The sequence below is a fragment of the Oscillibacter sp. genome (assembly GCF_040505565.1).
Taxonomy (GTDB): domain Bacteria; phylum Bacillota; class Clostridia; order Oscillospirales; family Oscillospiraceae; genus Oscillibacter.
The window spans coordinates 1-57,671 of the sequence record NZ_JBEUWZ010000024.1; the positions used below are offsets into that span (position 1 = coordinate 1).

Here is a 57,671-nt window from a genome sequence, read left to right on the forward strand (position 1 = left end):
ACGGTGAAGTTATAATCTTTCGACGTATCCGGTTCCGTGACGGGCAGCGCTGCCGTCTGCGCCTGCTGCCTGCCGGGTAGGTACACACTATTCACGTAGTAGATAGAGCTGCACACCACACCGAAGGCAACCACTGTAGCCGAAATGCCTTTCTCAATATGAGAATGATGATCGCGTTCCAAGTGACGATGTTAAAACTAGAATAGCGGATTATTTTAGTGTTACTGTTGACTACCTCCTTGGTCGGCAAACTGAATCAGCGTCGCATAAGGGCGTTATGATACCAGTACTAGGAGATATAGCCGCTGGTATCCCAATAGAGGCTATTCAAGATATTCTTGACTACGAGGAAATCAGCAGAGAACTGGCTTCTAGAGGTGAATATTTTGGCCTAAGACTTCGCGGTGATTCAATGGCACCACGGATGTGTGAAGGTGATGTTGTTATCGTTAGAAAACAATCGGATGCAGACTCTGGTGATGTTGCTGTTGTTTTAGTAAATGGCGATAGTGCCACTGTTAAAAATATCCGAAAAGAAGCAGGCGGGATTTGGCTTATACCAAATAATCCCGCGGCTTTTCAGCCGAGATTTTTCTCTCACGAAGAATGTTCAAAAATTCCTGTTCAAATTATTGGCATTGTTGTTGAGTTGAGGGCAAAAATCAAGGCATAAAGTACCACATGAATATAAAAAAGCGGTGACTATTAAGTCATCGCTTTTTTAGGAGGCATTGTATGGAGTGTCTAAAATGTCATAAGTTAATTCCAGATGACGCCATCGTTTGCTGCTATTGTGGAAAGCGGCTTGGCACTCAGAACCGTAAGGCGAAAAAGCGCCCAAACGGTACTGGCTGTATCCGCAGAATGACCGATAGGCCCCGCAGGAAACCATACCGCGTGGAGAAAGGCGGGAAAAGGATTGGAGACTTCCCGTCCATGGAGGCCGCTCAGCAGTTTTTGGATAAACTCAACAGCAAGCGTCGGCTTGCAGATACAATCAACCTCACCCTGCAGGATGTTTATGACATCTGGAAAGATAAAGACTATCCGAAGCTCACAGACAAAGGCAAGGAGACGTACGACCTCGCATGGTCTAAATTTAAGTCCGTCAAGGACATAAAAATGCGAGACATCAACACCGCCACCATCCAGCCGTTAGTTGATGCTGCAATTGCCAAGGGTCGCTCTAGGTCAACGCAGGAAAAGATACGCAGCATGTATAGCCTCCTCTGTCAGAGGGCCATGGAGCTGGATATCATTGACCGCAATTATGCCCAGTTTCTTTCACTCTTTGCGCAAGAAGAAGTGCGAAGGGACGTATTTACAATAGACGAAATCAATCTGGTGCTAGCCGATGCCGCCATCAATGAAACTTCAAAAATCATTGCCATCTTTTTATATACTGGCTTCCGGTTGCAGGAGCTGCTGGACATGCCCATGAGCGGCGTAAATATGGAGCGCTGGATCTTTATAGGCGGTGAGAAGACGGAGGCCGGAAAAAACCGCGTCGTTCCCATCCTGAGTATAATTCGTCCGTTTGTGGAGTATTTCTATGCGCGGGCAACTGGAGACCTTTTTCTCTCAGGATACGTCGGGAATATCAACGGCAGAAACTTCCGCAAGCGCGACTATTACCCGACCCTTGAGCGCTTGGGTATCCGTACAGAGCAGCGCAGAATGAACCCGCACAGCTGCCGTTATACGCTGGCCACGCGGGGGCACAGTCTGGGCATCGATAACGATACCTTATCAAAGATTCTTGGTCATGCGGATTTTGATGTTACCAGTGACATCTATATTCAGGCTGACATCGACAAGCTGCATCAGGAGATGTCAAAGCTGGACCCCCACGAAGATTGAGTATGGCGAGAGTAGCGGTTGCGACCACATTGCGACCACATCAAAGGATTGAGCAAAAAGAGAAGCCCTAGAACCTTTACGGCTCTAGGGCTTCTTTGGTGGCGCAAAGGAATCTAAATCCGAACTATTCACTTCTTCCAAACTGATGGTTTTTGTCCCGTTTTTGTAGTTGAACGTCAGAACAATCTTATCGTCAAAGACATATACGGCATTTACAAAGCTGTCAATTAACCGCTGCCGCTGCTCTTTATCTTGTATATCGGTTTTTCTGAATTGGTATAGGAAAAAGCTGATTTGTTCACGGGTCAAAATAGGCCTCTGCATTTCCTCCCGTAAAATGTCCTGCTCAAACTGTTCCTTTTGTGCTTCCAATTCAGCCAGTCGGTTCTTGGTGGACTTTGCAATAATTCCAGCTTGAATTGCATTCAGCATATTTTCAATGCCTTTTTCAACTTCGGCTTTTTGTTTTTCCAGTAGCTTTAAACTGTAGTTTTCCTCGCCTTGTAACTCTACCAGTCTGTCAGTAATGCGATCAAGCAGCATATCATCCATGACAATATTCATTGTCTGCTGCACTACAAGATTTTCAATCCATTCTTTTTTAACTGCCTTTTTTGTGCAGCCCTTTTTTCGCTTTGCGTGACTACATTTATAATAGCGGTAGGTTTTCCCCATGGTTCCTGTGCCGCTCTCGCCAGCCATCATAGTACCGCAAATTCCACAAAACAACTTTGTAGTCAATAGATATTGCTCGTCCGCTTTCGTTGCTGCGGGGGCCAGTTTATTTTTCTCCCTTCGGGTTTGAACCCGGTCAAAAATATTTTGTTCCACAATTGCCGGAACTCCGTCTGAAATAACTGTTCCATCATAATGGTATTCGCCAACATATGTCCTGTTTTTTAGTAGCGTTCCAAAGCTGGAATATGTAAAATCACATCCCATTCGAGTCTTTATGCCACGCTCTTTCAGGCTATCCACAATTAGACGAACAGTTTCACCGTCTGCGTAGCGGCGGAAGACTTCTTTTACAACCGGTGCTGTAAATGGGTCAACCTCCAACTTGTGTTCTGTGTTCAAGCGATAACCAAAAGGAATTCTACCGCCATTGCAGCGCCCTTTGAGGGCGTTCTCTTTTTGCCCTCGATGAATCTTTTCTGAAAGCTCAGCGCTATAATATTCTGCCATACCCTCTAACATGGATTCCAGAATAATGCCCTCCGGCCCGTCTGCAATATGTTCTGTAGCAGAAACAACTTTGACACCGTTCTTTTTCAGAATGTGTTTGTAATGTGCTGCATCGTATCTGTCACGGGAAAACCTGTCCAGCTTCCACACCAAAACCACGTCAAACAAATGCTTGGAACTGTCCCGAACCATCCGCATGAAATCCAGCCGCTTTTCTGTTTCTTTGGATGCTGACAGTGCACGGTCAATATAAGAGCCAACAAGATCAATGTTATTCCTCTTGGCATATTCGGTGCATTCTCTGATTTGCCCATCAATGGATTCTTCCCGCTGACGGTCAGAAGAAAATCGGGCGTAAATAACAGCTTTCACTTTTCCTCATCCTCCATCATCGCTAGAATCGCCTGCTTCAATCGTCCGTTCATGGGAGATTTAGGGTCAAAGCACATTTCTATGAACTGCTTCATATCCTTGCTTTTTACCACTGCAGCTTTCGGCTTGCTTTTATAAAGTTTCCCCTGTGGCTTGTCCGTCCGGCAGAAAATATAGTCCATGGAAACATCAAAGTAATCTGCATACCAAAGCAGGAGTTTTAACGGCGGGGAAGTATGCCCTGTCTCAACCCGTGCAATGGTGGTTTGATTTGTACCGATCAGAGTAGCCATTTTTGCCTGAGATAAATGAATCCCTTCTCTGAGCGTTTTTAGGCGCGTTCCTATCTCTTCCAATGCCCTCACCTCTTAAATTTAGTATAGCATTAAATGAATAGGACATCAATACAAATTAAGCATTGTAAAAGGGATATTTTGAGAAAGTTTCTTTCTCTTTTTGCCTTGTGACTATTGCAATTAATGGAAATAGCGCTATACTATTTAGTATGAATTGCAAATTTATTTTCGTTTTGTAACAGTCGCTTTAGGGGATGAATTGTTTGAATAATGAAAAGCACAAAGCTGGAAATGTCATACTTTCCATTTTAATTATGGTCTTTCTGATAACAAGCGTGTGTTTGAATGCCTATTTATATAAAAGCTTCAATTCAGCAGAACAAAGTGCCTCCAACTTTCAAAAACAGGTAGACGCTGTTAACTCTGAATTGCAATCTGTAAATGAGCAAATAACAAGCGCCAATCAAAAATTGACTTCCTTAAATTAGGATAGGAAAGAGAGACATGAAAATGAAAGACAAGTGGAAACTGTTCAATATTGCTCTTACTGTATTGGTAATCGTAAGTCTTACGTTTAATATAGTCCTGTTTACTCAGTTGTCGGCCGAGAAAAAAACCTTGTCCTCTTTGCAGGAGAATTTATCATCCAGTCAGGAAAAGTTGGATACAGCAAAAGAAAAACTGGCTGCGATTCAAGATAAAATTGAAGTAGCCAGCAATAAATCAGATGATACAGCCACACCTTTATCAGATGCTACTGTGTTGGCAAATGGAACAACACTTGGTGATGCAAAGAAGGTAATAGATGGAACCAGAAGTGCATTAAAAGATATGGGGTATACAGATAAAGAGATAACTCCACAATTAGAAAGTTTAGCAGTGCAGTTGGGAACAACATTAACTGCAATAGAAAGTGTTTCTGAGACAGTCAAGAATCAAGAGAAACAAACAACCAGTGGTAGTACAGCTACAACGCCATCTAAGAACACTACACCTACAACGCCAAAGGCGTCTACACCATCAAGCACTGCATCATCTGGCGCATCAGATGCTGGAGACAAGAACCATAATGGTATCAATGATGCCTTTGAAGGTTGCACAATCACAGATGAACAAGCAGCTGGAGGCACATCTGAGCATTCTAATTGTGGAACACTTCAAGGTAACTAATTAAATATGCCATATATAAAGAAGGTGACACCATATGTCTTCAGTTACAGGAAGAATTAAAGCTATAAAGCAACCTTATGGTGGGTAAATATCTTGCACTTTTGGCCCTTTGGGCCCATATGCAAACCCTTCGCAAAAACCGTATAGACTACTGCAAGAGGCCCCTAAAACGGGGGCCTCTTTTTTTCTGAAAAAAAGCATAGACCGGGGCAGCAGCTTACACCCTTCGGTCTTTATTTTTTGAAGTCGACACCACTCAAAAAAACATTTACAATTTGTTCATATAAAAGTGCTTGACAACTGCGATTTGATTTTTGAGGAATATGAAAACAAATTTAATGATTTGCGATGAAAACACGTCCATAGAAGTAATTGGGACATGTCTTTTGAAAAAATACAAATGTATACGTTGGATTTCTTCAATGTATGCATTCCTAAAAACACTCTTAAAATTGCAGAAAACCCCCTAAAGGAACAAAATTTATTCCAAAAATCGGCTTTGCTATACTGAGATTGGAAGTTGGCCGATGCATAGGTGCAATTTTACTACGAATGAAGGGTTTAAAAAGTCAAGCGCTTGACCGTAAGGTCACACCAATGAAAAAGAATAACGTCCGTGGAGAGGCTGAGGCAAACGATAAACGGGAAGTAGAAGCGCAGAGGAAAAAACTCCAATGCGATATGGGTGATATGCTGCGTAAACTTCGTGAAGTACGTAATCTGACGCAGAATCAAGCTGCGGAATATTTCTACCCGCTTGTTAACGATTATTCGTCTTGGAGTAGATATGAAAATGGAGATCGTCCGATTCCACATCTTTTGATAGTCGCGGTTTATCGCAAGTGGAATGTGCTGATTTACCCTCTCGATATTTCAATCGGTGTCCCCAAGGAGATTCAGGAACACGTGCGCGCTTTAGCTGAATATTTTAATCTTTGACGTTCTGTCAAGTAGGTTTACCACCCCGTCATCGACCTAGTCTCCTAAAAAGCCTAAAATAGAATTAAGAAGTGGGCCCGCTTCATTCTAAAGATTGAGAGGTTATTCACATGGAGATCATTGGCATTTCCCCAACAGATTTCACAACCAAGGACGGTAAGCGCATTGAAGGTAGCACCATTTATGTAACCGAGCCTTTAGACTCAAAGCGTGGTGGTCAGGGAAAGTCCGCAGAGAAGTTCTTCATCTCTACGTCTAAGCTTTCCGCATTGGACTTCAAACCCGCTCTCGGGCAGTCCGTAGAGGTGCTATACAATAAATTTGGCCGCATCCAAACCATTCGTCATTGTGATGATAGTGTGGACTTTGGATAACGTTCTTACCGCCGCAGAGGATGCCCTGTTAGCCGCTTTAGAAGCTGGCAGGGCCTCTTCTCTGGCTGAATTGACTTTACCATACTATCGCCGGGAGTTCCGGACACAGTTGGCTGCGGAAGGGTACTTGGTCATGAGAATTGACCGGCTTGGCTATCGGCGTTATAAAGCCCATTATTCAAAGAAAAAGGTGCTTCCTCCGCCTATTAACACCGACACCGTTCGTTGTGCGCTCAACAGTTTGTTGCCTTCTCGGTTTCGGATTTTGTCCGTTACCGATGAGGGCGATCATGTACAGATAATTTTGGAGGTAATTAATCATGAAGAAATTTAAAGATAAGGTACTTTCATGCCTTAGGTGGGTTTGTAATCACTATCGTGAACATCAGAAGAAGGACGCTGCTTTCCATCAGCAGTATATAATTAAGCAGAATCAGGAAGCACGGAAACAGCAGGTTGTTCAGGGAGCGCGGGATTATTACGCAAGATATTATCATACTATTTTGCGACTGCTTATGGAGGCGATAAATAACACTGCCCCCGCAACAGGACTGCCTTATGTACATGCTGTACGGCAGCTTATTTTACAGCCGCCTGTAACTTTATCGCAAAAAAGTTATTATCAGTTCAATTTCCGGCTTTGGGTAAAAAAAGAGCTTCAAATTCCAGCAAGTCTGTTAAGTAAAATCCTACAGGCAGAGTTGGACAGTCTTGTCGGCGCATATCGGTTCCCGAGATTGAAAATTGATGTTACTATTTTTCCAAATGGTTCTATCGTTTTTCATATTGCGTTTTGGAATGACGTTATGGGAGGCATCGTAATATGATATCTGATATTGCCCGCTGTATACTGACCTTGTTTATATTGATGCAGGGCTTTAGTCCAAACGATGATGATTTTGAGGTCAAAGATTATGGCCCCCATATAATTTATTCGTTGAGCGCTGAAAGCCTCGATGAGCAAGAAGTTGATTTTAACGCAGACGTTTTGTTTAACGCGCTGTCTAATGACCTCGCTCTCTACCACAGAACCTCGAATGCAATTAGATTTCAGCCGTACCGCTGTGAAGGGTATCCGGGCGTTAGTCGGACATCCCTGTACGTCTCGATCTACCTATAACTCCCGTGTCGGCCCAACAAGCCGACACCAACGGCGATGACAGTACCGGAGGCCCTAAGGGCCGAAGGTGCTGCCTTGCCGTTGTAGGGCGTTGCTCCCGTCCCCGGAAGGTGCCATAGAGGCTAGTACTACCTCTATGGGAACTTCTGTATTTTGTATTGAATCTAAAATTGCTAAAACGGCAAAAAAACTTGCTGGAACTGGCGTTCCGGGTATCGGCTTTCTGTGTTATCGTGAAGATACAGGGAGTTGTCGACGCTCCCCGTTTTATATAAACAACCTGACAACGAGGTGATACTCATGGCAGACAGCCAATCCCGAAAATACCAGTTGACTATTAATAATCCCGCCGAAAAGGGCTTTACACATGAGGCAATTAAGGCCGTTCTGGGTGACATGAAATCAGTTACCTACTATTGTATCTCTGATGAAATCGGATTGAAACAGCAAACCCCGCATACGCACGTCTTTCTTTTTGCAAAATCCCCGGTCAGATTCAGCCGCATAAAGAAGCTGTTTCCAGAAGCGCATATTGAGCAAGCGCACGGCTCATGTGAAGAGAATCGTTCCTATATCGCCAAGATAGGCAAATGGGAAAATGACGATAAACACGGGACGCAAATTCCGGGCACCTTTGAGGAATGGGGAGAGATGCCCCCGGAACTGGGACAGGGCTTCCGCTCGGATGTTGTTCAAATGTATGAGCTTATTAAGGACGGGTTATCCAACGCCGAAATTATGGCGGAAAATCCAGAGCTTGCAGCGCATATTTCCCGCATGGATAAAATCAGGCAGGACATTTTAGAAGCCCGATATAAGGACGATTGGCGCAACCTCTCCGTTACGTATATCTGGGGAGAGACGGCTACAGGCAAGACGCGCTCTGTTATGGACAAGCACGGTTACAGCAATGTCTACCGAGTTACGGATTATAATCACCCATTTGACCGATACGCTAGCCAGCCTGTTTTATTGCTCGATGAATTTCGTAGTTCTCTTATGATTGGCGATATGCTGGATTATTTGGATGGCTACCCTCTGGCCCTTCCAGCCCGCTATGCAAATCGGCAGGCTTGTTACACTGCGGTCTATATCATCTCAAATATTGACCTCACCGACCAATACTTTAATGTGCAAGCCACGGAACCCGCTACTTGGGCCGCTTTCCTCCGGCGGATTCATAAGGTGGTGAAATATTTTAAGGACGGACACACCGCCGAATATACCACTGATGAATACTTGCATGGACTTGTGGAGATAGAGGACGACGGCGATTTACCCTTTGACGATACACCGCCTGAAAAACCGCTAGAATACCATCAGACCAAAATAAAATGAAATTTGCTGCTTAAGCAATTAAACTTGCTGCTTACGGCAAGGGAATGCTCATCTTCCCGACTTACAATATAAGCATACCGAACGCTAAAAAAATATGGAGGATACCAAAATGGATGATCTTAACGTTTCCACAACCGGGGAGTCTGTCACGGAACAGACCCCTACTACTATCGAAACCCTTCCCGCCGCTCTGCCTGATAATTACCTCGCTGATGGTTATCACGCTGTCACAGAGAAAGGCGTACGCTACCGCCGCCCTGAGTATGTCGATACATACGCACGGCAGATTGCGGCCCTTCTCGCGCCTATGAAGCCTTCCGATTTTAACCCTATGCTCCGCGAGATGAAGCGCAGTAACAAGGGAACGCTGCCTTTTGAAGCCAGACAAACAGCGGCCTATGAACTTCGCCCTGCGGCAATCTCTCTTGTAAGACGTAAAAGAGCGCCAAAAATTTTGATTGATTTTATTGAGGCAAATTTAGCAGTCATTTCCACCGATGCAGATTGGACGGCGTTTTACCGCCACCTGCTTTCTATACAGGGCTTCATGTCCGAAGGTTAAGCCTTATGCCGCCAATAGACCAAAACCGCATACCTGACCATGAAATTGATTCTCTTGCTCGCTGCCTTTTCCCGGCTATTATAAGATTCTATGAAAGTGAAGAAGGACAGGCAGAATTTAACCGTTGGCAGCAAGAACAGCTTGAACGTAATAACGATGTTGGTTAAAAGAACCCTCCGCGAATGTGTACAGCTATCCACGTGCTGTATACATCCCCGGAGGGTTGCCGCATGTCCGCAGACATGCGTATCTTACTGCGGTGTTCTTTTAATAAATTGCACCAAAGTTAGCCAAAGCTCAAAACGGCAAGTCGTCTTCTGGCTCTGAAATTCCTGCAACTAGTTGCTGAAGCAATACATCTATTTTTTGAGCACTCCGGCTAGCTAATCTATATAAGCGAGAAAGCAAAATCATGTCATCAGGAGACGGTTGCGAAAAATCATCATCATCTGTATCTGAAATATTATTCTTATCAATTGTAAAAATTAAATCCTGATTTGAGTCTAAAATAAACACATAATAATTATCTTCGCTGGGGTTTCCATAATTATCTGTAGATTGACTTCTTCCGACAGCAACCGCACCTTTCTCCTTTTTAGCTATGAAAATGGAATCACAGTTATAGTGACTTAAGCTATACGTGGGTGCACTTTCCCATTTTACCTCGTTCTTCTTAGTTCCATAAATATATCGTTCAACAAACGCCCTATTTTCCATGAAAACTTACCCCATTTCCTTATTTACTGGCTCAACATCCATTCTACCGCACAAACTTGCAATCAGCGATACAGTCCTATTTGCATTTTTTTCACTAATTGTACTCCGCCTTAATATCCAATTAAGTTGATAAATGTATAACCAACTATTAAAATCAATAAATCCTTTGTATTTTACTAATGCATTTATTTCAGTCAATAGTTCTACTTTTATAGCATTATCAAACAAGCTATCAGATTGAATTGATGCAGCAATACTTTTTAGTCTCTTTACAGAGCTTCGCTTTGCAGTTTTGTATTCCTTGATTTGTCTCTTCTGTATTATGCTCCTTTTTATGCTTCCTGTTGAGAACCAAATAAAAATTGATAATAGAAGCGATATAATACTAATTAAGCCGCCAGCTTCATTTAGCTTATTCAGTAATGCTTTTAGCATATACATTAAACCTTTCCTATATTCTCTTCCCACTATTGTTTAATTGTAACAGATATTCAATGATTATGCAATTCTCTATTTGATCCTATGTTAAAGAATTTAAATCCTATCCAATAGCCCGGAAAAGCAACTAGGTTTAAGTGATAAAAATCAAACACCAGTCTGTAGATAAGGACGCGACAAGGACAGCTTGACAGCTGCCCTTGTTTATTCTTACATTGCTATATATCCAGATAAACAACAAATCCGAACCCATCTCCTATCGGAAATAAGTTCGGATTATGCTGCTTTGGTGGACGATACAGGACTCGAACCTGTGACCCCCTGCACGTCAAATAGAAGTTGTCTTAACTGGAAGTAACTGCACCATAATGGGCCGCTGTTTTCAAGCACTTTTTAATATTTTGCACTGGCTCAGGTCGGCACAGTTAGTTCCAGTTTTCAACAAATTGTCAACAAAGTCACCCGCTGCAATAGGACTGTAGGTAAAATCATCACCGCTCTCGCCCTTGTCAAACCGTTTGTCTACACAGATTTATACGCCGTGAAGCGCCGATTCCGCCACCCTGTAGTTTTGTCTTCTCTTGTAAAAAGCATAACGTGCCCTAGGAAATCAATCCTAGAGCACGTTATTTGTATGGGGGATACTGCCAGAAAAAACGGCAAAAATGGCATTGAATGCTTTCGCCCGGATAAGTCTCCAAAAAGCAATCTCCTATCGGATCTGAATATTTTATGAGTAGTTCTTATCCTTGAGGTCAGTCGTTTTAATCCATTGTGGGAAATCCTCCGCATCAATTTTTTCGCATGCGTCCTGAAACGCCGCTTCATCAAGGGGGCCGAGCAGGTCGCCTGTGTCGGTGTCTAGCAGATAATATACGCGCTTCCAATGGTCGCGACTCTTTTTTAGATCATCGCTATTCATGGGTTTTAACTGCTGAGCGGCTATATATCGTTCATTGAACGCAATCTGGTCCACATAGGGAAATACGATATCCTGCGCGGTGACCCCGTCCTCGCTCGGCAGACACAGAGCAATACTTTCCGAGCTGGTCCTCCAGATTTCATAGCCTCCGGGCAGTTCGTCATACCTCCAGTCCGCTGCACCGCTGCAAGCGCTCAGCAACATGGACAGAGACAATATAACAAGCGGTATGCTTAAAGCGCGACTCCGTTTTATTTGTGGCATAAACTCCTCCAATTTATCGAATAATTGCTTACTGCCTCCGGCGTTTACCGGAGACAGTAGGCAATTAGCAGTTCCCCAACCGCCAATTGTTTCAGCCAGTACTTAACAGGTACGGGTTATGCTGCTGTAATTCCGGAAATCACATACTGGAGGTCCAGCTACAGCCTTTCTCTCCATTCCGAATAATTGCCTATTTCGTAAAGTGAGACTGAATGTAGAGCTTTTTATATTCCTACCTCGCTGTCAATTTGGTGCTTGATATGAAATAGGATCCAGAGATGCATAAGAGAAAAGATTTCCGGAAGGAGCAAAGTTATATACAGCGGACAGTACGGAACGAAGTGCTCGACATAAAAAAGGACTGCCAAATATGCAAGCGCGCTGGCAAACCCACAGGCAACAGAAAATTTTAAACGCAACCAGCGCTGATATTCTTCTCGTTCCAGAGCGAGTATAAAAATCATCAGGACCATTCCAACGCAGAAGAAGATAAAACAAAGATCTTCACGCTGGCTCCAGCTTGGGTCTATCTTCTGCTGTTTCAAGAGCCAGTCTTCGTAGTTCGCATCAAATTTAATTAGGTAAAATGTCATCACATCATGCCAAGTAATTGCAACATAGAAAAAGACCACCTGCCACCCCGCTAAAATTCCCATGACAACCCTGTTGAAGATTCGATACCTGCGACTGATTGTGAAAATACTGCCATTCATATTGTAATTTCCTTTACAAGATAAAAATCGATAGACTCTATTACATACCGATTGCTACTTGGAATAGCAATCATTCAGCGAGGATTCCATATGGTCCCTGCGATTCCCAGTATAACAGCCATGATTACCCCACATGCAATATAAGCCGCGTATATCGGATCAACAAAATAGAAAGCACATATCATAACGCACTCAATGGCTGCCGTGATGGCAACTTTCACTTTCATTTTCTTTCTGTGTGCCTGAATATACATCTTATTTTTATGAGGGACCGGAGCTATAACAACGGCGACGATTGCTCCGGCTACGGCGCAGAGAACTGCGGCTACAGGATGGATCTCCAAGACAGGACTGACGGCCATGCTGGACGCGCCGATCCCCGTACCGATCAGAATGCACCAAAAATGGGACAGGGCATGCAGCCCTCCCAGGTTGGCCCGCAACAGAGAAAAACTGACCGCCCAGAGCAATAAGGATACTACGTGATGCGTGAAAAGCCCAATCACAAGCAAAAGGCCGTCGGAGATGAGAAGGTTTAAAAAGCACTCGGCCCCATAGGTAAGAACCTCCTCATCATCATGATCGGCGCCGTTCTCAATGAGATACGCCGCTATTTTTTTGGATAATTCAGAAATCATACGGTTACCTCATCATGTCCGCATAAGACATCAGCGCGGATCGGACGTCCTGTAAATAGGTTTGGCTGATCGGTACATTTACGCCGTTTGACAGCACCAATTCCCGTCCTTTCAGCTTGGATACATGCTCCATATTAATGATAATTGTCCGATGGCAAAAGAGAAACCGGCTGGGAAGGTGGGAAAAGACGATTTGCAGCGATTCCCTCTGCCGGAAATCCCCATCCGTGGTAATAATCTGTGTATAGTGGTTGGCGCTGCAAAAATAAATAATCTTGGAATAGGCAATGCGCGTCACCCAATCATGATTGCGGAACGTATAGTGATCATCATGCAGTTTCTGCTCCACATAGTCCATGCATTTTGCAATTTTCTCGTAGGAGACGGGTTTCATGAGATAGTTCAGGGCTTGCACTTCATATCCGTCAAATACATATTCAGAGAAAGAAGTTAAAAAAGCAATCTGCCCATGAAAGCCCTGCTGCCGAAACTGACGGGCTGCAGAGATCCCATCCATTCCGTTCATCTTAATATCCATCAAGACAAGGTCAAACGAATCCTCGCAGGCATTCAAAAATGTCTCGCCGCTGTCGAAAAGCGCAACATCGATCAGGGCCTGATGTTCCTCAGACCATTGCCGCAGCAGGCCTTGTAAGGCCTCGGCGTGGGGTGTCTCGTCTTCAACAATTGCGACCTTCATGTCCCGTCCTCCAGAGGAATCATAATGCTGACGCTGAAATGGTCCTCTTCTGCCTGGAATTGGCAGGTGCCGCCAGCTTGCTCGACAATCTCCCGAATGCGCCGAATCCCGATGCCGTGGTGCTTTTCTTTTTTTGTGGAGAGAAGACTCCCTTGTGTTCCACGCAAATAAGCTCCATCAGAAGAATTCGAACAGAAGAGATACATCATTTGCTTCCATGGCCTGATTTCAAACTTAATTGTGGCATTTTCAGGAATTTTTTTGCACGCCTCGATCGCGTTATCCAATAAATTGCCTACAAGAGAGGCAAATGTCACGTCTTTTAAAGGAATCTCATTTGGCAGATACAGCTGGGTATCAAATCGAATGTTGTGTCGCCGTGCCTCCATGATGCGAAGAGAAATGACAGCGTCAATTGTACGGTTTCCACTGCACAAGATGCAGGCGGAAGCCGGAAGCGCCGAATCCAGCTGTCCGCAGAATTGCTTCAGTTCCGCGTATTTCTCCTGTTCGATCAGGGCAGAAATCAGCCGCAGTTGCCCTTGATAGTCATGTTTCCATTCAGATAAGGATTCGGTTGTGGAAACCATTAAATCATATTGCTGCTGCTCGGCCAGCGTCAGCTGCTGCTTTTGCTGCAGCTCCCTGTTTTTTCTGAGAATGACGCCCAGCCATTCAAACGTAACCAGCAGTGTAAAAAGAATCAGCAACAGGATATAGCATAAGATCGTCAGTGTCTGTGCCTCTGCGGCGGTTGTGGGATTGGTTCTCAGCACCAAGGAGAGATCTAAAACAGACTCTTCCGCAAAAATGCCAATGGACAGCACCATGAACAGAACCAGAGTAACCGCCAATGGGAACACCGGATCCGGTTCGCCCAGATGGGCAGCCGCCCATACCATCATAGCCACAAGGAATAAGTAGACCAGAGTAAACTGGATTCTGGCAATGCCGAATACCATGAGCTTTTCCAAGGGAACATCAACCATCGCTTCCGCAACAGAAAACGTAATATTATCTGCTAGGGCCACGATCAAGGAGCAGATACCCGGCCACAAGACCGCCTTGTACCACATGGCGCGATGGAACCCGTTAAAAATCCAAAATGCAACCAGAACGCAGACGGAAAAATTGAGTAAGATCCGCAAGCTGGAGGATATCTCCAGGAAAGTAAATAAGCTCAGTGTGCAGGTCAAGACGCCCACTGAAAGAAGCAGCCTGATTTTGCGGTGGGCGTTTAAGCCGATCTTTTGATAGAGCAGATACGTAATCAGCAGTGCCTCAATCAGGCAGACAAATATTTCCCAAAAATAAGATTGCATAAAGTAAATATCCACCCCTCCCACCGGTAACGCTTTTTATATTACCATAAAAAGCCAGAGGATGACAGGGGTGTTAGATGCAATTCACGCCGGAAAACAGGCAACTCGCGCCAAAGCCCTTGTTTTTTCCAGATTCTGTGATAGCTTCGACTGTAGAGATGTAAGAAAATTGGGAATCTCAAAAATTTAAATGAAGGAGCTGTTTGGAATGAAAAAGAGACAGGACAAAGAATTTAAGCGGGTTGCGAGGAAACGGATTCTCCATGCGAGCGGCGCTTTTTTGACGGCTTTGGCAGCCGTCTTTGCGGCCGCTCCCTGTTTCGCCCATTTTTATGAACCCGAGGTCCCTCAGAAACTAAGGTAAACGCGGATTGCTTTTACAGGAAGCTCTGTACGATTCTTATGGCTTTCCATGAAAGAGGTGAGTCCCATGCAGTAGGAAAACGAGAAATTGGTTCCGTAGGTAGTTCCAGCAGAAAATCAATGATTTAACGCCACCGGGGGCACGAAAAGAGCGGGTCAATGCAGTAAGTATTATAGCAAAGACATTTTGCATATCTCTATTCCGGCGGATTCTTTACAAAATGAGAAAAGGGGTATAACATGAAAAAGAAAATGATGAGTTTGGGTCTGGCGCTGGTTATGTGCTTCACTCTGAGCGTTCCGGCGTTTGCGAAAGATACGAGTTCTAAAAACGCTACTAATGACGTAACAGTACTAGATAACGATTCAAAACTGGTAGCGCAAGACTTTGACAATGGTAATTCAGAAATATCTTTTGTGACGGATGGGGAAACTACATATACGGTTTATGTAGATAGAGCCAGTAACACGCTCAAAGAAACTGCTTATTGTGATGGAAACGTTGTTTCTTCTAATACAAGCCATGTGCCCACATCAAATCCAACTATTGCATCTATAGCAAATTCTAGCGGCAGCTATACATACAAAGGAACGGTTACATATCAATATTATGATACTGTTCCAGGAACACGAGATTTGAGTTTTGCATACCTTTCATCTTCAAGAAATACTGGATATAATATTAACAAGAGGTTTCAGAATGTAGCGGCACTTGCTGGCGTGCTTTCTCTTGGACTAGCAGTACCCGGACTTATTGCCGATGAGATTGCACTTTCCGTTTTGAAGTATGTAGGTTTTGCTAGCACTGCGACCGGATTTTTTATTGGAAGTGTTGATGTAGCTTGCGTTGATATTCAAATGACTTGGAAACTAACGGATAGCGGAGGCTATTCAAGTTATATGAGTGGAGATAAATATGTTGTGACAGAAGACGGCAATTATCGAGGCAACACTTATTATGAGGGAGACTTTTGGGCAACAAGTGCTTATGCCGAGCATAATACTGCTTTTGCACAGCGGGCCTATGAAATAGTCTATAATACCCGCGATAGTGTTACAATTACTTGGGGTTGATAGTTTGATCTTCGCTTGGAGTGTTATATGAAAAAATGGTACCGCTATTCTTCTTGGCTATGTCTAGTCTTAAGCATATTATTATTGATTGCCTGGTGTATGGCGGCACTCGGTTTGATTGACCGGAGAGCCAGTCCGCTAACTCTGGTCGCATGCATTTTATTGATTATCAGTAATGTTCAAAGTTTAAAAGGCAAAAAATAATATACACAGAAGGTTTTAAGGTAAAAGGTAGGTTGCCTTTTACCTTAAAACCTTTGTTAGCGACATTGGTGCATATTATGCCAAGAGGGTACGAAAAGAGCCATAGTGTGACAAGCGATGACTCTTCTATCCAATCCGGCTGGGTGTATGATACAGCCACGTTCAATAATTATGTTCGTTACGCTGGATCTACAGCGACCGCGACTGGAAAGATTTCACTTGCCTGGGATGCTGATAGTAATAATTATCGAAGTAATTTTGAATGGAAGGTAACGTCTCTGCCGCACAATGTATCCGTTGATAATTCGATTATGGTAACTGATGTGTATCAGACATACTGTGCGGATATTGCGTCTGATAATAGATGTGATACTGAGATTAATTGTGTTTGGAATTATGGTGGCCAAAAGGTTTAAGAAAATCGGCTTTTTGCTGGTAACAGTATTAGCCCTAGCACTTATCGCAATCAATATCGGGCTACCACGTGTTTTAGCGGATGCAACGGTAAATAAATATGTAAACAATAATTGTGGAGATGGTGACTTAATTTTAACGGGAGAGACTTGGCAAGATGCACCACTAAATTATCGAAAATCGTTTGATTACCAATATGTAACTGAAAATGGAGAAAAAACTGTTAAAATAAAAGCGTATCCAGGCTATTTCCCTGTATTTTTATTGGTAGCTCCTTATAGTGATACTTCAAGATAGGAGGATCATCCAAAATACTAACAAATCATTAGATTAGAAAATGCTTGTTGAGAAGTCTCCCCAAATACGAAAGTTCTGTACATTATGACCAGATCTTTTTTCAGCAGGTCAAAGGCGCTAACGCATCTGTTCCTTTGGCCGTGTATAATCAAGTTCGCAATTTGAAGAAGGCATAGAAGAACCACTGGGGCTCCGATAAAATGAATGCTAGACATTCAAAGAAGGTGTGATCACCCAATGGCTCAAGGAAAGATACCACGGGGCTGACGAATTGGCTACTGGCGGAGCCGAACCCGATGCTCAGCATGCTGAAATGGCCGTGCGCGAAGCTTATGGAGGCGTAAGTTCCCGCAATCGTTGGCGCGAGTCAGTTAATATCTAACCACGAAAAGTCTATAGATTAAGAGGTAATCATGAAATTCAATTGGAAAACGTTAGCCGCGTTGCGAATTTTCGCCACCGCCTCGTCTCTCTTTATGCTCATCATGGAAGCGTTACACCAAAGTAGATCAGCTATTTTTAATGGTACGTTTATTTTATTTGTGATTGCCTCGATTACCACTTCATTCGGACAGAAGATGATTGGTCTCGATTCACCAAAGGCTGTACGAGATTTTTGGAAGCAGCACCCGTTCGTATCGGCTTGTAACTTGTTTATGATTGTGTGCCTCATTGTGGTTGGCGTGCTCTGGATACAAGCAGAGTCTGCGTTGATTGCGTAGGGCTATACTTAAAAACGCAAAACGAAAGGCCCGCTGCAAGGATTTTGCAGCGGGCCTTAGTTTGTTCAAAAAGCCTTCCGCAAGTACGCTCTCCGGGTGCAACCTCGAGGACTGACTAGAATCTGATCCAGCCACGAAACTCTTACGATAGCCTAGCAAAAGGCAACACAAACAATTGATGACAGGAGACCACGCGCACTTTGAAAATTACCACAAAAATGGAGTACGCAGGAAATTCTATGCTTTGTAAGATGTACCGGAATACGGAAGACCATACAGAAGAAATGGGGCACTCAAGCTCGGGAGACACGAGGAGCTCCTGCCCCGAAAGCTGCGAAAGATGGGGCCTCTGCTAAAGATGAATAGAAGGAACGGATCGTAAAGTAGCAAGAGTAACGGTTGCGACCACATTACGACCACACCAAAGGATTGAGTAAAAAGAAAACCCCTAGAACCTTTACGGCTCTAGGGGTTTTTGGTGGACGATACAGGACTCGAACCTGTGACCCCCTGCACGTCAAGCGAGTGCTCAAAGCAAATTATAAAATATGGTACAATTCTCCTATTTAGCCGTATTGAGGAGGATTATAATGAAACCGCAGTCACAGCAATTTTCGTTAAACCAAATAGTTGCAATGCTTGAAGATCACCCGGAAATCAAGATTACTTTAACAAACTCTGTACAAAAATCAGAGCTGTTTGAAGTCTGGGCTACTTATTGGCTGGATACTTGGAAAAAAGGTCAAGTTAAGGACAATACATTTAATGGAACATATTATGCATCGGTTAACAATCATTTAATACCATATTTTAAAAACAAGTATCTTTCAGATATTACGCCGTCTGACATTCAAGAATTTTTTAATTCTATGTCAACAAAATATTCTTTGGAAACTCTCAAAAAATATCGTTCATGTTTGAAAGGTATTTTTACAACAGCGGTTGAAAATAACTTGTGTTCTCAATCTCCACTAGTAAGTTCGCTTCGCCTCACAAGCCATGTTTCACCAATAATCAAGATTGCGTGGACTAAAAAGCAATATGATATCGCCTTTGAATATGCCCGTCATGCTGCAAATGGCCTCATGATTATGGTATTGATGGAAACTGGCATATCAAGAAGTGAGTTGCTGGGGTTAACTTGGGAAGATTTCGATTACCACGGACGTTGCTTGCAAATTCGCAATGGACTGGTTGAATGTGATTCTTTAGAATCACATTCGTGGCAACTAGTTCATGACGGTCTCAAAAACGAGTATCGAATTCGAACTATTCCAATTTCTAGCGAGTTGGCTATAAGGATGATGTGTAAATCGCGATTTGTAAACATTGATGGTAAAAACATTTATGCAAATTATATATTTCATTCTCCAACCGGAAAAGCATTTGTTCCGCACAATTGGTATAATCGCGCTTTTCGTCCATTCATGGATGAACTCCACAGTACATTTCCTAGCATTCCGGTTCTCACTCCACATGAATTGCGTCATACTAGAGCATCGGTTCTGCATGAAATGGGAGTAAGCTTATATGATATTCAGCAGCTTTTGGGGCATCGAGATTTAACTATGCTTGCTCAGCGTTATCTTCATACAAACCCTGAGTTACTTAGAGACAGCTTACACCTTTAACCAGAGTTTTATCAGATCAGCCCCCGACTATTTGAAAGTCGGGGGCTTTTGTTATATCCAGCATCAAAAATTACAGGAGGAAAGAAAATGAAGATTTTGAGTATCGCAAATCAGAAGGGCGGCGTAGGCAAAACCACCAGCACCGTCAACCTTGGTGCGGCCTTGGCTTCTATGGGGCAGAGGGTATGTCTGGTTGACCTGGACTCCCAGCGGAACCTGAGCCGCACCGTTCAGGTTGAGGGACACGGTAATCGTTCCATCGCTGACCTGATCTACAACCATGTATCTGGCATCGGTTACGATCCGTGCCAATACCTTCTGCACAACGAGAAGGAAAAGTTGGACTACATACAGGCGTCCACCATGCTGGCCACTGCCCCCTCAATTCTAGCCACGAGCGATAACAGCAACATGGTTCTCTCGGAGATCCTCCACGCGCCGGAATTTGGGCAGTACGATTACATCCTGATAGACTGCCGTCCCGCACTGGATTTGCTGACAGTAAATGCGCTGGCTGCAAGCGACGCGGTCATCGTTCCGGTGGAACCGGAGTCCTATGCAGTGGACGGCCTTGCAGATCTGTTCTCCACCATTGAACGAACCCAGAAAATGGTGAATCCGGAGCTGCGGGTAAACGGCATCCTTATTACTCGTGCGGACTCAAGGCGTACCCTGACGCGACAGATGATTGATGACTTGCGTGAAGCTTTCGGCGCGCAAGTCTACAAAACAGTCATCCCCTATTTGGCAGATGCGGCAAAAGCCGCCAACGACCAGCATAGCGCAGTCAACATGAAAGGTAGCCGTCTCGGTGGCCTGTACCTTGAATTAGCAAAGGAGGTTGTAGCACGATGATGAATGAAACCCTGCGGAAAATGAAAGAAAGTGGTGCGGCTGATGGCATTGGATCGGCAATTATAGAAGATGTGAACGATCCGGGCGGTCTGTTCGCCAGTATGTTTACTACCGGCCCATCTCCAATGGGTGCGCACGGCGCTAAAGAAATCTCACTCGACCTAATTGACCCATGGCGAGACGCCGAGCATGACGCACAGCCCTTTAAGCCCTATTCCGCTGAGAAGCTGGCAGAGCTGGCGGAGAACATTCGACAAAACGGCGTCATCTCCCCTGTCCGTCTGCGTCTCTCCCCTTTTGAAAAGGGCCGCTATCAAATCCTCGCCGGTCATAATCGTGTGGCAGCGTCCAAGTTGGCCGGTCGGAAAACGATCCCCGCTATCCTCATGCAGGCTACCGACGATGAGGCAAAGCTGATTCTGATCGACTCCAATCTGTACCAAAGGGATCATCTGCTGCCCAGCGAAAAAGCATGGGCCTATAAAATGCGACTAGACACCATAAAGCAGCAAGGAAAAAGAACAGATTTAACTTCGGTGCAACTTGCACCGAAGTTGTCAACCGAACAAATTGGTGAGGAAAGTGGCATTAGTAAGGATCAGGTGAAACGCTTTGTCCGTCTCACCTATCTCATCCCTCCTCTTTTAGACATGGTAGACGTAGAATCCATTCCCTTTACCGCTGGTGTTAGTGTGTCGTTTCTCCCTCCGGATGCCCAGCAGCTTCTGCTGACTGTCATGCGCAACAATGATGTGAAATCCATTACCCGCAGTCAAGGCGAGGAACTGAAGGCGTTTAAATCGCAGCTGGATGAAGAAACGATTCTCCGTATCTTTGGCAAAAGCCCCAAGGCCCATACTGTGAAACCACAGATTATCAAGCTTCAGGTAGATTATTCCCCCGCTATTACAAGGCGTCTAGCCAAAGATGAGACACTGCAAGCGCGTATCCGGGCTGTGATTGACGCCTACATAAAGGAGACGGCAAAATGAGCGATGCATTAGATGAGCTATTTAGCGGAACGCTGCAAACGCCGAAAGATACACGTCTCCAGCCTTCTACAGCAGCAATTGAACCGGTTGCCGGGAATGTGTTGCGAGAGCTTCCCATTGATTTGCTTGAAGACTTCCCCGCAGATAAACATCCCTTCCGTCCTTACACGCAAGAAAAACTGGAAGCACTGCGCCGGGATATTTCAGAGCGCGGTATCATCCAGCCTCTAATCGTGCGTCCTCTGAATGAACATCGGTATCAGATCATCTCCGGTCACAACCGCCGAACTGCGGCAAAGGCAGCCGGCTATACCGTGCTGCCCTGTATTGTTCGTCATCTGGACGATGATGAAGCCGTGCTGCAAATGATCTCAACGAACCTCCAGCAGCGTCTGGACTTGAGGTTTTCTGAAAAAGCGTTTGCTTATAAAATGCAGATGGAAGCACTGAAAAGGCAAGCTGGAAGACCATCAAAAGAAAATGTGTCCCAAGTTGGGACACAAAAACGCTCTGATGAAATCATGGCAGAACAGTCTGGCGAAAGCCGGAATCAGATCCAGCGCTATATCCGGCTTACTTACCTCGTTCCTACTCTTCTGGACAGAGTGGATGAGCGGGAGATCGGTTTCACCATTGGCGAAACGCTCAGTTATCTGAACGCGCAAAGCCAGCAGAATGTAGAAAACTTTTTCTTTTCGCAGCAGCACATGGGCATCGACCAGCGCACGGCAGACAAGCTGCGTGAGCTGGAGCAGTCTGGTGAGCTGACAGAGGAACGGCTGCGGGAAACTTTTCTTTCTTCTCTTGTGAAGCCCCTGCGTAAAATTCGCATTGAGTATAAAAGTGTAAAGCAATATTTCACCGCAGACACGACAGAAAAAGAAATTCAAGAGACAATTCAAAAGGCTCTGAAGCTGTATTTCTCAGAAAAAGCACAGGAGTAGCCTTAAGAGAAAATCAAGGAGGAACTTAACATTGGCAAGCAAATTTCAGTTCATTACAGAATTGTACGACCAGACACTCCGGAAAGTCACTTCCGGTTACCAGGAGTGGACAGGTTTCCTTCGTGCGGCAAGCAGTAATTATAAATGCTCCTTTCAAGAACAGCTTCTGATCTACGCACAGCATCCAGAGGCCACTGCCGTCCTGGAACTGGACAAATGGAATCGTCAATTTGGCCGTTGGATCAATAAAGGTGCCACTGGCATCGCGGTATTTGATGACGCCCACGGAAAAGGACGACTCAAATACTATTTTGATGTATCAGACACACATGAAACGCAGCGCTCCCGCCCACTGCCCATCTGGAAGATGGACAGAGCATTTGAATGTGGCGTAATAGAAACGCTGGAAAACACTTTCCGCTTATTAAAAGAAAAGGAAACCCTTGCAGAGGCTATTCTTTCTGCCAGCCGCAACGCCGTGGCTGACAAGCTATCGGATTACCTCCCAGATCTGCTGGACTGCCGCACAGGCAGCCTGCTGGAGGAGCTGGATGACCTGAGTGTCGAGGTCGCCTATCGCAGCGCATTAGAAGTCAGCATTGCCTACATGATGATGTCCCGGCTGGATATTCGAGCTGATGATTATATATTGCAAGAAGATTTCAGCCGAGTTTATGAATTCAACACTCCAGATGTAGTGAATGCTCTTCTCGTTGCAACCAGCGATACTGCAGAAATTGGGCTGCGTGAAATTGCCCGGACAATTACAAAGCTGAGCAAAGAAGCGGGGATTGAAAACAATTATAAAGACGCTTACAATAGAGAAGAAAAAACAACTGCACTGAATTTTGAAAGGAGTACGGAATATGGAGATCACCTATCACGAGCAGGATGGAGTCAGGATTCCGGATCTGCTGATGCCCCAGCAGCCGGACGTACATCTGGGCAAGTACGCGGAGCTGCGGCGGCAGTACCTGATGAAGCACCGGCGGGTGCTGTACGCGAACCTGTTGACGAGCTGCGAGCTGACGGAGCATCTGGCGTGGGTCGAGAAGCAGGCACTGGAGATGGTGGATCAGCTGACGCAGCAGATGGCCAAGGCCGAGGGCGTGACGGAGGAACTGAAGAAGGAAGACCAGATGCGCTGGGTGGGCCTGATGAACAATTTCAAGCACTCAGCCGAGGAGCAAGTGCTGAACGATCTGATCTACGCGTAAATATTGATTCTGAGAAAGCCGGAGGTAATGAACTTCCGGCTTTTTTAGATTCCCACCTCATGGAAGCCATCGTACTGGACGAGGGTGGCAGATCGGTCAAGCGGCAGGAAATCTTCAACTATTTTCAGAATCACAAGGACTGCGCAGAGCGTATCCAGTATCTTAAAAACGCCTACACCGACACCTCCGTTGAGATTGACAAGGATGGTGTGCGGATCGGCTATCATAAACAGGATGACGGACTCTTGATGTGGGAGGGCAGCTACCATGCCCGCACATCGGAGTCCGTTTTTTCATGGGCTGTCATCACGGAAATGACGGAAAGTCTCATGGAACGCGGAGAGTATCAGATCCGGCTGGGTTTACAAAACGCACCTGTCATGGCAGAGCAGCTAACGATGTTCGACATGGGCGGCAGCGCTCCGGTTTATGAGGTGGACGATGATCAGGCATCCATACCCTTGTTTTCCCCGCAGGAAGTGCCACAGGCCGTGATTGACCAGGCACTCTATACTGCCGGCAACGAGTCCGGCAGTGCTTACCGCGTGGCAGCCTTCTATATGCGGGAGCATCCTGAACAGAAAAGCGCTGACTTCCTGTGCCGGGAGTTCGGTGAAGGAAACGGACGCGGCATTGAATATGAGGGCCGGAAATATGCCGCCTGGTTCACAGAGGACGGCATTCAGTTGGCGGAGGGCAATAGTGTCCGCACGGGCTACAGCCGCACCACCGTCACATGGAAGAACGCTTCGGCGCGGATTCTGGAACTGCTGAACGCTGGCACATACCTGTCGCCGGCAGAACTGGAGCAGGCACAGGATAAGGCGCTCAACGATATGGCCGACGCGCTGATTTACACAGCCCGTGACCTATCGGAGACAGGAAGATCGCAGAGCTTCTTGCAAAAGACATGCACCATCTATGACCAGGTTCACATCTTCCCAGACTGTACAAACGCTCTTGCTGAACAGGCGCGGGACGAAACGTTTCTGACGGAACTATCTCAGGAGTACCACACGTTTCTGAATGCTTACTCGCACAGCCGTGAAATCATGCGTTGTCGACTTATGCCGTACAATACCCACCGCATTGAATCCGTGCTGGACGGTGTGGCATACCCCAAGCGCAGTTTTACCGCCCAGCCGGATTTCCTGCGGCAGTGCAAGATGTTTATCACGCAGGATGAGATAGACCACTATTTTCTCGACAGCAGCATAGACAGCCGATTATTGGTGTATGCACACTTCTGTTATCCCCACACACCGAAAGAACATCAGAATTTTATCAAGGTCAATTATGGCGAGTACAATGGTGGGGCCTGTGACGGCTACGATTACACGAAAACACGGAAAGGGCTGCTGTATCAGAGGGAATATGAGTGGAAGAAATACGACTCCGTCCAGTTCACCATTCCGCAGGTTGTCAAGGAGTACGAACGCCTGATTGCCCAGAAGCGATTCCCTGGCGAGGATGCCATTGCCTATATCCCGCAGCATGAAGCGGAGCAGCTGGCACGGACGGTGTATTTCGGCTTCTATGGCCTAAGCGGAGATATTCCACGTCCCTATCCGGCTGATTCAGATTACTACAAAGCGGTACCCGCCATCCGGGAGCAGCTTGCCGACCCGGAGCGCGTACAGGAAATGATAAATGCCCTCACCACCGCTCTGGATGGCTTGCAAGAGGATGACCGCTATTATGAAAGCTGCGCCGAGGCAAAGCGGCAGCTTGGGGAATATGCAAACGGAACCTATACCCTGTTTAACCATCGGTACGATGTTCCTGTACAAGAGAAGAAAGAAATAGGAGTTGCACAAGAAGAAACACCAGCTTCCGCTCCGTCTGCGGTGGAAGATTCCGAGTCAAGTGAACCCAAGGAGCCACCATCCCAAACCCCTGGTAATCCGGAGGCCGAGGAAGTGTACCATCACGCAAAAGAGGTACACCCGGATCATTTGGTTGCAATTCGAATGGGCGATTATTACGAGCTTTACGGGGACGACGCTGCCACTACCGCAGAAATCCTGCACAGCAAAATACTCAGCCGGGAACTCTCAGTCGGCACAGTTCCCACCACCGGCTTTCTCGCGGAGCAGTGGGCCGCAAACATGAAAGCTCTCTGGCGCACAGGCCATAATGTACTTCTGATTGATCAGGGTGACAACGGTCAGTTTTATGCTGTGAAACAGCGGCTTGCCAGTGATTACATCCCCATTCACTCGCAGATCCAGATTGAGGGGCGCCGGTTTGAGGTAGAGAGTGTCAATTCTGAGCAAGACAAGGTTTCTCTCCGGGATGTGACCTTCCAGAACAGCACTGGCTTTCCTATTATGCGCACGGAACCCATCGAATTTGTCCGCTCCTATATCGAGGAGCCGGAGCCTAGCGTCGAGGGACTGACCGTCGTGCTGCCTGAGCAGGGAGAGGAAGACGCGAATACCACGCTTTCTCCGCCCATGCTCAAAAAAGAAAGACGTATTTCCGCAGCCGCACCCCTCTATCAGCAGGGCATCAATTACCGTATTACCGATGATACTCTAGGTGCAGGAACGCCGAGTGAACGCTACGCCAACAATGTAGCGGCAATTCGGCTCCTACAAAAGATGGACAAAGAAGGCTATCCGGCTGCTGCGGAGGATCAGGAAGTCCTTGCCCGGTACGTTGGCTGGGGTGGTTTGGCGGACTGCTTTGACGAAAAGAACAGCAAATACAACGAGCTGAAAAGTCTGCTGTCCGATACGGAATACGCTTCCGCCAGAGAATCCACCCTTACCGCCTTCTATACGCCGCCCGTGGTGATTCGCTCCATCTATCAGGCGCTTGCCAATATGGGCTTTGCCCAGGGCAACATTTTGGAGCCGGCCTGCGGCACCGGCAATTTCTTCGGGTTACTGCCAGAGAGCATGGCAGGCAGCAAGCTGTATGGTGTGGAGCTGGACGATGTTTCCGGTAGAATCGCCCGCCAACTCTACCAGCGCTCCAGCGTTTCCATTCAAGGCTTTGAAAAGGCACAGTTTTCGGACAACTTTTTCGATGTGGCTATCGGCAACGTGCCGTTCGGCCAGTTCAAGGTGGCCGACCGTCGTTATGATCGGCTGAATCTGCCCATCCACGAATACTTCATCGCCAAGACGCTGGACAAAGTGCGTCCAGGCGGCGTGGTCGCATTCGTCACCTCCAGCTACACTATGGATAAGCGCACCTCCAATACCCGCAAGTACATTGCTCAGCGGGCAGAGCTGCTGGGGGCTGTACGGCTGCCTAACAACGCCTTTAAAGCCGCAGCCGGTACGGAGGTTGTTTCGGACATCCTATTTTTGCAAAAGCGCGATCACATGGTGGACATAGAACCAGAATGGGTACATCTGGCTACCGACGATAACGGAATCCAGATGAACAGCTATTTCATCGACCACCCGGATATGGTTCTGGGTGAGATGAAGATGGTATCCGGCCCCTTCGGTCCGGAGCCAACCTTCGCGCCTTATCCCCACCGGAGTTTGGATGAGTTGTTGTCCACTGCCATACAGAATATTCACGCTGAGATTACGGACTATGACAGAGAAGAAAAACAGGACGGAGAGGACAAGAGCCTTGAGGCAGATCCTGCCGTGCGTAACTTCTCCTACACCGTCGTGGACGGACAGATTTATTTCCGCGAAAACAGCCGTATGAACCCGGTGGAGGTATCCAAGACCGCCGAGAGCCGTATTCGCGGCTTGATCGATCTGCGGGACTGCGTCCGCTCCCTGATTGAATATCAGACGGAGGATTATCCTGAAGAAGACATCAAGGCGCAGCAAGCAAGTCTGAACACGATTTACGATACCTTTACCCGGCATTACGGACTCATCAATTCCCGTGGCAACTCCCTCGCTTTTTCGGAAGACAGCTCCTACTTCCTGCTCTGCTCATTGGAGAATATTGATGAGAACGGCAATCTGGAGAGTAAGGCGGATCTGTTCACAAAACGCACCATCCGTTTCCACAAGCCTGCCGAAAAGGTAGACACCGCTGTTGAAGCCCTAGCACTTTCCATTGGGGAAAAGGCGCGGGTGGATATGGAATATATGGGGCAGCTCACCGGGAAAAATGAAGAGGAGCTGTTCGCAGATCTTCGGGGTGTGGTATTCCTGAACCCTGACTATGCGGAGGGCGTGAACGAGAAATATCTGCCCGCTGATGAGTATCTTTCTGGTAACGTCCGTCAGAAGCTGGTGATCGCTGACGAGAGAGCAAAAATTGATCCTCAGTTCCAGATCAACGCCGACGCCCTGACACGGGTGCAGCCGGTAGACCTGACGCCCGGTGAGATCTCCGTCCGTCTGGGCGCTACGTGGCTGAATCCGGATTATATCCGCCAGTTTGCGATTGAGGCGCTGGATTCCTCCTCCAATGCCCGCAGGAATATGAAAATCCACTATTCCAAAATTACCGGCGAGTGGCGTATTGAGGGAAAGAATCTGGACTTTGGAAATGTAAAGGTATACAGCACCTACGGTACCAAGCGAATTAACGCTTATGAGATTATTGAGGACAGCTTAAATCTGAAAGACGTCCGCATATTTGATTACATTGATGATGCGGAAGGCCACAGAAAACCAGTACTCAACAAAAAAGAGACCGCCATTGCTCAGAGCAAGCAGGAGCTTATAAAAGAAGCCTTTTCAGAATGGATCTGGAAAGCTCCAGACAGGCGGGAAACCATTTGCAAGTCTTACAACATCCTGTTTAATTCCAATCGTCCCCGTGAGTACGACGGCAGCCACATCAGCTTTTCTGGCATGAACCAGGAAATCACCCTACGCCCCCATCAAGTCAACGCGATTGCCCATGTCATGTACGGCGGGAATACCCTGCTGGCGCACGTAGTGGGGGCAGGAAAGACGTTTGAAATGGTTGCCGCTGCCATGGAGAGCAAGCGGCTGGGGCTGTGTCAGAAGTCCCTGTTTGTAGTTCCCAACCATTTGACCGAACAGTGGGCCACCGATTTTTTACAGCTCTATCCCGCAGCCAATATTCTGGTGGCCACCAAGAAAGACTTTGAAACCAAAAACCGCAAGCGTTTCTGTGGGCGCATTGCCACCGGTGACTATGACGCTGTCATCATCGGACACAGTCAGTTTGAGAAAATCCCCATGAGCGCGGAACGCCAGCGGACTCTTTTGGAGCAGCAGCGGGATGAAATTCTTCTGGAGATCAGCGACGCAAAGCGGGACAAGGCGGAAAATTTCACAATCAAGCAGATGGAGAAAACCCGTAAGGGAATTGAGACCAAGATTGAGAAGCTGAACGACCAGAGCCGAAAAGACGATGTTGTCACCTTCGAAGAATTGGGTACAGACCGGCTGTTCGTCGATGAAAGTCATTTTTATAAAAATTTGTTTCTCTACACCAAAATGCGCAACGTCAGCGGCATCGCCCAGACGGAAGCGCAGAAAAGCTCCGACCTTTTCATGAAGTGCCGTTACCTCGACGAGCTTACCGGGGGCCGGGGTATTGTCTTCGCCACAGGCACGCCCATCAGCAATTCCATGGTGGAGCTGTACACCATTCAACGGTATCTGCAAATGAAGGCTTTGCAGGAGCAGGGCTTACAGCACTTTGATTCCTGGGCAGCAAACTACGGTGAAACCGTCACGGCCATTGAACTATCCCCGGAGGGCAGCGGCTACCGGGCCAAGACACGGTTTGCCAAGTTTTACAACCTTCCGGAGCTGATGAGCGTCTTTAAAAACGTCGCGGATATTCAGACGGCGGATATGCTCAAGCTTCCAGTTCCGAAGGCGCACTACCACAATATTGCCTTGCAGCCCTCCGAGTTCCAGAAGGCCGAGGTTGCCAACTTCGCTACCCGCGCTGAACGGGTGCGCAACCGTATGGTGGACAGTAGCGAGGACAATATGCTGCTGATTACCAACGACGGGCGTAAGCTGGCGTTGGATCAGCGGCTGATCAATCCCATGCTGCCAGACGATCCATACAGTAAGGCGTCTAAATGCGCAGATAACACATTTGAAATTTGGCAGCGCACGGCGGCGCAGCGTTCCACACAGATGATTTTCTGCGACCTTTCCACACCATCCGGTCCGATCAAGATGGAGGTACATGATGGCAGTGCGGAGATGACGCCCTTTCAAAATGTGTATTGGGATATTTACCAGAAGCTGACTGAGAAAGGGATTCCCGATGAGGAAATTGCCTTTATCCACAACGCGAAATCCGAAGCGCAAAAGAAAGACCTGTTTGCAAAAGTTCGTTCCGGGCAGGTGCGCATTCTGCTGGGCAGCACGCAGCGCATGGGTGCCGGCACGAACTGCCAGCATAAGCTCATTGCCCTGCATCATGTGGACTGCCCGTGGCGGCCCTCTGATTTGCAGCAGCGAGAGGGCCGCATTATCCGACAGGGCAACGAAAACCCTGATGTGGACATTTACAGCTATGTCACCGAAGGGACGTTTGATGCCTACCTTTATCAGTTGGTGGAGAGCAAGCAGCGGTTCATTTCTCAGATTATGACCAGCAAGTCGCCGGTGCGCTCTGCTGAGGATATTGACGAGACGGCGCTTTCCTATGCGGAAATCAAGGCGCTGGCCAGCGGTAACCCACAGATTAAAGAGAAGATGGATTTAGATGTTGCAGTTTCCAAGCTGAAGCTGCTAAAAGGCAGTCACCTTAGCCAGAAATACGCGCTTGAGGACGCCATCGCAAAGCAGTTCCCAAGGGATATCATGGAGCAGAGCCTGCGCATTGCCGCCTATACCGACGATCAGGTGACCATTAGAGAGAATACGCATCTCAATGAGGACGGGTTCTCCCCCATGACGCTGGCCGGGAAGACGTATGCTGACAAAAAAACTGCCGGTTCCGCGCTGCTGGAGCTGTGCCAGAACATGGTGTCGCCGGAGGCTGTGCCGGCGGGCAGCTACCGGGGATTAAATCTGGAGCTTTCCTATGACACCTTTTCAAAAGAGTTTCGTATGGCGCTGTCTGGCAAAATTCGCCATCTTGTCCCGCTGGGTACGGACGCGCTCGGTAACATCCAGCGTCTGGATAACGCGCTGGGACAGTATCCCGCGAAAGAACAGTCCTGCAGGGAACGGTTGGAGAAACTTCAAAGGCAGTTGGATACTGCAAAGGTTGAGGTGCAAAAGCCTTTCGCAAAAGAGCTGGAATTGCAGCAAAAAACAGAGCGGCTAGAGGAGCTGAACGCGCTGCTGAATCTGGATGAAAAGGAGCTGGTTGAAGAGCCCGATGCCGATGAGACGCAAAGGTTATCAGCCGCCGCCAAGCAAATGGCCTGTTATGCCGAAATTGAGGAGGATTTGGAGCTGTGACCTTCCCTAAATAAATTCATTGGAGGAGTTGATGTCTATGGAAACTTTAAAAATCTATCAACTGAAGGGCGGTGATGAAAACCGATACCGGCGCTGGATGGATTATGACGGCCTGCGAAAAATGGGCGAATTGCCGGAGCTGAGGAATTACGAGCAGGTATACTCTATGCGGCTGCTGGACAACCCCACCCCGGAGCAGGTCTGGCAGCAATTCAATCATACCCGCCCGGCAGACTTCACTGGGTATCCACTCCATACCAGCGATATCATTATTTCAAGCTTAGAAACGGAAACAATAGCTGTCTATGCGAGTAATGCAGACTTCGTGCGTCTGCCGGAATTGGAACGAGAGATTACAAGAGAAGAAAAAAAGGAAACTGAGGTTGTCGGATTTCTCCGCTATCTGGACTCCGGCGAGAAGGTTAATTACACGAACGCCGATACGTTCATCGCAGCCTATAAGGAGGACTTGAATTATTATGGCCCCAACGGAGTACGCGCCGTTCCGCTGACAAAAGACTTGGGCGTCCGCTACGAAATTGAAAAGCTGCTGGTCGGTGAGTTTGGTGAGGAGCTACCGGATAAAGGAACCTGGATAGCAGCTCACAGCAATCCGTTGCAGAATTACTGCATGGAGCATCAGCAGCAGCCGGAACCGGAAAACGATGGGCCGGATCTATAATCAAAAATCAGAGAAGGGCGACAGCGTACAGCTGTCGCCCTTTCTCATGGTCGGAGGTATCAAAAATTTGTCACGCTTATTCGTAGATATGGACGGAACTCTCGCCACGTTCCGAAAAGTCTCAGCGCCTGAAGAATTATACGAACCCGGCTACTTTGCAAATCTGCCGCCCCAGAAAAATGTTGTTAATGCGGTGAGGCTGCTGATCTGCACCGCGCCGACGATAGACGTTTTTATTCTTTCCTCTGTCCTATTCGACAGCCGCTACGCCATGGAAGAAAAGAACGTCTGGCTTGACCGGTATCTTCCGGAGCTAGGTGAGGGACATCGCATTTTCCTTCCGTGCGGCGAAAGCAAGGCAAGTTACGTGCCGGGTAAAATGCGCGGAAGCGATTGTCTTCTGGACGATTACACAAAGAACCTAGAGGATTGGAACCGTGCCGGTGGCCGGGGAATTAAACTTCTGAACGGCATCAACCACACGCGGGGTAGCTGGATCGGTGAACGGATCGACTTTGATCGTCCACCCGCTCAGCTGGCCAACGCTCTGCTGGAAATTGCAGCTGGGCGCTGCTTGCAAGATAAACTGCATCTACCAATTAGAAGCTCAATTGAGTCTTATATATCGCGATGTGACTTGGAAAACTGCCCGAGCTTCTCCGACAGCTTTGATTTTAATCCGGAATAATAAAGGAGGAAAAGAAAAATGGACACGTTTAATATTAAGAAGGAATTCATGTTGTTTCGCGATGGAACAGTGGCAATGCTTAATACCACATGGGATACCGAAAAGAAAATGCGCGCACAGGACAAGGGAAATATGGAATATGCCGTGGCCGCCCTTCATTCTGAAGATGTATTTTCCCCTGTTAATTCCTGGCGTGTTCAGTGGCAGAATAAAACTCCTGATTGGCTGGTTCTTTCAGATGCCGAAAAAAAGATGAAAGCGCTGGGAAGACAGTGGGTAAAGCGGCATGTCTTTCAAAATCGGTTTTACCCTGTACGGGCAAGAAAATCACGCGAAGATTACTATGTCAAGAATTGCCGCAGTGTTCATTTAACCGGTTATAAAACCACTGTCATGGCAGCTGGAGACACCAGAGTAAATATAAAAAATACCGAAACATCCGTTTATCTTCTGGATGAAAAAGTGAAGCTCAATAAAAATATATTTATGATTCCGGAAACTACGAATGTTTACACCGTTTTTGACTCTCCTATTGTTACGGCAGATACTGTTTCACAGCCAGCTGTTGCCTCAACATCTCCAAAAAGCACCAGCATATATCTAAACGAGCTGCGGATTGACGAGCAGCTAAAACAGATTCCATGGATGTGTGAACACTTTGAGCATGAAGATATTGCCTATTCTTTTGGAACACACAGGAATATCCAAGAGTTTATCAACGGCTTTCAAGCCGGCTCAAAAAATCAAAGTTTGCTTTCCGAAGGCAGTGATCAATTTAAGATCGGAGTGATTTTCGGCCAGTCTCCCGACCGTGAGGGGTTGCTGGAATTGCTCAAGCGATGCCCTGCACAGCTCCGCACAGATTTACAATTGGTTTCAATCTGCGATCAAATCTCGCGTACAGTAGTTAGTTCTTCGGATCGGGAACATGCCATTCCGGCCAGTTTAAAGGAATCCTTTGATCGTTACGAGCAAGGGACAGCGTTTGGGTGCCTTCCGGTATACATTGCAGAGAAGTTTTCTCCCAATGTCATCCATTACAATGAATCTATGACTGTGCAAGGCGGCAGAGAAACCTATTGTCTTTCCGTATCCTGCAACAATCGCAGGTATATTTTGGATCATATGTCCGAAGAAAAATGCGTGACGGAGACCGAAAAGCTGCTTAAATTTGCACGTGAAAAAGGATATACAGTTGAAAAGCACATAGGACATTATGGGGATTGCCCGATCGGAACGGATGTCGTCAAACGTGCAGAAGCGGATACGGAACAAGAAACCAAGTATCTGCAAGAGCTGGGGATCACCTACACTTGTCATTATTATGATGATGGATACTACAACGGTTACCGCTACTCCTTGCACAATGACCATAGCGACGCCGCCAGTGAATATGATGGGTGCTTAAGTGCTGGTGAGCAGTTTAACCGGGGTATGCGTCCGGAACTCCGTAAAATTGGATTGGCCGATCTTCAAATTGATGCAATCCGGGATAAGAATAATGGCCCGATTGCTGGCTTAATTACTGAAGGCGACCTTCACTATGAAACCGTAAATATTAGTTCTTTAATTACTCACGCCGATGGATCGTTCCGGAAATCACAGGTGATGACTTCCCTGCTTCAACCAGATCTTCAGAAATCTGCAGATCTGGCGTTATAAAGAGAGAAAAAAAGATGATAGGACAAGCCGTTCAGAAAGAACCGAAGCTCTACTTTACCAAAGAGCAGGAACGCTACGCATACGAGTGCAGCGCACTGGAATATGCACAAAGCCAAGGTTATGAGCTGATTAGAAAAGGCAATTACTATCAGATGAAAGATCATGACAGCATGATCTTTACCTCAAATGGTCACTGGTTTTGGAATTCTCGTTCACTTAATGGTGGGGCTATTAATTTTATTATGCATTACGAGGGTAAAACAAAAGTGGAAGCGGTACTGATTCTGAATCATGCGGAGGGCCAGACCTATGCGGACGTTATAAATGGAGTACGGCCTCACTACAGTGCAACACGACCAAAGCCAGTTCATCACGCAGCGGCCCCAGTTGAAAAAGTACCTTTTAAGCTACCTGCACAGTCTAATGACTTCCGCAGAATGTTTGGATACCTCTGCGGCACCCGGAAGCTGGATCGGGATATTCTGCGGAAATTGATTCATCAAGGCAGTCTCTATGAATCAGCCTACCGTTATGTTGTCAAGAGTACCGGCGAGCTGAAAGAGATCCACAACGCCGTCTTCGTGGGCAGGGATGAGCACGGAGAACCGAAGAGCGCGTTTCAGCGCGGCCTATCGTCTCTGGGTGAAAACACCACCTACAAGCGTGACGTGCCTGGCTCCGATCCGTCCGCGCCCTTTCTCATCCCCGGACACAAGGGTACAGATACAGTTATTGTCTTTGAAGCGTCCATTGACGCAATCTCTCACGCCTGCATCTACAAGGACGCTGGACTTGATGACAAGCTCTATGACCGCATCGCCCTAGGCGGAACAGAGAAGACGGTGGGCCTGACCACCTATTTGCAGACTCACCCCAATATTTCCCGCGTGGTCATCGCCATGGACGAGGATGCAGCTGGACGAGCCGCCGATCAGAAGATACGGGAGCTGCTAGATGAGGTAAAATACGAAGCCATCAGTCTACGGCAGCGCGTCGGAAAAGACTGGAACGAATATCTGGTCAAGTGGCGTCTGATCGCGGATGGTGCAGTGAAGCTGCCAACCACCGGCGCAGACGGCCCACAGGATGGTAAACCTGTGGGCCGTATTCATTATCTGGACGATCACGGAACGGTGAAAGACTCGGTTGCCTATGCCGACCGAGCGGCGTTTCAGCGTCAGGTGCGTATCTGTTTGAACAGCGGGCGGCGGATTGTGGCAGAGACGCCGGAGCAGCAAAAATGCTTCCAACAGTCCAGAGAGGCCCACACGCCGGCACAGGCTAAAGCACCACCAGAACCAGAACCTGAGAATGAAATGGAGTTGTAATTTGACATGGCCGTAGTTCCTCGTAATTTGGGCAACACGGTCAAACTTGCATCTTTGATCAAAAGATCTTATACTGAAAGGATACAAAAACATGGAAAAAACATCAGAGGAGATATTTCACAATCGTGCGCTGCCGGATAGTGGAAAGTTTCAGGACGTCACCAGTTGCGAGAACTGTCTGGAAGAGTTGGTGTTTGCCATGAAGGATAAGCACCATGAATTTTCAATTGGGCTACGCACGATTCTACACTGTCTGGCTATTGCCGAAAAGGAAGGCTATTTGCCAAAATTGCCGGCAGACTGGTGGGATCGTGTACGATTCTATTATCCTAAATAGTCAAGGAGAATTGTGTGGACATTTTTAAATTGAAACCGGGGATGTCCCATATTTACCCGGTTAGCCCAGAGAATTATGAGGCGGCAACGGGGCAAGCCAGAAAATACCGCAAAGAAAGTAGGACTGGTGAATCCTATTTCGCCGTCTGTCCCGCCTGTGACAATCCGATTCAACTGATTGGATTGTATAAGAATACCGCAGAGAGCGGGAGGAAGCCATACGGCAAACATACCTGTCAGACGATTCCAAATCTGGCGGAATACGATCAGGATGCATATCTGGATTGCCCATATTCTGATCCGAGGCGGACGCCGCCGACTGCGCGGCGCAAGGCAGAGAGCCGACTATCCAGACAAATTATCCAGCTTCTCCATGATCAATTTGACCGCGTTATCCATATTCTCTCTAAAGAGACTGGTATTTGTTTTTCTACCGCCCTGTCAAAGAAGATGCTGGAAGGCTACATAGTAAGAGAAGGCTGGTCGTTCCGCAATGCAGCGCCCTATAACTTACCTTGGGCATTTGTGGAGGGGCAAGTGGCGCTGCCATTGTACGGGCAACGAATCTGTGCAGATTGTGCCCTGCATGACGCTATTGCTTACAACTACCCCGCTGCCCGCTTTGAAGAAACGCCAGCCTATAATTCCGTGCGAATTTTACAGAATGCCGGGCAATACGTTGACCTGAGTTTTGCGTTTGTCTCTCATAAGCGTAGCGTTCGTGATGAGCATTTATTTGAAACGATTGATTTTTGGGTTTACCGTGGAATTGCTCCCAAGATGGAAACTGTGTATCGGAACACTCTGAATATTCAGACGGACTACTTCCTCAATTTAATTAATTTGCCAGACGAGCGTAGCCACCGTAATCAGAAACTGCTGGATATTGCGGATGAATTGCTAAAGACCAGATTGTAAAGGCAAATATCCCAACTAAAAAAAGGCTGCCATCCGGAGTAAAAAGCTATCTACAAGCGGTTATTCTCAAGAAAACAGAAAGGAGGAGCAGACAAGTAAAATGTATGTTTTTGGTGTTATAACTAATATTATAGCCGCTGTTGTTTTATTTGGAGTAGGTGCTCACGAAATGAACAACTTGGTTCATAGTATTCCAGCTATCCTTTGTTTAATTTCTGCATTTGGTATGATTTTAAATATCAAAAAGGATAAAAAGAATAGAAAATAAGGAAAGCCAGCCTGAAGTATCAGGTTGGCTTTCCTTATTTACCAGATAATACTAACATAGGAGGTCGTTGATATGTCTCAGGAAATAAATTATCTGAAGTTGGAAACCCTGCTGCATCGTTTACAACCGGTCACAGATTCGTCCTATCAGGCAGCGCTTTATCTACTCTCCACCGATGAGGAGCTGACGGACGTTGCAGCTAAGTACATCGATAGCGACGGAATTGACTTCACGGAAATCAAGCGAGCCACGCAAGGCTTTGATGACCATACTCAGCAGCTCATTGACGTGGCTCATAATCTCTTTTCGTGGAACAGCGTATGTTTAGTGACGCCTTTTGACCTCTCCCGGTTGTGTTATCCCATGCTGGATCAAGTTTGCAAAGCGCTTTACATCTCAGCCGGTCAGATAACCGTGCAGATTCAGGGCCGCGATACGGTACTGCCCCACATGGTGCTGGATGATGGGCCGTACCAGAAAACCGTGCGGTTTAACGATATGCTTTTTCAGATGCAAAAAGCAGCTTGTACACCGCAGGAACCAGAGCTTTGATTTTTTTCTCTCTTGTAAACCCAACGGCAGGATTGCCGTTTCCGCACACCAAGGCGGAAACCACTCCAAAATCGCGAAGCGTTTTGGAATGGCAGGATAAGGCGTGTTCCACACGCCGTTTAACAGCTTGAGGGCAAAGCCCTCAACGTGTGTTCCACACACTTTTTTGTGTTCCACTTGGAACACAAAACGATTGACAAGCCTTGGGAAGTGCTGCAAAATGGGAGTAATGGATTTCATACTGATTAGCTGGAGTTGGAGGCCATATGAACTATACTTGTAAAGACAGGTTTCATCTGACGAGAGAAGAAAACTTGTTCCTGGCTAAAAAGCTATGGGATGAAAGTATCTTCTGCGGGATGAAGATGGAAAATCGAAATATTACATTCCCGGAAACGAAGGCCATTCTGAACGGAATCAACGTACCTCGCGTCAGCATTGACGACGCCTATGCGGTATGTCGGTATCGTGATGCGTGGAGATTCGTTTTGGACTCGCTGGACGAACCGCTGACTCTGGATTATATGATTCACGTCAATGAGATTGTTGCCAGAGGTGAAGCACTACAAGTCGGTTGCCTTCGGAATGGCTCTGTAACCATCGGTGACCTTGCGCCGGAAATTCCAACGGTCGAAGAAGTACAGCAGACGATAGCTGCTTTAAAGACCAGCGGTGTCTCTGATACCCAGCGGGCATTGAACACTTTTACGAGTTTTGTCCGTATGCAGCCATTCTGGGACGGAAACAAGCGGACTGCGATGCTGCTGGCAAATAAGGATCTCATCACACATGGTCGCGGACTGCTGGTGGTAACGGAAAAGAACGGTCTTATTTTTAATGACACGCTATCGCAGTTTATAAGCGACGGCAGACCCATTCCTTTTCAGACGCAGCTGTTTGAACAATGCCTGGGCGGCTTGAATGAACCGTTGGAAAAAGAGTACGTCCCCGTTCCCATGCCCGAAACATCAGAAACACTGAAGCATTTAGAACCAGATTATGAACTGGAAATATGAAAATCAGAGTAAAAGTACTTTCGTGCGGCAAATGCTGCATGGAAGTGCTTTTCCATGTATCGGAGGTGAATCGATATGACTGACCGACATCAGGCTCCCTACATTCCTTTTCGTTGTTCACAGGAAACCAGTGACCTAATCCGCCAATTGGCCAAGGAACAGCATCGACCTAAAAGCGAAGTGCTGCGGGATCTGGTCAACAAAGGTCTAACTGCAACCGGCGCGAAAACAGAAGATAGCGAAATCTATGCGCTTGTCCAACGCGCGGTGAAGGAAACTCTACAGCCACAGGTGGAGCGACTGGCAGCAATCTCAGCCAAGGCGACCCACATTTCCGGGGCCGCCTTTTTTATGAGCATTTTTGCCGCCACGCAGGGCAGAAACCCAGCGGAGCAGCGCCAGATCGAGGAGGCCGCCGGCACGGCGCGCGAACTAGGTATCCAATACCTGAAGCTGAAAGATCGCGACATTGACGCCTTTCTCAAGGAGGGAGCCAAGCGAATGACAGATGAATCGGAGGAATCATAAATATGGTCATGAGAAGAAAGATCACACAGCAGGGCCGCATCAACATCGGGGACGAAGCCCGAGGCAGCATTTTGACCGGGAAGGTCACTGTCTCCGGCTCCACACAGGGTATTTTGATTACGCCTTATCATGAGGGCGACGAAAACCGGCCAGACTGCAAGGTTACCGCATGGGACGCTGACAATCGAATCGTACTTCCCCTCCAGCTTCGCCAGAAGGCGCGTCTGGAATCGGGGGATACGGTGGATCTCCTGTTTCGAGACGAAGACGGCGGCATTCTGCTTGTGGCGGCACGGGACGTTTGCACTCTCTGCGGCTCACAGTCTGATGACATGATCCGGATGCCCAACGGGCGTCTCGTCTGCCCACGGTGCAGGCGAATCCTTTGCAAAGATGAGTGATAAGGTTCCGGAACTGTTTGTCTTCAAGCAGTCGTATAAATCCAGGAACCGCCCGTCCACGCGCATACTCAACCAGAAGCACCTGGTTTATATTTCCACCCGTCCCGGTGTCATGCGCAACCCGGAGTGCGGTTTCGGCCTGTGGGGAAAGTTGCCAGACATGAAGGCCAGCAAGAATATTGACGATCTGCGCACCGCCTATCGGGCGATTGGCGAAGCGTCGGAGGGCCATACAGTCTATCGTGCCATCCTTTCCGTAGATAAGAACACCGCCAGAGACTATGACCTATATGACCGGGAGACGTGGCAGAAGCTGATCAACACCCGCATATCGGTTATCCAGCGGGAAATGCACATCAAGCCAGAGAACTTCCGCTGGGTGGCATCCATGCACTACAAGAAGATCCATCCCCACGTTCACATCCTCTATTGGGACAACGGAAAAGAACCCCGACAAGAGTATATCTGCAAAGAACGTTTTGAACAGATTTCAGAGCGTGTGCGAACTACCTTTTCCCGCGCTGTTTATTTTGAAAAGGAACTGAAGACGGTGCAGGAAGAGCAGACCGAAACTGTTAAGGCGGTACGGCTCCAACTATCCGCCATGCTGAAATCTGCCAACTTGCCAGACGCGCTGAATCTGGATCACGTCAAAGCAGAGGAATTGGACGAGCTGGGCAAGGGACTTGTGGAGCTGGCACGGACGCTGCCATCTACCGGGCGGTTGAAATACGGACTGCTGAAGTCAGAATACCGTCAAAAGCTGGATGAGTGGTTAGGGCAGGTCATGAAAATTTCCGACTTTTCAAAGTTGGAGCAAAAATACCTGAAGCTAAGTGCGGATGTGACGCAGTTGTACGGTAACGACGGGGTTAAGGCAGAACAATTTTTGAAGCAGGCCCATGAACGGCTTTTTACGGAATTGGGCAATGAGACGCTATCCTATCTGAAAAAGGTTGCGCTGGAGCTTCAGTCGCGGGAACCTCCTAGCGATATTAAAGGGCTTTCCATAGCCACATGGCGCATCGCCAGTCAGCTGCTTCGGTGTGACCCGGTTTTTGCAGAGCTTTTGAAAAGCCTTCCTAAATGGAGAACGCCAGACAGTGCGATTCTTAAAGAAGAGACAATCAAAAACCAAGTGGACAGGCTGACCCGTGCGCTGGTCAGTGACCTGCGAGTGCGTTCTAAGGCTGCGGGGTATATGACTGCAACAAAAACGAAGGAACTACGAATGGAGGCGAACAGCTCTCTCTACCGCGTGGCCCGCGCTGCGGTCATGGAGGCTATCGGCAAAAGCATGGGCGATGTCCATACCATCGCACCGGGTGATCCACCCGGTGACCTGCAGGAACTATCTGCGACATCGAAGCGCATGGCTGGTCAACTACTGGAGGATAGCCCCGCATTTGCGGCACTTCTGACAGCACTTCCTAAACAGCATCAGCCCATCGGAAAGCTGATGCAGAATAGTGCGATCAAGGAACAAATCAATTCCGTCATTCAGGAGCTGACCCATGACCTTAGAATCCGGTCTAAGATTGACCGGTTTACGGCTGAGACGGCGGACAGTAAGGAAGCAGCGCAGGAAGAAAAAAGCGCGGCATACAAAGACCTGTACCGCTCCATGAACAAGCTGGTGCTGGAAACTACGCGGCAGGAGATGGGCTACAATGTCCAAGAGCAGCGGGAAATGGCCACAATGGCACTGCTGCGGCTGTTTCGTTCCGGCAGTCAGAGTAAAAACCAGCTTCAGAGCCAGCACGATCTTCAGCGTGAAAAATACCGCAACCTCTCGGAGACAGCCAAGCGCGATCTACAGAAAAAGCGCCAGCAGGAAGGCAGCTGGTCAATGGAGTTTTAAGAACAGGCTTGAGAAAAAAATTGGTTTTCCACAAAAGCAAGAAAAAATCTTCTGCAATTCAAAACGTAACTAATTTTATTAGAAAGTTTTACACTTTTCCACGAAATGAACGTTATCTATGACTTTGTATTGCATTTTAGCTGCGCTTGTGCTATCATGTAATTAGAAGTAGAATACACTTTTTTAAGGAGGTATTTGAAATGAAAGAGACTCTGAAAAAGAACTGGAAAGGCATTACCGCCACAGTGGTGGCGTTTGGCGCTGTATTCGGCGCAATTTACTATGTGAACAACGTCTATCTCCCCGACAAGCGGCAGGCAGCGGTTGAGCAGCTGGCCGCAGACGAAGCCGCCGAATCGGTGACGCCTAAGGAATACAATTTCGACATCAACACAACCCAACCCACGGCACTCTCCTCCGGCACCGACACGAACCCCGCCGATGACAGCATCAAGGTTACCACGGATGCCGACGGCACGGTGACCATCGACCGCACCTGGGATGCCGAACCCGGCGAGCTGGACACTTCCACAGCGGCACCCAACGCGCCCACAGCCAATATCGGCAGCGGCGGCGGGAAGATTACCGGCACGGATGGAGCCTATCACGGAGAGCAGCCCGCCGCCACAACGCCCAGCACCAGCGGTGCGACCACTAAACCTTCTACCGACACTTCCGATAATACCACCACGAAGCCTTCAGACAGCTCCACCAAACCCAGTACACCCTCTAAGCCAAGTAGTGATACACCGCAGGTGGGTGATACGAGAACTGAGAATGGTCAAAAGCAGGTATACGTCGATGGATTTGGATGGGTTATGGATGCTAGTGGTGGAGCTTCCGACTACATCGAGATGGGGCCTGACACTGGCAATTATGTCGGTGAAATGGGCTAAGTGCTTCCCGGCCATGCAGCACAATTGAATTATCCGTGAAACTCCTTGCGTACCAATGGACGCAGGGAGTTTTCTTTTTGGAAAGGGTGAGAATATTTGCAGAAAAAACGCATTCTGGCAGGCCTACTGACGACGGTAATGGCACTATCCCTGCTGCTCGTACCGGTATTGGCGGGTGTGGGTGATGGAAATATTGACGGTGGCGGCGGCAGCGGGGACGGCGGTGGGGGTATGGGCAATGGAACCAACCAGAATTATTGGAACAACGAAGACGGCTGCCGAATCACTGTTCTAAAGGACGGCCAAAAGATTTACCAGATGGACTGGAGTAATAAGCCGGAATCAAGTGTAAAGTCGGCCTTTATCAAAAAAAGTAAGTTAGACTATCTCCATGGTGCGAGCCTAACCTACACGACCACGCAATATACCAGCACCGTCGTTCCCAGAAAGATGCCCACCATCGTAGGCGGTGCAGGCGGTAATAACATTGACGCCATAAAGCGATACTTTACGGAGGAGAATTGCATCAGATCCATATCGGGCGGTATCGGCGTCCCCTACGACGAACTGACTGGTGGGCATTACAAGTTACTTTTGGAACCCATCGCCTACTTCACGTTTAAAGGTGTGAAATGGGCCATGACGGCCACGGAGGCCGCCGAGTATGACGTGCTGATCAGCGGTCAACTCCGGGCGTGGATGAAGTCACTGACACACCAGAACCTTCCGCTGTCCATGTTCCTGGAGAAGACCGACACGGAGCTGAGCCTGGAGAAATGGACAGGCGCAAAATCCGGAAAGCAAACCGATGCCGACATCATTCATTACCTGGGCATGGGCATTGTGTCCTTCAAAGCAGTACCACCTGTAACGCCAGCAACCTACGATTATGAGTTCCGCACGGACACGGATGTAATTGTAAGCTTCCCGGTCTCTTCTTCGGCGGAAATCAACCCGTCCAATCATGCCTATGTGACGCTGGACATCGGTGGCCAAACATACCGTAAATCTTTTATTTGCCCAGCGGGCGGAACGCAACTCATCTGGATACGCTGGCATACGCCCAGCGAACCACAGCAGCTAACCGCTACGGCCACCGGTGCGGGCAATCCCGTGACGCTAAACATCAACGTGGTGAAGTTGGAAGAAAAAACGCCGCCAGATCCCACCTACTATGACCGTAGCGACGGTTTCACACCTTCCCCGGTACCGGACTACGGAAACAACACCTCAACCACGTGGGGTGAGTGGTACGCCCGCTGGATTCAGGTTACTGCCACTTACGGCTACTGGTACTTCTATTACGTGACCTATGAAGCGTCGTTGGTAGTACAAGACTATACAATGAAGCCGGATGAGCGGTGCAAGACATCTTACCAAATTGGAAATGGTCAAACCACCATGAAGTCCGGTTACGGTGTGGAGGTCAGTGTAGAGCCGCTGGTGCAATATGGGAGCGGTGTTGCGGATTACGATATTACGCCGATCCAAAACGCCGTGGCTACTTTCCCCGAATTTGGCTACCAGAAGTATGACCGGCTGCTGGAGAAGGTGGACGCGCGGAACTGGATGTTCAAACAGAACCCATTTTCCTACTACTCCAACCGTATCCACTATATTCCACTCTGGTACCCAGATGGAGATTACACGGTGCCGGTGTGCGTATTCGATGCATGGACTCCCGGTGGACAGCTCTATGCTACCGTCAGTGACACTCTGAATATCTTTGGGGATGCGCTGGACGATTGGTACATTCATGTAACTGATTAAAAGGGGTGATTTTGTTGAGTGTAAAAAACGCGGTGGACTACTACAATTCCTGCGACATTCAGGTAGGGGATATTGTCATCATCGACGATTCTCGTCCGCAGAGCTGCGAAAACGGCAGAATTGTGGAGCCTTATACCCGGCTGCGCATCCGGGCGTTGGAGGTTGCACCCTACAGCACTTGTGGGGAGGTACGCGCGCAACTGGAAACGGAGCACGAGTCAATCCCGTTGGCGCAGGCCGTCAACCTGCTGAATATGCATGAGCAACCTATGCTGCAAAAAGCGGGGGATTGGCTGAAGGCAACAGAGACGTCGTATGGACTTGCTCAAAAAAAGAGCAAAGTGTATGGAAAGTTGAATCCTAAACAGTTCGTCAGCCTAGTCATTTCCTCCTGTATTTTGTTTCTGATTGTTGCAATTTGCTTCGTAATGCGGATGGAAAATGCAAGTGTACTGGCATCCTCCGATAGTGGATTAAGAATTGTCCTTGGGTCGGTGGTAGGAGCGGTAGCGGGAACAATAATTGCCGGCGTATTGATTCCTAAAATCAACGCTATGGATGACGCTCGGAAACAGGCAGCAGATTTAGAAGAGCAACTCCATCTGTATCGGCTGGCAAATCCGGATTGCACGGATGTTATAGCAATTGATTCCGTAAAAGGAGGACAAGAAGCATGCTGAATCGCATTGTACTAATGGGCCGCTTAACCCGTGACCCGGAGCTGCGCCGTACCGGCAGCGGTACCGCCGTGACATCCTTCTCTCTTGCTGTTGACCGGGACTTTAAGTCTCAGGAGGGCGAGAAAGAAACGGATTTTATTGACATCGTCGCGTGGCGGGCCACAGCGGAATTCGTCAGTAAATACTTTAAGAAAGGCCGCATGGCTGTAGTGGAAGGCCGCTTGCAGCTTCGTGACTGGACGGACAAAGACGGCGTCAAGCACCGATCCGCCGAGGTTGTGGCCGACAACGTGTATTTCGGAGATTCTAAACGCGACGACGGCGCACTTTCTGTTGCTGTCGGCCCGGATGAAAGTGAAGAAGTTTCTTCCTGATACAAAGGAAATGACAGAACGCATGGCCTGTCCCAATTGGGATAGGCCATGTTATTTAGGAGAGGCTATATGAAACATGAACTTCGCGGCGCACTGGCGCTATTAATTGTTGGAATAACAGTTCTCGCTTTTTGTTATCTGTTTAGAAAGTTAGCAGGATACGTGAGCTGGAAACAACGGGCAGTAAGTCTGCTTCTCGGTGCTTTTCTTATTGCTGTAGAAACGGCTGCTATGTACGTCTTTTGGATTAGAAATTGGCCTTCATATGAAATTAATCAACTTTTGGTGAACTTAATTGGTAGTGCAATAGTAATTCTTCTCATTCCGCTGGGAAACCGTATTTTTAATCCAGACTACAAAAGCGGTTCATTTGCGTACATTTCTATTGGCACTCAGCTACTCGCTTCGGCTTGTATACTTGCTCATTTCACACTTGTTGAATTTAGATAATCAACGATTAACGGTATAAACATGGAAAAGAGCGCAAGTAAGATAATAAGCAGTGGGAGCCACCAAATATTCAAAAGCGTTTTAAAAACCTTCGGCATATGCCATTTCCGCCAGTTTATAAGTGCATTCAGAAAAAATACCATATCAATGCATACGATTGCTAGACCTGCTACACATAGCGCAATAATTGTTGATGCTTGACAAAATGCCGCAACAGACAATACAGACTCCTCAGAAGCGAGAAGCGCTGTTAGACTAGTTTCATACCAGCTCATTGCCAAACTATAGACAGCCACGTAGAATGCTGGTATGCACAAATACAGTACGCTATGCCAAGGCCGTTTGGCTGGTATGATGCTTCTCATACCAATGCATAGCAGAATAATATTTATCACAGAGCAGACAGCCACAAGCACCAAAACAAATGGCAGAAACGGTTCGAGTTTTGATCCAATTATTATAAAAACAATTACTCCTAAAAAAAGTACCCAAAATCCATCAGACGTACTCGTGGAGTTGCTTTGGGAAGGAGCGAAATTGTTATTCTGGACGTATTGATTATAGGTGTAGTTGTTCTGCGAGACATTGTTAATAATGTCTGCAGACTCATGCACGTATGTTTGATTGTCATTTTTTTTGCACAAAGCTACTATACCTACAATTGCAGAAATAACAGTGGCTGCTAACATTATCCCATTGTAAAGCATGATGGTTTCCTCCGTTAACGTGTATAATCTATTTCTTGCATTATATCGTATACCACATTTTTGAGCAAATCAACAGAGAGCGCCCATCTCACACGAGATGGGCGCTTTTCTCATGAAAGGGGTGATTCAATAATGAAAAAAAGGCTCATAGCCGGCGGCCTTGCACTGCTGCTTTTCCTCTGGCTTTCTTTGGCGATTTCCAGCAATTTCGGGCTGCTCCTAGCCAGGCAAATGAAAAGATGTTCGCTGCGTACATTCAAAATGCTGGCAGTGCTTGCTGCAGATCCGCGTAGCGTTAAGCTGTTTCTTCTGCTGGCAGTCGGCAGTGTCCTGCTTGTGCTTTGGATGCTGTTCGGCAACAGTTATCTCAACTACAAATCGGATATGTATGAGGTGGTTCCTGGCTTCAGCATTCCCCGCCCTGCAGGTCAGGGACAGCACGGCACGGCGTGGTTCATGCCGCAAAAAAAGTTCGCAGACGCCTTTGCATCTGCGGAAGTGGAAGAAACGCTCCCACTGCCGCCGGAACTGACGGAACGATACCAAAAAGAAAGGAGGGATATCCATGCAGCAGACGACAAAGCTGGCTGATCTCAAACGAGGCGGTCTGGTTGTCGGGCAGACCAAAGACAGACGCTGCATCTACTACACGCCAGAGGATACCCACAGCCTGATTATCGGAGCCACCCGTTCTGGTAAAACGCGGCATTTGGTACTACCCTCTATTGGCCTAACTGCGCTGGCCGGCGAGAGCATGGTGCTAGTGGACATGAAAGGAGAGCTCTACACAGCTGCCCGGTATTTTTTGGAGAGCCTCGGCTACGAGGTCATTGCCATTGATTTTCTCAATCCGCAGTATTCCAATCGCTATAATTTCCTTCAGCCCGTCATCGATGCGCTGAACCAGGGGGAGCAGGCCAAGGCCGCAACCAGGGCGAGAGACATGGCCACCATGTTGGTGCCGGCAAACCAAACCAACGAACGGATCTGGGTGGATGGCGAACGTGCAATACTGACCATGGCCAGCCTGATCTGCACCTACGACAATGTGCAGAATCCACAGTATCAGAATCTAGCCAACGTACAGCAGTTTATTACGAATATGTGCAAACCCATCGGAGCATTCGGAATGCTGCCATTAAACCTGTATCTTGAAATGCTGCCGGACGACCACCCGGCCAAGTTGTCCATGGGTATCTCTCAGATCGCACCTTCCAAAATGCGGGGCAGCTTCTACACAGCCGCCCTCACTACGCTGGATGTCTTCACCGATCCGCTTATTCACTCCATGACGGCCTCCACGGATTTTGACCCAGAGCTGACGGGTGTGCGGAAACGGGCCATCTTCCTGATTCTGCCGGATTGGAAAAAAACCTATCACGATCTGGCGGCTTTGTTTATTTACCAGCAGTATCAGCTGTTGGCAGAGTACAGCACCCGGCACGGCGGGCGGCTTCCCCGGCGCGTCCACTTCTTCTGCGATGAGTTCGGTAACTTCGTCAAAATTCCGGATTTTGATACGCTGATGACGGTATCTGGAGGACGCGGCATCCGCTGGCATTTGTTCTTGCAGAACCTGGAGCAGCTGGACGAAAAGTACGGTGACAAGGTGGGCAAGACCATCCGCTCCAATGCGGAGACGTGGGTCTATCTCCGCTCCAATAGTAGAGATACCCGCAAAGAAATCTCCGATATTCTTGATAGTTATACTGTGAAAAGTCCCAGCATTTCCGGCTCCAGCAATGGGCAAAGCTCCGCTAGCTACAACTATACTGGCAGGGAGCTAATGAAACCCGATGAAATGCACAAGCACATAAAGCGGCCCTATCAGCTAGTGCTGACGCCAAACGGCCCGGCAATCATGTATGCTCCGGATTTGTCGCAAACCATATGGAACGCTGCGTTTGGTATGGGCGGAGAGGATTACAACAGAGATTTGACCATGCTCCGCGACAGAGATCGGACAGAACATGACGGAACCGTTGCCTATTGGGGGATCTGGAACCAATACATCGCAGAAATCAAAGCTATAGACGCAGCAAATATGAATCGAGGGTAAAATGATGAAGAATCAAAAAAAGAAATGGAACACAGCGAAACGTGTTTTTCTCGCTCTTGTAATGCTTGCGCTTTTCATCGTGCCGGCGTCTGCCGGAGGTCTGGCAGACAGCACAGTTGGGGTCGGTCTCAAAAATTTGCTAAACGATACGTTTTCCTTACTCATAATTCTCTGTCCCATAGCGGCTGCCTTGTCAGCTGCCTATTTTTTCATTCGCCGTTCTATGGCCGATGAGCAGGACGGCAAGCTCTGGGAAAAGCGTATTAAGGTCGCCCTAGGCTGTGGCGTTGGTGGAACTCTGGTGTCCGCCATCATAACCACATTAACCTCCTACTTTTAAAATGAATTTAAACCAGAAAGGGGGTTGTGAGCATGGACGTGCTTTCCTCACTGCTAGGCGGTGAGAGCCTACTTGATATTTTCAGTAAAACTATCAACGGCTGGTTCGGCAATCTGGTAACATCTGCTTTTGAAAAGTTTGACGAACTGATGGTTGGACTTCTCACCGGTGTATTTCATTTTGAAGATCTGATTGCTTCAGCCGCGACGACCGTACTTACCAAAGAGAGTATTCGCAGCGTCTACATCTTCATCTATTTGCTGATTGTCAGCCTGATCGTGTTGAAGTTTATGTTCAAGGGATTTCAGATCTACATTCTCTGGCGGGACGGAGATGCAGACGCCAGTCCACGGGATATGCTGGTGGGCGCGATAGAATCCGGAGCTGTTACCGTGTGCTTTCCATACCTGTACGAAAAGGCGACAAACGTTTTCATCTACATAGCGGAAGGGATCATGGGACGGCTGGGCGTTTCGCTGGGCTTCGATGGAAGCACAACGCAGCTACTGCAAAAAGTAATTTTGGGTGCAGTCACAGAGGATGTCTTAACGATCATTTTTCTTCTAATCTTTGCAATTGCCGTTTTTGTCCTCTGGATACGTCTCATTGGACGGGGCTTTGAAATTTTGGTATTGCGCATTGGTGTCCCGTTTGCGTCTCTTGGCCTGCTTGACAGTGATATGGGTGCGTTTAAAGGCTACATGCAGGTTTTTACCAAAACAGGGTTTACAGCAATTATTCAGGTCAACGCCATGGCGCTTGCGCTGCGGGTTGCGTGTACATTTCAGTTTATCAACATCCTGTTTGCAATCGGAATTATGATTGCCGCTTTTGGCGTACCAAGTATCATGCAGCAGTTCCTGGCAGCCAGCAATCCCGGAGGCGGTCTTACCCAGAAGGCCTACTCTGCCGGCATGGTAATCCGGACACTGAAAGGGCTTGCGTGAGGTACCAGCATGGATGATATTCTTAGTGTTATTGTACTGTTTCAAATACTTATCCCCATTGGCGGCGGAATGCGGATTGTGGCCTGCCTGATTTACATGTCTGCCGCTGAAGATCCTACATCCTATAAAAACCGCATTCGCAACGTCTTGATTTTTATTGTGCTGTCTGAGTGCATTGGCAGCATTTTACACGTTGTTCTGGGCTATTTTGGAGGAACCGTTATTCCAACATGAAGGAGGAATTAAACTATGAAAAAATTGCCTGTTCCCGAAAATATCTCGCTACGCTGGGAGCTGTTTCGCGGATTTGGTATGCCGGAGCTCATCCGCACGACCATCATCACCGGCATTGTTTTGGCTGGGAGTATCCTGTTTTGCCTTTTCAGTACGTGGCCGGGCAAGCCGATGGCAGCCACGCTGGCCGTAATCCTCACCATTTTCATCTGTGTCAATTTCTATATAAAAATGGACAACAATCAGTCCATTTACACGTTTCTGAAACGTGGGCAGCGCTACCACAAAGAGCAGCAGACGTTTTGGTATAAGAGAGAGGAGAGAATACAGTATGTTTCATCAGAGAGCAAAACCCGATAGAAAGTTACTGACAGCACAAGAATTTCTCAATGTGGAGGATATTGCCGACGGCATTCTCTACAGCCGGGACGGGTATCTGTTTGGGTACCTGTCCGTCCGAGCCGGTGACAATCAGCTGCTCTCCAATGAAGAGCGGATTGCACTAGCACAAAATCTTACCAGTGCGGTCTCCACTGGGAACAACGAACCGTTCCAGATCCTGTCCATTCCCCGAACGGTGGATACCATGAACATGATCGAATACATGGCGGAGAAGCGCAGAGAAACACATGAGGACGCCAAGCTGCGCCTGATTAACGGAGAGATCTCCGCTTTGCAGGAGATGGCTCGCGAGGGGACCAAGGAGCCGATGATTGCCATCAAGTGCTGGGAAAAGGCCAGCCGTGGTTCGGATACTATTCTCAAAAAACGGCTAAAGGAGTTACGCGCGAAACTCATCGAGTACCAGGTATCTGTGGAACTCATGACCGATCAGGAGATTACCTATTTATGCAAGGTCTTCGCCGACCTGACCACCTATCAGGATTCCTCCGATGAGATTTACGAGGACATTCCACTGCTTCCTCAGAAAAAACGTTTTTTAACCACTAGAAGCGCAGAGAGCGGCGATAGCGCCGCTCTCCGGGATCTGTTGACGCCTATGGGCGGTATCAGCTTCGGCGTCTCCAAAGTCACCATCGGGCCAGTGGTAGGTCGAATTTATGGCGCTATGCGGTTCCCCTCTGAGCTGGACTACGCCTGGGCCGTGGACTTAATGAATAACAGCGACTGCGTTACCTCCATTACCTACTATCCTGGCAACACGGCAGAGCTGGGCGATGCGCTGGCCCGCAGCATTAAGACGGCAGACCGAGATGCGGCATCGGAGACGAACCCACGACGCAGAAAACACTTTAACAAGCAAGCCGTAGACGCTGACCAACTGATTGAAGAAATGGACTTCAAAAACGCGCCCATCGGCCATGTGGCAATTCTTGCTATGCCATTCTCTGACCGGGAGGACAAGTTGGAGGACATCTGCCGATCAGTGAGCAATCGGTTTGCAAAAAAACGAATCAGTCTGAAGCCTCTTGGTAATTTGCAAAAGGACGGCTACAAACATCTCTCCCCATACCATCCCCCGCAGCCGCTGGTGGAGGATGTCTTAAAACGGATCTTCCCGCTGGAGTCCTTGATGGGTGGGTTCCCAATGATTGTCAGCCTGTACCGAGACGACCATGGCAACTACTTTGCCCGGATGATGGACGGGAGTGTCATGGCGCTGAACCTGCTCATGAGAGGTCACGACCGTACAAATAGCAACATGGTCATTACCGGCGCTCCTGGGCAGGGAAAATCAACAGCCCTAAAACACCTTCTGATGACCATGTATATGAACGGTGTGAAGATCATCGCCATCGACCCCGAGCGGGAGTTCCGCGACCTTTGTCGAAATCTAAACGGTACATGGCTGGATGTAGGTGGTGGTACGGCTAAAATAAACCCGTTTCAAATCCACCCTGTTCCCCTAGACGATGAAGATGAAGAAAATCCTCTGTACAACGCTAATGACAATGCCATGGCGCTGCATATTCACACACTGGATGTGTTTTTCAAGTTGTACAAGCCCGATCTCACCGACATACAGCGGGCAGTTCTGAAAAAGGCGCTGGTTGAGGTTTATCGGGAGAAAGAAATTACATGGGAAACAGATATTTCCACACTTCATCCGAAGGACTTTCCGCTTGCTGAAGATGTCTACCGATATCTAAAGACACAGGAAGATCAACGCAGTCAGGAACTGGCGACACTGCTGTACGACATGGCCGAGGGTGCAGACAGCTTTCTCTGGAACGGTTCTACCAACGTAGACCTGTCCAATGATTTTATTGTCATGGACACCAACCGTCTGATGAATAGCTCCAACGAAGTGAAACGCGCACAGTATTTCAATAACCTGACCCTTTGCTGGCAAATCATGTCTCAAGACCGGTCACAGCCGGTTGTCTTGATTGCAGACGAGGGCCACATTTTATTCGATCCAGAAATTCCTCAGACATCTATGTATCTGCGAAACATTTCAAAGCGTTCCAGAAAATACGAATCGGCTCTCTGGCTGGTTACGCACTCTCTTGTCGATCTGCTAAACGAAAAAGTGAAGCTGTATGGGCAGACAATTCTGGATTGCGCTACATACAAAATCTTCTTTGGTACGGACGGCAAAAATCTGGAGGAAACGACTGATTTGTTTCATTTGACCGACTCAGAAAAGAACATTCTGCTGTCCCAGCAACGCGGTAAAGCCTTACTGATGTTGGGGCGGCAGCATATCCATGTGGATTTTGATATTCCGCCTTATAAGCTGGAGCTGATGGGCGAGGGCGGCGGACGATGAACGCGCTGGCCGCTGTCAGGCTGGCGGCAACCGTACTGGACACCGCTCAGGACAGAAAACAATCTCATCGAACGCTTTTTATCAGTATTTTGGCCGGCTGCTTTGCCGGTCTTTTTTTAATTCTCTCTTTTATCCCCATCTTGACTTGCCTGCTCCTGCAAGGCAGTACAGACGCGACGGTGCCGCCAGAGAACTTAGTTATTTCAGATTCCGGATTCTGTTGGCCAACACCCGGATATACGACGATTACATCCCCCTACGGCTACCGCATCCACCCCATTACCGGCGAATTGAAATTCCATTCCGGTGTGGATATTGGCGCAAAAGGCGGTTCGCCCATCGTGGCCGTGGCAGACGGAACGGTGACGATTTCTGTCTATAGCAGTTCCTATGGCAACTACGTGGAGATTAACCACGGGCATGGTCTCCGGACGCGCTATGCGCATATGTCAAAAAGGCTATGCAAAGTGGGCGATACCGTAACTCAGGGTGAGACGATTGGATTAGTCGGCTCCACCGGCAATTCCACCGGCAACCACTGCCATTTTGAAGTGCGGATTAACGGAGTGACCTATGACCCCATGCAATACTTTTCAAAATAGGAGGTTTTCATGAAAGCACTTTACTATCTGGCCCACGAAGAAGATCTACAGCGCTTTGATACTCTGTTCAATGAGCTGGACGTGTTGGCCACCGCAATTCCCATTGAGAAAGTACCGTCCCTGACGGCCTTTGTCATGAAAGAGAAGCCCATTGTCCAGCAGGACTACATTCTGTTGGATGTATCTGACATGGACTGGACACCCGCTCATATCCTCTCTGCGGTTCAGCAGCTGCGGCGTTTTTCCTCTGCGCAGCTTGTATTTCTGGGAAAACCGGAAGACGAGACGGTGGAGCTTTTTGGAACGCTGGCCAGCGTCCACCATGTAAGCCATCTCATCATGCAGCGCCCAGGAGCGGACGTGGAAGCGGAGCTGCGAAGCTGTCTCACAGATAGCCCACAGCTTCCACGAAAGCTGCAAGCCATTCAAGAACAGATGGTACATACAGCAGCGCGCACCGTTTCTCCGCTGCATATTCCAGATGGGCTAATAATCCAAGTAGCGGTAGCCGGTACCATGCCCCGGTGCGGCGTCACCATGCAGTCTATTGCTCTGTATCACTATCTAAAGTCCCTTGGCTGGCATCCTGCCGTTTGGGACAAATGCGGTCGGACGCTGCCGCTGTTACAGACAATTGAAGAAAAATTCTGTACGGAGACAGAATCCGCCGTGGTTGTCCACGGCGTTCCTTTTTGCAAAGAGAAGACATCTCAGTTCAACGCCTATGTGCTGGATTATGGGATGCTGACGCCGGAAAACGCGGCGCATTTTTGCATGGCGGATCTCAGCGTATTAGTGGGCTGCACAAAACCGTGGGAATTGCCGGCCTTTGCCAGCGCGCTGAAAGAGTTTTTGTCCCACCCGTGCCAGAGCCTGATCACACTGGCCAGTTTTTCTACGCAGGAGGATCTGGATCGGCTGAGCAAATACTTCGGAGCGAAAAACGGCCTCGCACCGTATCAACCAAATCCATGGGAACCTCCAGAGATGCAGGCTTACGCGAAGCTGTTGCTGCCGGAGCTGAAGGGGATCTGCGGGGAACCGCACCCGGAGCCGGAATGCGAGGTTGGATAATGGGGATTTGCGGCTTTTTGAGCTTTTTTCCTCTCTCGTTTGCCGCGCTGTGGGACTTCCGGCATCGCATCATCCCGGACTGGACGGTGTTCCTGATCTTCAGTTGCGCTGCGCTTAATTTTGCGATAGGCCAGACCGCTTTGCTGCCGTGTGCCATCGGCATGGCTGCCATCGGTGTTCCCCTCTGGCTGACGGCAGCTAAAGGCGGCGGTATCGGGGGCGGCGACGTGAAACTGTGCGCTGCGCTGGGAGCCTTGCTGGGACTTGAAAAGATGCTGTTTCTACTGATACTGGCGTTGTTGAGCCTCACCGCAAGCGGCAAGCTGAAAAAGGAAAGAAGTCTTCCCTTTGCCCCATACGTCTGGGGCGCTTTTTATATCCTACTGATGGCAGAAATAATTCAAAGGAGTTGCTGAACTTGATTTTTGTAAAGAAATCCACCAAAGAGCTGGTTCATGGTGAAGCAAAGGAGAAAAAGGAAAAGCCAGAAAAAATCTGGAAGATTGGAAACAGTGGACAAGAAAGAGAGAAAAAAGAACGTCCTCACAATGACCGACCCCCCATCTTCCGGACAAAGGTCTTCTGGGGCGTGGTCAGTATGCTTTTGGGTTTGACCATCGCATTTGTAGGTGTCCCTATGCTTCAGGCATCTGTGACGGAAACGAAACAGACTGTATGCTTTGCCCAGGACGTGAAGGCTGGAACCAAGGTAACCGAGGAGCTACTGACCACAACGGATATGTCACTCTACCATCTGCCCATCGGCGCGGTTCATGACCCGCAGACCGCAATTGGACAGTATGTCAAAACGGACGCAGTTGCCGGCGACATCGTCACCACGCCCCGGCTCAGCACAGATTATCCTGGCCTTGATCCACAGCTGGCGAAGCTACCAGACGGAATGGTGGCTATCTCCATTTCTCTGCCGGATCTCGCGCAGAGCGTGTCCGGCAAGCTCCGCCAAGGCGATATTATTCAGCTTTTCGCGGTGGAGGATAACAACAGCTTTACGGCGGTCGCACCTCCGGAGCTGCAATATGTAGAGGTTCTGGCTGCCACCTATGTGGATGGCTCGGACGTACAGGATAACCAGAACGCAACAGAAGGCGAATCCGGGGAAGACGATACGCTGTCTACCGTGACGCTGCTGGCAAACGAGGAACAAGCGGCTTGCCTTGCCGGTCTGGAGCACAATGCTACGCTTCACGCCGCCCTGGTCGTACGTGGAGATGACGCCGCGAAGGCAGCCGCTCTGGAGGCGCAGGCCAACTACTTCGCCGCGCCGGATGCTTCGGCGGATACAGCAAAAACAGATAACGCCGCGCAGACATCAACACCCGCTGCCGCGCAGAACAACGGTTAAGGAGGGAACGTATGTTTTTAATTGCATCCTGGGGTAGCAGCGGAGCTGGGAAGACCACGTTGTCCATAGCGGTGGCTTCCGCGCTGGCTCAGAGGAAAAAGGATGTGCTCATTTTATCCTCGGAAATGTGGACACCGGAGCTGCCGGTGCTGCTGCCCACCGTCACTGGCTTGACGGGAAACAACTCCATCGGGCCGATCCTGACCACAACGGAGCTTACGGAGGCGTCGTTAAAGGATCGTATGATCCGGCACCCGAAATCCAGCCACATCTTTTGCATGGGGCTGGTTTCGGGAGAGACGGCGGCGTTCACCTACGGTCCACCTACCCGGAGCGCCGCTATCAGCCTGTTCCAGTTGCTGGGGCAGACGCCGTTCCACTATGTCATTGTGGATTGCGACTCCAATCCTCTGTACGACCAGACCACGCTGGCCGCACTGGAATATACACAGCTAGGGCTGATGACGCTGACACCGGACACGAAAGGCTATGAGTTCCGCAAGGCGCAGCTAGGCTGGCTGGGCAACAGCGACGTTTTTCATACAGACAGGTTTATAAAGATCGCAAACCCCGTCTTTTCCCACACGCCTATAAAAGAAGCTCAGGCGCTATTTGGCGGCTTTGATTATACACTACCCTTTGCAACACAGGTGGCAGAGAAAATGATGGCGGGCGAATTGCTCACAAGTTTTAATACCACACCCGGCGTGGTGTTTGAGCGGTCCGTCAGCCGCTTGGCAGATCAAATAGAAATAGAGGAGGAAAAAGTTCATGCAGGAAACAGCAGTAAAAACACTTGATGGTCTGGAAGAGATCGTCAGCGGCATCTTCTCCCCTCTGGGGAAGCTCCCTTACAAGCAGGTGTTACCCAAAGTGCAGAGCGAGGTGGCTCGGAGCTTGTCACGAAAAGTGGAGGAGTTGACGGAAACTGAGCTGAAAAGCATCATCTCCCGGTATCTCCGAGATCATCAGATCAAATGCGATCTGACGAACTCCGCCTCTGAACTGACGAATTACATCTATCATGATATGGCCGGTCTGAGCTTCATTTCCCGCGAGAATTTATTCGATCAGGACGGATTTGAGGAGCTGGACATCAACTCCTGGGACGATGTGGAAATTAACATCCGGGGCAAGCGGCAAAAAACAGTTTACCAGTTTCTCAGTCCCCAGCACGCAGCAGACATTATGCTGCGCATCCTGCGCAAGACGGAGACGCCCTTTGACGTGGCTGTTCCCGGCGCGACTGCGGATATTGGCAGCGGTATCCGCATCGCGGTACTGCGCGCACCGCTGGTGGACGAAGATGTATCCGTATGTGCATCCATCCGAAAAGTGGATATGACGGCGGTTTCAAGATTTCTTCTGGTTGGCGCGACCCTGACCGAGCAGATGATGACCTTTCTGGAGCTGTGCCTGACCCACGGCGTATCCATTGCTTTCTCCGGAGAGACCGGTGCGGGAAAGACTTCCCTAGCCGGATGCCTGCTTAACTACGCCGCTCAGTCGTTGCGGATCTACACCATTGAGGAGGGCAGCCGGGAGTGGGACTTTGTTCAACGCGATGAGAACGGAAAGGTAACCAACTCCGTCATCCATACCCGCACCCGTCCCAACGAAAAAGACCCCTCTCAGAACTTCGGTCAGGAGGAACTGGTCAAATACGCACTGCGTTTCAATCCAGACATCATCGCGCCGGGTGAGATCCGCGGTCGTGAAGCGTTTGAGGTAATGGGCGTTTCCAACACCGGCCACACCACTATGACCACAGTCCACTCCAACGGGACGCTGGATACGCCGGAGCGCATCATCACATTGGCAAAAAAAGCCTACGATATGACGGATACCACCCTGTTTGCCATGTGCGCCAGAGCCTTTCCCATTTTGGTACATATGGAGAAGAACGCAGACCAGCAGCGCCGCGTAACGGAGATCCGCGAGGTGACGGGCTGCGTACACGGAGAGATTCAATCTCACCTCCTGTTTAATTTTGACATCCAGGACAACATCTACGACGGGGATACCTGCGTTCGGACAGAGGGAGCCTTTCTTCAGCTGGCGCCGATTTCTCAGGAGCTCGCCAAGCGGATGCTGAAAAAGGGCGCGCGGCGCAGCGAGCTTCAGCAATTTCTGGAGGTGGAGCATGGACGCCCGTAACACGCTGGTTCTGATCCTGATTATAACGGGTGGCTTGCTGCTAACAAACGCCCGGTTGCCTCAC

59 protein-coding genes and 1 pseudogene (1 of these 60 running past the window's edge) are annotated in these 57,671 nt (G+C 48.3%); 50 read left to right on the forward strand and 10 right to left on the reverse strand.

All coding sequences use genetic code 11. The features are described 5' to 3' along the window. Positions 1-277 precede the first annotated feature (277 nt). Both ABWQ15_RS11995 and ABWQ15_RS12000 read left to right on the forward strand, forming a co-directional pair. The gene (locus ABWQ15_RS11995) at positions 278-673 is read left to right on the forward strand and encodes a LexA family protein (RefSeq protein ID WP_353909012.1); all 396 of its coding nucleotides are present in this window, start codon (positions 278-280) and stop codon (positions 671-673) included. 263 nt (positions 674-936) lie between these two features. Continuing rightward, the gene (locus tag ABWQ15_RS12000) at positions 937-1,860 is read left to right on the forward strand and encodes a tyrosine-type recombinase/integrase (protein ID WP_353909013.1); all 924 of its coding nucleotides are present in this window, start codon (positions 937-939) and stop codon (positions 1,858-1,860) included. Positions 1,861-1,944: 84 nt separating this feature from the next. Here ABWQ15_RS12000 and ABWQ15_RS12005 read toward each other — a convergent pair whose 3' ends face one another. Together ABWQ15_RS12005 and ABWQ15_RS12010 are read right to left on the reverse strand one after the other, a co-directional pair. Further along, entirely contained in the window at positions 1,945-3,417 is a 1,473-nt protein-coding gene (locus ABWQ15_RS12005; protein ID WP_353909014.1) for a recombinase family protein, read from the reverse strand. Next, a complete protein-coding gene (locus ABWQ15_RS12010; protein WP_353909015.1) occupies positions 3,414-3,773 on the reverse strand; it encodes a helix-turn-helix domain-containing protein in 360 nt (119 codons plus the stop codon). The genes ABWQ15_RS12005 and ABWQ15_RS12010 overlap by 4 nt, the downstream gene beginning before the upstream one ends. A 444-nt stretch (positions 3,774-4,217) precedes the next feature. Between ABWQ15_RS12010 and ABWQ15_RS12015 the strand changes: the two genes are divergently transcribed. The 7 genes from ABWQ15_RS12015 (at position 4,218) to ABWQ15_RS12045 (ending at position 9,216) form a co-directional block, all read left to right on the forward strand. Beyond that, the gene (locus tag ABWQ15_RS12015) at positions 4,218-4,883 is read left to right on the forward strand and encodes a hypothetical protein (RefSeq protein WP_353909016.1); all 666 of its coding nucleotides are present in this window, start codon (positions 4,218-4,220) and stop codon (positions 4,881-4,883) included. A 597-nt stretch (positions 4,884-5,480) separates the two neighbouring features. Beyond that, positions 5,481-5,822 carry a helix-turn-helix domain-containing protein gene (locus ABWQ15_RS12020; protein WP_353909017.1) on the forward strand — a complete coding sequence of 114 codons (342 nt, stop codon included), beginning with the start codon at positions 5,481-5,483 and terminating at the stop codon, positions 5,820-5,822. Between the two features lie 110 nt (positions 5,823-5,932). Further along, positions 5,933-6,196: a hypothetical protein gene (locus ABWQ15_RS12025; protein WP_353909018.1), complete on the forward strand. Its 264-nt coding sequence runs from the start codon at positions 5,933-5,935 to the stop codon at positions 6,194-6,196. After that, a complete protein-coding gene (locus tag ABWQ15_RS12030) occupies positions 6,189-6,530 on the forward strand; it encodes a hypothetical protein (RefSeq protein ID WP_353909019.1) in 342 nt (113 codons plus the stop codon). Before ABWQ15_RS12025 ends, ABWQ15_RS12030 begins: the two co-directional genes overlap by 8 nt. Then, positions 6,517-7,023: a hypothetical protein gene (locus ABWQ15_RS12035; protein ID WP_353909020.1), complete on the forward strand. Its 507-nt coding sequence runs from the start codon at positions 6,517-6,519 to the stop codon at positions 7,021-7,023. The genes ABWQ15_RS12030 and ABWQ15_RS12035 overlap by 14 nt, the downstream gene beginning before the upstream one ends. A gap of 593 nt (positions 7,024-7,616) precedes the next feature. Continuing rightward, positions 7,617-8,654, forward strand: a complete 1,038-nt coding sequence (locus ABWQ15_RS12040) for a hypothetical protein (RefSeq protein WP_353909021.1) — start codon at positions 7,617-7,619, stop codon at positions 8,652-8,654. A gap of 109 nt (positions 8,655-8,763) precedes the next feature. Beyond that, positions 8,764-9,216 (forward strand): hypothetical protein, encoded by a 453-nt coding sequence (locus ABWQ15_RS12045; protein ID WP_353909022.1) that lies wholly within the window; start codon positions 8,764-8,766, stop codon positions 9,214-9,216. Positions 9,217-9,513: 297 nt separating this feature from the next. Here ABWQ15_RS12045 and ABWQ15_RS12050 read toward each other — a convergent pair whose 3' ends face one another. The 7 genes from ABWQ15_RS12050 to ABWQ15_RS12080 all read right to left on the reverse strand — a co-directional run bounded on the left by ABWQ15_RS12050 (position 9,514) and on the right by ABWQ15_RS12080 (position 14,930). Then, positions 9,514-9,933: a hypothetical protein gene (locus ABWQ15_RS12050; protein WP_353909023.1), complete on the reverse strand. Its 420-nt coding sequence runs from the start codon at positions 9,931-9,933 to the stop codon at positions 9,514-9,516. 6 nt (positions 9,934-9,939) lie between these two features. Continuing rightward, positions 9,940-10,368 (reverse strand): hypothetical protein, encoded by a 429-nt coding sequence (locus ABWQ15_RS12055; protein WP_353909024.1) that lies wholly within the window; start codon positions 10,366-10,368, stop codon positions 9,940-9,942. Between the two features lie 733 nt (positions 10,369-11,101). Further along, positions 11,102-11,557 carry a DUF3997 domain-containing protein gene (locus ABWQ15_RS12060; RefSeq protein WP_353909025.1) on the reverse strand — a complete coding sequence of 152 codons (456 nt, stop codon included), beginning with the start codon at positions 11,555-11,557 and terminating at the stop codon, positions 11,102-11,104. 224 nt (positions 11,558-11,781) lie between these two features. Next, on the reverse strand, positions 11,782-12,270 hold the full coding sequence (locus ABWQ15_RS12065) for a hypothetical protein (protein ID WP_353909026.1): 489 nt from the start codon (positions 12,268-12,270) through the stop codon (positions 11,782-11,784). A 74-nt stretch (positions 12,271-12,344) separates the two neighbouring features. Further along, complete coding sequence (locus tag ABWQ15_RS12070) at positions 12,345-12,908, reverse strand: accessory gene regulator B family protein (RefSeq protein ID WP_353909027.1); 564 nt, start codon at positions 12,906-12,908, stop codon at positions 12,345-12,347. Positions 12,909-12,912: 4 nt separating this feature from the next. Continuing rightward, complete coding sequence (locus tag ABWQ15_RS12075) at positions 12,913-13,608, reverse strand: LytR/AlgR family response regulator transcription factor (protein ID WP_353909028.1); 696 nt, start codon at positions 13,606-13,608, stop codon at positions 12,913-12,915. Continuing rightward, positions 13,605-14,930: an ATP-binding protein gene (locus ABWQ15_RS12080; RefSeq protein WP_353909029.1), complete on the reverse strand. Its 1,326-nt coding sequence runs from the start codon at positions 14,928-14,930 to the stop codon at positions 13,605-13,607. The genes ABWQ15_RS12075 and ABWQ15_RS12080 overlap by 4 nt, the downstream gene beginning before the upstream one ends. 208 nt (positions 14,931-15,138) lie before the next feature. On the opposite strand from ABWQ15_RS12080, the gene ABWQ15_RS12085 reads away from it, so the two are divergent. The 27 genes and pseudogenes from ABWQ15_RS12085 (at position 15,139) to ABWQ15_RS12215 (ending at position 45,390) form a co-directional block, all read left to right on the forward strand. After that, the gene (locus ABWQ15_RS12085) at positions 15,139-15,294 is read left to right on the forward strand and encodes an AgrD family cyclic lactone autoinducer peptide (protein WP_353909030.1); all 156 of its coding nucleotides are present in this window, start codon (positions 15,139-15,141) and stop codon (positions 15,292-15,294) included. A 239-nt stretch (positions 15,295-15,533) separates the two neighbouring features. Next, a complete protein-coding gene (locus ABWQ15_RS12090) occupies positions 15,534-16,367 on the forward strand; it encodes a hypothetical protein (protein ID WP_353909031.1) in 834 nt (277 codons plus the stop codon). Positions 16,368-16,955: 588 nt separating this feature from the next. Beyond that, on the forward strand, positions 16,956-17,282 hold the full coding sequence (locus ABWQ15_RS12095) for a hypothetical protein (protein WP_353909032.1): 327 nt from the start codon (positions 16,956-16,958) through the stop codon (positions 17,280-17,282). 413 nt (positions 17,283-17,695) lie between these two features. Next, on the forward strand, positions 17,696-18,004 hold the full coding sequence (locus ABWQ15_RS12100) for a hypothetical protein (RefSeq protein WP_353909033.1): 309 nt from the start codon (positions 17,696-17,698) through the stop codon (positions 18,002-18,004). 590 nt (positions 18,005-18,594) lie between these two features. Continuing rightward, complete coding sequence (locus ABWQ15_RS12105) at positions 18,595-19,635, forward strand: tyrosine-type recombinase/integrase (protein ID WP_353909034.1); 1,041 nt, start codon at positions 18,595-18,597, stop codon at positions 19,633-19,635. 87 nt (positions 19,636-19,722) lie between these two features. Next, positions 19,723-20,490, forward strand: coding sequence for a ParA family protein (locus ABWQ15_RS12110; RefSeq protein WP_353909035.1), 768 nt, complete (start codon positions 19,723-19,725; stop codon positions 20,488-20,490). After that, entirely contained in the window at positions 20,487-21,482 is a 996-nt protein-coding gene (locus tag ABWQ15_RS12115; protein WP_353909036.1) for a ParB/RepB/Spo0J family partition protein, read from the forward strand. The genes ABWQ15_RS12110 and ABWQ15_RS12115 overlap by 4 nt, the downstream gene beginning before the upstream one ends. Then, positions 21,479-22,426 (forward strand): ParB/RepB/Spo0J family partition protein, encoded by a 948-nt coding sequence (locus ABWQ15_RS12120; protein ID WP_353909037.1) that lies wholly within the window; start codon positions 21,479-21,481, stop codon positions 22,424-22,426. Before ABWQ15_RS12115 ends, ABWQ15_RS12120 begins: the two co-directional genes overlap by 4 nt. Positions 22,427-23,292: 866 nt before the next feature. After that, positions 23,293-23,643, forward strand: a complete 351-nt coding sequence (locus ABWQ15_RS12125; protein ID WP_353909038.1) for a TnpV protein — start codon at positions 23,293-23,295, stop codon at positions 23,641-23,643. Positions 23,644-23,702: 59 nt separating this feature from the next. Then, entirely contained in the window at positions 23,703-30,980 is a 7,278-nt protein-coding gene (locus ABWQ15_RS12130; RefSeq protein ID WP_353909039.1) for a helicase-like domain-containing protein, read from the forward strand. 37 nt (positions 30,981-31,017) lie between these two features. Continuing rightward, a complete protein-coding gene (locus tag ABWQ15_RS12135; protein ID WP_353909040.1) occupies positions 31,018-31,662 on the forward strand; it encodes a YodL domain-containing protein in 645 nt (214 codons plus the stop codon). Continuing rightward, positions 31,646-32,350, forward strand: a complete 705-nt coding sequence (locus ABWQ15_RS12140; protein ID WP_353909041.1) for a 5'-nucleotidase — start codon at positions 31,646-31,648, stop codon at positions 32,348-32,350. The genes ABWQ15_RS12135 and ABWQ15_RS12140 overlap by 17 nt, the downstream gene beginning before the upstream one ends. A gap of 18 nt (positions 32,351-32,368) precedes the next feature. Continuing rightward, on the forward strand, positions 32,369-34,012 hold the full coding sequence (locus ABWQ15_RS12145; RefSeq protein ID WP_353909042.1) for a hypothetical protein: 1,644 nt from the start codon (positions 32,369-32,371) through the stop codon (positions 34,010-34,012). Between the two features lie 14 nt (positions 34,013-34,026). Further along, complete coding sequence (locus ABWQ15_RS12150) at positions 34,027-35,340, forward strand: DUF3991 and toprim domain-containing protein (RefSeq protein WP_353909043.1); 1,314 nt, start codon at positions 34,027-34,029, stop codon at positions 35,338-35,340. Between the two features lie 91 nt (positions 35,341-35,431). Then, entirely contained in the window at positions 35,432-35,677 is a 246-nt protein-coding gene (locus ABWQ15_RS12155) for a hypothetical protein (protein WP_353909044.1), read from the forward strand. A 14-nt stretch (positions 35,678-35,691) separates the two neighbouring features. Further along, positions 35,692-36,594, forward strand: a complete 903-nt coding sequence (locus tag ABWQ15_RS12160) for a hypothetical protein (RefSeq protein ID WP_353909045.1) — start codon at positions 35,692-35,694, stop codon at positions 36,592-36,594. Between the two features lie 100 nt (positions 36,595-36,694). After that, the gene (locus ABWQ15_RS12165; RefSeq protein WP_353909046.1) at positions 36,695-36,862 is read left to right on the forward strand and encodes a hypothetical protein; all 168 of its coding nucleotides are present in this window, start codon (positions 36,695-36,697) and stop codon (positions 36,860-36,862) included. A 72-nt stretch (positions 36,863-36,934) separates the two neighbouring features. Next, positions 36,935-37,414, forward strand: coding sequence for a hypothetical protein (locus ABWQ15_RS12170; RefSeq protein WP_353909047.1), 480 nt, complete (start codon positions 36,935-36,937; stop codon positions 37,412-37,414). A 266-nt stretch (positions 37,415-37,680) separates the two neighbouring features. After that, entirely contained in the window at positions 37,681-38,430 is a 750-nt protein-coding gene (locus ABWQ15_RS12175; protein ID WP_353909048.1) for a Fic family protein, read from the forward strand. 75 nt (positions 38,431-38,505) lie between these two features. Beyond that, positions 38,506-38,958: a hypothetical protein gene (locus tag ABWQ15_RS12180; RefSeq protein WP_353909049.1), complete on the forward strand. Its 453-nt coding sequence runs from the start codon at positions 38,506-38,508 to the stop codon at positions 38,956-38,958. A gap of 2 nt (positions 38,959-38,960) precedes the next feature. Further along, positions 38,961-39,359, forward strand: a complete 399-nt coding sequence (locus tag ABWQ15_RS12185; RefSeq protein ID WP_353909050.1) for an AbrB/MazE/SpoVT family DNA-binding domain-containing protein — start codon at positions 38,961-38,963, stop codon at positions 39,357-39,359. After that, positions 39,352-41,220, forward strand: coding sequence for a relaxase MobL (mobL, locus tag ABWQ15_RS12190; protein WP_353909051.1), 1,869 nt, complete (start codon positions 39,352-39,354; stop codon positions 41,218-41,220). Before ABWQ15_RS12185 ends, mobL begins: the two co-directional genes overlap by 8 nt. Positions 41,221-41,420: 200 nt before the next feature. Then, positions 41,421-42,116 carry a hypothetical protein gene (locus ABWQ15_RS12195; protein ID WP_353909052.1) on the forward strand — a complete coding sequence of 232 codons (696 nt, stop codon included), beginning with the start codon at positions 41,421-41,423 and terminating at the stop codon, positions 42,114-42,116. 96 nt (positions 42,117-42,212) lie between these two features. After that, the gene (locus ABWQ15_RS12200; RefSeq protein WP_353909053.1) at positions 42,213-43,886 is read left to right on the forward strand and encodes a DUF8193 domain-containing protein; all 1,674 of its coding nucleotides are present in this window, start codon (positions 42,213-42,215) and stop codon (positions 43,884-43,886) included. A gap of 14 nt (positions 43,887-43,900) precedes the next feature. Further along, positions 43,901-44,566 carry a hypothetical protein gene (locus tag ABWQ15_RS12205; protein ID WP_353909054.1) on the forward strand — a complete coding sequence of 222 codons (666 nt, stop codon included), beginning with the start codon at positions 43,901-43,903 and terminating at the stop codon, positions 44,564-44,566. Beyond that, positions 44,560-44,883: pseudogene (locus ABWQ15_RS12210) on the forward strand (single-stranded DNA-binding protein); the annotation flags it as partial. The gene ABWQ15_RS12205 and the pseudogene ABWQ15_RS12210, both read left to right, overlap by 7 nt. Before the next feature lie 126 nt (positions 44,884-45,009). Then, on the forward strand, positions 45,010-45,390 hold the full coding sequence (locus ABWQ15_RS12215) for a hypothetical protein (RefSeq protein WP_353909055.1): 381 nt from the start codon (positions 45,010-45,012) through the stop codon (positions 45,388-45,390). Here the strand turns inward: ABWQ15_RS12215 and ABWQ15_RS12220 are convergent. Next, on the reverse strand, positions 45,363-46,097 hold the full coding sequence (locus tag ABWQ15_RS12220; RefSeq protein WP_353909056.1) for a hypothetical protein: 735 nt from the start codon (positions 46,095-46,097) through the stop codon (positions 45,363-45,365). The two genes, ABWQ15_RS12215 and ABWQ15_RS12220, sit on opposite strands and share 28 nt — an antisense overlap. 132 nt (positions 46,098-46,229) lie before the next feature. Between ABWQ15_RS12220 and ABWQ15_RS12225 the strand changes: the two genes are divergently transcribed. The 14 genes in view from ABWQ15_RS12225 to ABWQ15_RS12290 are tightly spaced (at most 32 nt apart) and all read left to right on the forward strand, a layout consistent with a single transcriptional unit that may run on beyond the window. Beyond that, positions 46,230-46,688: a hypothetical protein gene (locus tag ABWQ15_RS12225; protein WP_353909057.1), complete on the forward strand. Its 459-nt coding sequence runs from the start codon at positions 46,230-46,232 to the stop codon at positions 46,686-46,688. Beyond that, positions 46,663-48,156, forward strand: a complete 1,494-nt coding sequence (locus ABWQ15_RS12230) for a VirD4-like conjugal transfer protein, CD1115 family (RefSeq protein ID WP_353909058.1) — start codon at positions 46,663-46,665, stop codon at positions 48,154-48,156. The genes ABWQ15_RS12225 and ABWQ15_RS12230 overlap by 26 nt, the downstream gene beginning before the upstream one ends. 1 nt (position 48,157) lies before the next feature. Then, the gene (locus ABWQ15_RS12235; RefSeq protein ID WP_353909059.1) at positions 48,158-48,496 is read left to right on the forward strand and encodes a hypothetical protein; all 339 of its coding nucleotides are present in this window, start codon (positions 48,158-48,160) and stop codon (positions 48,494-48,496) included. A gap of 32 nt (positions 48,497-48,528) precedes the next feature. After that, positions 48,529-49,443: a conjugal transfer protein TrbL family protein gene (locus tag ABWQ15_RS12240; RefSeq protein ID WP_353909060.1), complete on the forward strand. Its 915-nt coding sequence runs from the start codon at positions 48,529-48,531 to the stop codon at positions 49,441-49,443. Positions 49,444-49,452: 9 nt separating this feature from the next. Further along, a complete protein-coding gene (locus tag ABWQ15_RS12245) occupies positions 49,453-49,677 on the forward strand; it encodes a mercury transporter (RefSeq protein ID WP_353909061.1) in 225 nt (74 codons plus the stop codon). 15 nt (positions 49,678-49,692) lie between these two features. Next, positions 49,693-50,037, forward strand: coding sequence for a hypothetical protein (locus tag ABWQ15_RS12250; protein WP_353909062.1), 345 nt, complete (start codon positions 49,693-49,695; stop codon positions 50,035-50,037). After that, entirely contained in the window at positions 50,009-52,411 is a 2,403-nt protein-coding gene (locus ABWQ15_RS12255) for a VirB4 family type IV secretion system protein (protein ID WP_353909063.1), read from the forward strand. Before ABWQ15_RS12250 ends, ABWQ15_RS12255 begins: the two co-directional genes overlap by 29 nt. After that, complete coding sequence (locus ABWQ15_RS12260) at positions 52,408-53,013, forward strand: M23 family metallopeptidase (protein WP_353909064.1); 606 nt, start codon at positions 52,408-52,410, stop codon at positions 53,011-53,013. The genes ABWQ15_RS12255 and ABWQ15_RS12260 overlap by 4 nt, the downstream gene beginning before the upstream one ends. Before the next feature lie 9 nt (positions 53,014-53,022). Beyond that, the gene (locus tag ABWQ15_RS12265; protein WP_353909065.1) at positions 53,023-54,087 is read left to right on the forward strand and encodes a hypothetical protein; all 1,065 of its coding nucleotides are present in this window, start codon (positions 53,023-53,025) and stop codon (positions 54,085-54,087) included. Positions 54,088-54,104: 17 nt separating this feature from the next. Continuing rightward, positions 54,105-54,503 carry a prepilin peptidase gene (locus ABWQ15_RS12270; RefSeq protein WP_353909066.1) on the forward strand — a complete coding sequence of 133 codons (399 nt, stop codon included), beginning with the start codon at positions 54,105-54,107 and terminating at the stop codon, positions 54,501-54,503. Between the two features lie 2 nt (positions 54,504-54,505). Further along, positions 54,506-55,450 (forward strand): Flp pilus assembly protein CpaB, encoded by a 945-nt coding sequence (gene cpaB, locus ABWQ15_RS12275; RefSeq protein ID WP_353909067.1) that lies wholly within the window; start codon positions 54,506-54,508, stop codon positions 55,448-55,450. Between the two features lie 11 nt (positions 55,451-55,461). Continuing rightward, entirely contained in the window at positions 55,462-56,250 is a 789-nt protein-coding gene (locus ABWQ15_RS12280; RefSeq protein WP_353909068.1) for a hypothetical protein, read from the forward strand. Then, complete coding sequence (locus tag ABWQ15_RS12285; RefSeq protein WP_353909069.1) at positions 56,222-57,607, forward strand: ATPase, T2SS/T4P/T4SS family; 1,386 nt, start codon at positions 56,222-56,224, stop codon at positions 57,605-57,607. Before ABWQ15_RS12280 ends, ABWQ15_RS12285 begins: the two co-directional genes overlap by 29 nt. After that, positions 57,594-57,671, forward strand: the beginning of a protein-coding gene (locus ABWQ15_RS12290) for a type II secretion system F family protein (RefSeq protein ID WP_353909070.1). The gene runs 888 nt beyond the window's last position; 78 of the gene's 966 nt are visible here — the first part of the coding sequence; the start codon lies at positions 57,594-57,596; its stop codon lies off the right edge, out of view. The genes ABWQ15_RS12285 and ABWQ15_RS12290 overlap by 14 nt, the downstream gene beginning before the upstream one ends.

Bases quoted from the DNA above. Each gene is read 5' to 3' on its own strand.
- ABWQ15_RS11995 (WP_353909012.1), top strand. From the start codon at position 278: ATGATACCAGTACTAGGAGATATAGCCGCTGGTATCCCAATAGAGGCT.
- ABWQ15_RS12000 (WP_353909013.1), top strand. From the start codon at position 937: ATGGAGGCCGCTCAGCAGTTTTTGGATAAACTCAACAGCAAGCGTCGG.
- ABWQ15_RS12015 (WP_353909016.1), top strand. From the start codon at position 4,218: ATGAAAATGAAAGACAAGTGGAAACTGTTCAATATTGCTCTTACTGTA.
- ABWQ15_RS12020 (WP_353909017.1), top strand. From the start codon at position 5,481: ATGAAAAAGAATAACGTCCGTGGAGAGGCTGAGGCAAACGATAAACGG.
- ABWQ15_RS12025 (WP_353909018.1), top strand. From the start codon at position 5,933: ATGGAGATCATTGGCATTTCCCCAACAGATTTCACAACCAAGGACGGT.
- ABWQ15_RS12035 (WP_353909020.1), top strand. From the start codon at position 6,517: ATGAAGAAATTTAAAGATAAGGTACTTTCATGCCTTAGGTGGGTTTGT.
- ABWQ15_RS12040 (WP_353909021.1), top strand. From the start codon at position 7,617: ATGGCAGACAGCCAATCCCGAAAATACCAGTTGACTATTAATAATCCC.
- ABWQ15_RS12045 (WP_353909022.1), top strand. From the start codon at position 8,764: ATGGATGATCTTAACGTTTCCACAACCGGGGAGTCTGTCACGGAACAG.
- ABWQ15_RS12050 (WP_353909023.1), bottom strand. From the start codon at position 9,933: ATGGAAAATAGGGCGTTTGTTGAACGATATATTTATGGAACTAAGAAG.
- ABWQ15_RS12055 (WP_353909024.1), bottom strand. From the start codon at position 10,368: ATGCTAAAAGCATTACTGAATAAGCTAAATGAAGCTGGCGGCTTAATT.
- ABWQ15_RS12060 (WP_353909025.1), bottom strand. From the start codon at position 11,557: ATGCCACAAATAAAACGGAGTCGCGCTTTAAGCATACCGCTTGTTATA.
- ABWQ15_RS12065 (WP_353909026.1), bottom strand. From the start codon at position 12,270: ATGAATGGCAGTATTTTCACAATCAGTCGCAGGTATCGAATCTTCAAC.
- ABWQ15_RS12070 (WP_353909027.1), bottom strand. From the start codon at position 12,908: ATGATTTCTGAATTATCCAAAAAAATAGCGGCGTATCTCATTGAGAAC.
- ABWQ15_RS12075 (WP_353909028.1), bottom strand. From the start codon at position 13,608: ATGAAGGTCGCAATTGTTGAAGACGAGACACCCCACGCCGAGGCCTTA.
- ABWQ15_RS12080 (WP_353909029.1), bottom strand. From the start codon at position 14,930: ATGCAATCTTATTTTTGGGAAATATTTGTCTGCCTGATTGAGGCACTG.
- ABWQ15_RS12085 (WP_353909030.1), top strand. From the start codon at position 15,139: ATGAAAAAGAGACAGGACAAAGAATTTAAGCGGGTTGCGAGGAAACGG.
- ABWQ15_RS12090 (WP_353909031.1), top strand. From the start codon at position 15,534: ATGAAAAAGAAAATGATGAGTTTGGGTCTGGCGCTGGTTATGTGCTTC.
- ABWQ15_RS12100 (WP_353909033.1), top strand. From the start codon at position 17,696: ATGAAATTCAATTGGAAAACGTTAGCCGCGTTGCGAATTTTCGCCACC.
- ABWQ15_RS12105 (WP_353909034.1), top strand. From the start codon at position 18,595: ATGAAACCGCAGTCACAGCAATTTTCGTTAAACCAAATAGTTGCAATG.
- ABWQ15_RS12110 (WP_353909035.1), top strand. From the start codon at position 19,723: ATGAAGATTTTGAGTATCGCAAATCAGAAGGGCGGCGTAGGCAAAACC.
- ABWQ15_RS12115 (WP_353909036.1), top strand. From the start codon at position 20,487: ATGATGAATGAAACCCTGCGGAAAATGAAAGAAAGTGGTGCGGCTGAT.
- ABWQ15_RS12120 (WP_353909037.1), top strand. From the start codon at position 21,479: ATGAGCGATGCATTAGATGAGCTATTTAGCGGAACGCTGCAAACGCCG.
- ABWQ15_RS12125 (WP_353909038.1), top strand. From the start codon at position 23,293: ATGGAGATCACCTATCACGAGCAGGATGGAGTCAGGATTCCGGATCTG.
- ABWQ15_RS12130 (WP_353909039.1), top strand. From the start codon at position 23,703: ATGGAAGCCATCGTACTGGACGAGGGTGGCAGATCGGTCAAGCGGCAG.
- ABWQ15_RS12135 (WP_353909040.1), top strand. From the start codon at position 31,018: ATGGAAACTTTAAAAATCTATCAACTGAAGGGCGGTGATGAAAACCGA.
- ABWQ15_RS12140 (WP_353909041.1), top strand. From the start codon at position 31,646: ATGGGCCGGATCTATAATCAAAAATCAGAGAAGGGCGACAGCGTACAG.
- ABWQ15_RS12145 (WP_353909042.1), top strand. From the start codon at position 32,369: ATGGACACGTTTAATATTAAGAAGGAATTCATGTTGTTTCGCGATGGA.
- ABWQ15_RS12150 (WP_353909043.1), top strand. From the start codon at position 34,027: ATGATAGGACAAGCCGTTCAGAAAGAACCGAAGCTCTACTTTACCAAA.
- ABWQ15_RS12155 (WP_353909044.1), top strand. From the start codon at position 35,432: ATGGAAAAAACATCAGAGGAGATATTTCACAATCGTGCGCTGCCGGAT.
- ABWQ15_RS12165 (WP_353909046.1), top strand. From the start codon at position 36,695: ATGTATGTTTTTGGTGTTATAACTAATATTATAGCCGCTGTTGTTTTA.
- ABWQ15_RS12170 (WP_353909047.1), top strand. From the start codon at position 36,935: ATGTCTCAGGAAATAAATTATCTGAAGTTGGAAACCCTGCTGCATCGT.
- ABWQ15_RS12175 (WP_353909048.1), top strand. From the start codon at position 37,681: ATGAACTATACTTGTAAAGACAGGTTTCATCTGACGAGAGAAGAAAAC.
- ABWQ15_RS12180 (WP_353909049.1), top strand. From the start codon at position 38,506: ATGACTGACCGACATCAGGCTCCCTACATTCCTTTTCGTTGTTCACAG.
- ABWQ15_RS12185 (WP_353909050.1), top strand. From the start codon at position 38,961: ATGGTCATGAGAAGAAAGATCACACAGCAGGGCCGCATCAACATCGGG.
- mobL (WP_353909051.1), top strand. From the start codon at position 39,352: ATGAGTGATAAGGTTCCGGAACTGTTTGTCTTCAAGCAGTCGTATAAA.
- ABWQ15_RS12195 (WP_353909052.1), top strand. From the start codon at position 41,421: ATGAAAGAGACTCTGAAAAAGAACTGGAAAGGCATTACCGCCACAGTG.
- ABWQ15_RS12215 (WP_353909055.1), top strand. From the start codon at position 45,010: ATGAAACATGAACTTCGCGGCGCACTGGCGCTATTAATTGTTGGAATA.
- ABWQ15_RS12220 (WP_353909056.1), bottom strand. From the start codon at position 46,097: ATGCTTTACAATGGGATAATGTTAGCAGCCACTGTTATTTCTGCAATT.
- ABWQ15_RS12225 (WP_353909057.1), top strand. From the start codon at position 46,230: ATGAAAAAAAGGCTCATAGCCGGCGGCCTTGCACTGCTGCTTTTCCTC.
- ABWQ15_RS12230 (WP_353909058.1), top strand. From the start codon at position 46,663: ATGCAGCAGACGACAAAGCTGGCTGATCTCAAACGAGGCGGTCTGGTT.
- ABWQ15_RS12235 (WP_353909059.1), top strand. From the start codon at position 48,158: ATGATGAAGAATCAAAAAAAGAAATGGAACACAGCGAAACGTGTTTTT.
- ABWQ15_RS12240 (WP_353909060.1), top strand. From the start codon at position 48,529: ATGGACGTGCTTTCCTCACTGCTAGGCGGTGAGAGCCTACTTGATATT.
- ABWQ15_RS12245 (WP_353909061.1), top strand. From the start codon at position 49,453: ATGGATGATATTCTTAGTGTTATTGTACTGTTTCAAATACTTATCCCC.
- ABWQ15_RS12250 (WP_353909062.1), top strand. From the start codon at position 49,693: ATGAAAAAATTGCCTGTTCCCGAAAATATCTCGCTACGCTGGGAGCTG.
- ABWQ15_RS12255 (WP_353909063.1), top strand. From the start codon at position 50,009: ATGTTTCATCAGAGAGCAAAACCCGATAGAAAGTTACTGACAGCACAA.
- ABWQ15_RS12260 (WP_353909064.1), top strand. From the start codon at position 52,408: ATGAACGCGCTGGCCGCTGTCAGGCTGGCGGCAACCGTACTGGACACC.
- ABWQ15_RS12265 (WP_353909065.1), top strand. From the start codon at position 53,023: ATGAAAGCACTTTACTATCTGGCCCACGAAGAAGATCTACAGCGCTTT.
- ABWQ15_RS12280 (WP_353909068.1), top strand. From the start codon at position 55,462: ATGTTTTTAATTGCATCCTGGGGTAGCAGCGGAGCTGGGAAGACCACG.
- ABWQ15_RS12285 (WP_353909069.1), top strand. From the start codon at position 56,222: ATGCAGGAAACAGCAGTAAAAACACTTGATGGTCTGGAAGAGATCGTC.